Annotated in this window: 59 protein-coding genes (1 of these 59 cut by a window edge); 25 read left to right on the plus strand and 34 right to left on the minus strand. The window is 64.1% G+C overall.

The genetic code is table 11. The features are described from left to right. Positions 1 to 87 precede the first annotated feature (87 nt). A complete protein-coding gene (locus AC5ZGW_RS16885) occupies positions 88 to 285 on the minus strand; it encodes a hypothetical protein (protein ID WP_028166323.1) in 198 nt (65 codons plus the stop codon). A gap of 239 nt (positions 286 to 524) precedes the next feature. Next, complete coding sequence (locus tag AC5ZGW_RS16890; protein ID WP_028166324.1) at positions 525 to 884, minus strand: hypothetical protein; 360 nt, start codon at positions 882 to 884, stop codon at positions 525 to 527. A gap of 138 nt (positions 885 to 1,022) precedes the next feature. Here AC5ZGW_RS16890 and AC5ZGW_RS16895 point away from each other — a divergent pair, with 138 nt between their 5' ends. Continuing rightward, entirely contained in the window at positions 1,023 to 1,838 is an 816-nt protein-coding gene (locus AC5ZGW_RS16895) for a DUF72 domain-containing protein (RefSeq protein WP_028166325.1), read from the plus strand. Between the two features lie 11 nt (positions 1,839 to 1,849). After that, positions 1,850 to 2,311 carry a DUF488 domain-containing protein gene (locus AC5ZGW_RS16900; RefSeq protein ID WP_028166326.1) on the plus strand — a complete coding sequence of 154 codons (462 nt, stop codon included), beginning with the start codon at positions 1,850 to 1,852 and terminating at the stop codon, positions 2,309 to 2,311. A 125-nt stretch (positions 2,312 to 2,436) separates the two neighbouring features. Here AC5ZGW_RS16900 and AC5ZGW_RS16905 read toward each other — a convergent pair whose 3' ends face one another. The 16 genes from AC5ZGW_RS16905 to AC5ZGW_RS16980 form a co-directional block, all read right to left on the minus strand. Then, the gene (locus tag AC5ZGW_RS16905) at positions 2,437 to 3,351 is read right to left on the minus strand and encodes a PhzF family phenazine biosynthesis protein (RefSeq protein WP_130230916.1); all 915 of its coding nucleotides are present in this window, start codon (positions 3,349 to 3,351) and stop codon (positions 2,437 to 2,439) included. Between the two features lie 9 nt (positions 3,352 to 3,360). After that, the gene (locus tag AC5ZGW_RS16910) at positions 3,361 to 4,662 is read right to left on the minus strand and encodes an adenylate/guanylate cyclase domain-containing protein (RefSeq protein WP_130230914.1); all 1,302 of its coding nucleotides are present in this window, start codon (positions 4,660 to 4,662) and stop codon (positions 3,361 to 3,363) included. 138 nt (positions 4,663 to 4,800) lie between these two features. Further along, the gene (locus AC5ZGW_RS16915; RefSeq protein WP_245475137.1) at positions 4,801 to 5,967 is read right to left on the minus strand and encodes an ABC transporter permease; all 1,167 of its coding nucleotides are present in this window, start codon (positions 5,965 to 5,967) and stop codon (positions 4,801 to 4,803) included. Between the two features lie 6 nt (positions 5,968 to 5,973). After that, the gene (locus AC5ZGW_RS16920) at positions 5,974 to 6,921 is read right to left on the minus strand and encodes an ABC transporter ATP-binding protein (RefSeq protein WP_130230912.1); all 948 of its coding nucleotides are present in this window, start codon (positions 6,919 to 6,921) and stop codon (positions 5,974 to 5,976) included. Then, on the minus strand, positions 6,918 to 7,703 hold the full coding sequence (locus AC5ZGW_RS16925) for an HlyD family secretion protein (RefSeq protein ID WP_130230910.1): 786 nt from the start codon (positions 7,701 to 7,703) through the stop codon (positions 6,918 to 6,920). Before AC5ZGW_RS16925 ends, AC5ZGW_RS16920 begins: the two co-directional genes overlap by 4 nt. After that, positions 7,700 to 8,413: a TetR/AcrR family transcriptional regulator gene (locus AC5ZGW_RS16930; RefSeq protein WP_496113938.1), complete on the minus strand. Its 714-nt coding sequence runs from the start codon at positions 8,411 to 8,413 to the stop codon at positions 7,700 to 7,702. Before AC5ZGW_RS16930 ends, AC5ZGW_RS16925 begins: the two co-directional genes overlap by 4 nt. A gap of 159 nt (positions 8,414 to 8,572) precedes the next feature. Beyond that, positions 8,573 to 9,598 carry an alcohol dehydrogenase AdhP gene (adhP, locus tag AC5ZGW_RS16935; RefSeq protein ID WP_028166333.1) on the minus strand — a complete coding sequence of 342 codons (1,026 nt, stop codon included), beginning with the start codon at positions 9,596 to 9,598 and terminating at the stop codon, positions 8,573 to 8,575. 226 nt (positions 9,599 to 9,824) lie between these two features. Beyond that, positions 9,825 to 10,217: a DUF4189 domain-containing protein gene (locus AC5ZGW_RS16940; protein WP_456644428.1), complete on the minus strand. Its 393-nt coding sequence runs from the start codon at positions 10,215 to 10,217 to the stop codon at positions 9,825 to 9,827. Positions 10,218 to 10,451: 234 nt separating this feature from the next. Beyond that, positions 10,452 to 12,056: an NTP transferase domain-containing protein gene (locus tag AC5ZGW_RS16945; protein ID WP_130229682.1), complete on the minus strand. Its 1,605-nt coding sequence runs from the start codon at positions 12,054 to 12,056 to the stop codon at positions 10,452 to 10,454. Continuing rightward, on the minus strand, positions 12,053 to 12,754 hold the full coding sequence (locus AC5ZGW_RS16950; RefSeq protein ID WP_130229681.1) for an XdhC family protein: 702 nt from the start codon (positions 12,752 to 12,754) through the stop codon (positions 12,053 to 12,055). Before AC5ZGW_RS16950 ends, AC5ZGW_RS16945 begins: the two co-directional genes overlap by 4 nt. Positions 12,755 to 12,756: 2 nt before the next feature. After that, complete coding sequence (locus AC5ZGW_RS16955) at positions 12,757 to 13,080, minus strand: XdhC family protein (RefSeq protein ID WP_130229680.1); 324 nt, start codon at positions 13,078 to 13,080, stop codon at positions 12,757 to 12,759. A gap of 13 nt (positions 13,081 to 13,093) precedes the next feature. After that, a complete protein-coding gene (locus tag AC5ZGW_RS16960) occupies positions 13,094 to 14,296 on the minus strand; it encodes a vWA domain-containing protein (RefSeq protein ID WP_130229679.1) in 1,203 nt (400 codons plus the stop codon). A gap of 145 nt (positions 14,297 to 14,441) precedes the next feature. Further along, positions 14,442 to 15,350 (minus strand): AAA family ATPase, encoded by a 909-nt coding sequence (locus AC5ZGW_RS16965; RefSeq protein ID WP_130229678.1) that lies wholly within the window; start codon positions 15,348 to 15,350, stop codon positions 14,442 to 14,444. A 37-nt stretch (positions 15,351 to 15,387) separates the two neighbouring features. Beyond that, entirely contained in the window at positions 15,388 to 16,194 is an 807-nt protein-coding gene (locus AC5ZGW_RS16970) for an FAD binding domain-containing protein (RefSeq protein WP_130229677.1), read from the minus strand. Between the two features lie 50 nt (positions 16,195 to 16,244). Further along, positions 16,245 to 16,730, minus strand: a complete 486-nt coding sequence (locus AC5ZGW_RS16975) for a (2Fe-2S)-binding protein (RefSeq protein ID WP_028166340.1) — start codon at positions 16,728 to 16,730, stop codon at positions 16,245 to 16,247. Positions 16,731 to 16,904: 174 nt separating this feature from the next. Next, the gene (locus AC5ZGW_RS16980; RefSeq protein WP_028166341.1) at positions 16,905 to 17,351 is read right to left on the minus strand and encodes an SRPBCC family protein; all 447 of its coding nucleotides are present in this window, start codon (positions 17,349 to 17,351) and stop codon (positions 16,905 to 16,907) included. Positions 17,352 to 17,542: 191 nt separating this feature from the next. On the opposite strand from AC5ZGW_RS16980, the gene AC5ZGW_RS16985 reads away from it, so the two are divergent. From AC5ZGW_RS16985 to AC5ZGW_RS16995, 3 genes are all read left to right on the plus strand, one after another. Continuing rightward, on the plus strand, positions 17,543 to 18,901 hold the full coding sequence (locus tag AC5ZGW_RS16985) for a 3-carboxy-cis,cis-muconate cycloisomerase (RefSeq protein ID WP_130229676.1): 1,359 nt from the start codon (positions 17,543 to 17,545) through the stop codon (positions 18,899 to 18,901). A 141-nt stretch (positions 18,902 to 19,042) separates the two neighbouring features. Next, a complete protein-coding gene (pcaD, locus tag AC5ZGW_RS16990; RefSeq protein WP_130229675.1) occupies positions 19,043 to 19,825 on the plus strand; it encodes a 3-oxoadipate enol-lactonase in 783 nt (260 codons plus the stop codon). A 191-nt stretch (positions 19,826 to 20,016) separates the two neighbouring features. After that, on the plus strand, positions 20,017 to 20,409 hold the full coding sequence (locus AC5ZGW_RS16995) for a carboxymuconolactone decarboxylase family protein (RefSeq protein ID WP_028166344.1): 393 nt from the start codon (positions 20,017 to 20,019) through the stop codon (positions 20,407 to 20,409). Here AC5ZGW_RS16995 and AC5ZGW_RS17000 read toward each other — a convergent pair. Further along, a complete protein-coding gene (locus AC5ZGW_RS17000; RefSeq protein WP_130229674.1) occupies positions 20,389 to 20,916 on the minus strand; it encodes a hypothetical protein in 528 nt (175 codons plus the stop codon). The two genes, AC5ZGW_RS16995 and AC5ZGW_RS17000, sit on opposite strands and share 21 nt — an antisense overlap. A gap of 191 nt (positions 20,917 to 21,107) precedes the next feature. After that, positions 21,108 to 21,269, minus strand: coding sequence for a hypothetical protein (locus tag AC5ZGW_RS17005; RefSeq protein ID WP_165435551.1), 162 nt, complete (start codon positions 21,267 to 21,269; stop codon positions 21,108 to 21,110). 268 nt (positions 21,270 to 21,537) lie between these two features. Between AC5ZGW_RS17005 and AC5ZGW_RS17010 the strand changes: the two genes are divergently transcribed. From AC5ZGW_RS17010 to AC5ZGW_RS17030, 5 genes are all read left to right on the plus strand, one after another. Further along, positions 21,538 to 22,455 carry an ABC transporter permease subunit gene (locus AC5ZGW_RS17010; protein WP_028166346.1) on the plus strand — a complete coding sequence of 306 codons (918 nt, stop codon included), beginning with the start codon at positions 21,538 to 21,540 and terminating at the stop codon, positions 22,453 to 22,455. A gap of 11 nt (positions 22,456 to 22,466) precedes the next feature. Continuing rightward, positions 22,467 to 23,792 (plus strand): high-affinity branched-chain amino acid ABC transporter permease LivM, encoded by a 1,326-nt coding sequence (livM, locus tag AC5ZGW_RS17015; protein ID WP_130229673.1) that lies wholly within the window; start codon positions 22,467 to 22,469, stop codon positions 23,790 to 23,792. Beyond that, entirely contained in the window at positions 23,789 to 24,622 is an 834-nt protein-coding gene (locus AC5ZGW_RS17020; RefSeq protein ID WP_496113939.1) for an ABC transporter ATP-binding protein, read from the plus strand. Before livM ends, AC5ZGW_RS17020 begins: the two co-directional genes overlap by 4 nt. Positions 24,623 to 24,836: 214 nt before the next feature. Further along, positions 24,837 to 25,577, plus strand: a complete 741-nt coding sequence (locus AC5ZGW_RS17025) for an ABC transporter ATP-binding protein (protein ID WP_130231725.1) — start codon at positions 24,837 to 24,839, stop codon at positions 25,575 to 25,577. 160 nt (positions 25,578 to 25,737) lie between these two features. Continuing rightward, a complete protein-coding gene (locus AC5ZGW_RS17030; protein ID WP_130231723.1) occupies positions 25,738 to 26,856 on the plus strand; it encodes a branched-chain amino acid ABC transporter substrate-binding protein in 1,119 nt (372 codons plus the stop codon). A gap of 874 nt (positions 26,857 to 27,730) precedes the next feature. On the opposite strand, the gene AC5ZGW_RS17035 is transcribed toward AC5ZGW_RS17030, so the two are convergent. After that, positions 27,731 to 28,120, minus strand: coding sequence for a response regulator (locus AC5ZGW_RS17035; protein WP_028166414.1), 390 nt, complete (start codon positions 28,118 to 28,120; stop codon positions 27,731 to 27,733). Positions 28,121 to 28,526: 406 nt separating this feature from the next. Between AC5ZGW_RS17035 and AC5ZGW_RS17040 the strand changes: the two genes are divergently transcribed. From AC5ZGW_RS17040 to AC5ZGW_RS17050, 3 genes are read left to right on the plus strand one after another with little or no spacing between them, the layout of a single operon-like run. After that, positions 28,527 to 31,265 (plus strand): PAS domain S-box protein, encoded by a 2,739-nt coding sequence (locus tag AC5ZGW_RS17040; RefSeq protein WP_130226243.1) that lies wholly within the window; start codon positions 28,527 to 28,529, stop codon positions 31,263 to 31,265. 54 nt (positions 31,266 to 31,319) lie between these two features. Then, on the plus strand, positions 31,320 to 32,315 hold the full coding sequence (locus AC5ZGW_RS17045; RefSeq protein ID WP_130226241.1) for a P1 family peptidase: 996 nt from the start codon (positions 31,320 to 31,322) through the stop codon (positions 32,313 to 32,315). Between the two features lie 54 nt (positions 32,316 to 32,369). Further along, on the plus strand, positions 32,370 to 32,576 hold the full coding sequence (locus AC5ZGW_RS17050) for a KTSC domain-containing protein (RefSeq protein WP_130226240.1): 207 nt from the start codon (positions 32,370 to 32,372) through the stop codon (positions 32,574 to 32,576). Positions 32,577 to 32,586: 10 nt separating this feature from the next. Here AC5ZGW_RS17050 and AC5ZGW_RS17055 read toward each other — a convergent pair whose 3' ends face one another. Next, positions 32,587 to 33,369 (minus strand): EF-hand domain-containing protein, encoded by a 783-nt coding sequence (locus tag AC5ZGW_RS17055; protein WP_130226239.1) that lies wholly within the window; start codon positions 33,367 to 33,369, stop codon positions 32,587 to 32,589. Positions 33,370 to 33,624: 255 nt separating this feature from the next. Here AC5ZGW_RS17055 and rpe point away from each other — a divergent pair, with 255 nt between their 5' ends. Further along, positions 33,625 to 34,326 carry a ribulose-phosphate 3-epimerase gene (gene rpe / locus AC5ZGW_RS17060; RefSeq protein WP_130226238.1) on the plus strand — a complete coding sequence of 234 codons (702 nt, stop codon included), beginning with the start codon at positions 33,625 to 33,627 and terminating at the stop codon, positions 34,324 to 34,326. Here rpe and AC5ZGW_RS17065 read toward each other — a convergent pair. From AC5ZGW_RS17065 to AC5ZGW_RS17095, 7 genes are all read right to left on the minus strand, one after another. After that, positions 34,323 to 35,723, minus strand: a complete 1,401-nt coding sequence (locus AC5ZGW_RS17065) for a serine/threonine protein kinase (RefSeq protein WP_130226237.1) — start codon at positions 35,721 to 35,723, stop codon at positions 34,323 to 34,325. The two genes, rpe and AC5ZGW_RS17065, sit on opposite strands and share 4 nt — an antisense overlap. 3 nt (positions 35,724 to 35,726) lie before the next feature. Continuing rightward, positions 35,727 to 36,467, minus strand: coding sequence for a metallophosphoesterase family protein (locus AC5ZGW_RS17070; RefSeq protein ID WP_130226236.1), 741 nt, complete (start codon positions 36,465 to 36,467; stop codon positions 35,727 to 35,729). A 113-nt stretch (positions 36,468 to 36,580) separates the two neighbouring features. Further along, entirely contained in the window at positions 36,581 to 37,177 is a 597-nt protein-coding gene (locus AC5ZGW_RS17075; RefSeq protein ID WP_028166406.1) for a TetR/AcrR family transcriptional regulator, read from the minus strand. A gap of 472 nt (positions 37,178 to 37,649) precedes the next feature. After that, entirely contained in the window at positions 37,650 to 38,852 is a 1,203-nt protein-coding gene (locus AC5ZGW_RS17080) for an ABC transporter substrate-binding protein (RefSeq protein ID WP_496113940.1), read from the minus strand. 52 nt (positions 38,853 to 38,904) lie between these two features. Then, on the minus strand, positions 38,905 to 39,513 hold the full coding sequence (locus AC5ZGW_RS17085) for a hypothetical protein (RefSeq protein WP_130226235.1): 609 nt from the start codon (positions 39,511 to 39,513) through the stop codon (positions 38,905 to 38,907). After that, complete coding sequence (locus tag AC5ZGW_RS17090; RefSeq protein WP_130226234.1) at positions 39,510 to 40,181, minus strand: hypothetical protein; 672 nt, start codon at positions 40,179 to 40,181, stop codon at positions 39,510 to 39,512. The genes AC5ZGW_RS17085 and AC5ZGW_RS17090 overlap by 4 nt, the downstream gene beginning before the upstream one ends. After that, on the minus strand, positions 40,171 to 40,932 hold the full coding sequence (locus AC5ZGW_RS17095; protein ID WP_130226233.1) for a MotA/TolQ/ExbB proton channel family protein: 762 nt from the start codon (positions 40,930 to 40,932) through the stop codon (positions 40,171 to 40,173). Before AC5ZGW_RS17095 ends, AC5ZGW_RS17090 begins: the two co-directional genes overlap by 11 nt. Before the next feature lie 205 nt (positions 40,933 to 41,137). On the opposite strand from AC5ZGW_RS17095, the gene AC5ZGW_RS17100 reads away from it, so the two are divergent. The 3 genes from AC5ZGW_RS17100 (at position 41,138) to purB (ending at position 44,635) form a co-directional block, all read left to right on the plus strand. Continuing rightward, positions 41,138 to 42,508, plus strand: coding sequence for a sensor histidine kinase (locus tag AC5ZGW_RS17100; protein WP_130226232.1), 1,371 nt, complete (start codon positions 41,138 to 41,140; stop codon positions 42,506 to 42,508). Then, a complete protein-coding gene (locus AC5ZGW_RS17105) occupies positions 42,508 to 43,161 on the plus strand; it encodes a response regulator (RefSeq protein ID WP_028166401.1) in 654 nt (217 codons plus the stop codon). The genes AC5ZGW_RS17100 and AC5ZGW_RS17105 overlap by 1 nt, the downstream gene beginning before the upstream one ends. Before the next feature lie 166 nt (positions 43,162 to 43,327). Further along, complete coding sequence (gene purB / locus AC5ZGW_RS17110; RefSeq protein ID WP_130226231.1) at positions 43,328 to 44,635, plus strand: adenylosuccinate lyase; 1,308 nt, start codon at positions 43,328 to 43,330, stop codon at positions 44,633 to 44,635. A gap of 15 nt (positions 44,636 to 44,650) precedes the next feature. Here the strand turns inward: purB and AC5ZGW_RS17115 are convergent, their stop codons facing one another. After that, positions 44,651 to 45,202, minus strand: a complete 552-nt coding sequence (locus AC5ZGW_RS17115) for a cytochrome b (RefSeq protein ID WP_130226230.1) — start codon at positions 45,200 to 45,202, stop codon at positions 44,651 to 44,653. Positions 45,203 to 45,400: 198 nt separating this feature from the next. Between AC5ZGW_RS17115 and murI the strand changes: the two genes are divergently transcribed. Then, on the plus strand, positions 45,401 to 46,186 hold the full coding sequence (gene murI / locus AC5ZGW_RS17120) for a glutamate racemase (protein WP_130226229.1): 786 nt from the start codon (positions 45,401 to 45,403) through the stop codon (positions 46,184 to 46,186). 18 nt (positions 46,187 to 46,204) lie between these two features. Here murI and bla read toward each other — a convergent pair whose 3' ends face one another. After that, a complete protein-coding gene (gene bla, locus AC5ZGW_RS17125) occupies positions 46,205 to 47,062 on the minus strand; it encodes a class A beta-lactamase (protein WP_130226228.1) in 858 nt (285 codons plus the stop codon). Between the two features lie 164 nt (positions 47,063 to 47,226). Between bla and AC5ZGW_RS17130 the strand changes: the two genes are divergently transcribed. The 6 genes from AC5ZGW_RS17130 to AC5ZGW_RS17155 all read left to right on the plus strand — a co-directional run bounded on the left by AC5ZGW_RS17130 (position 47,227) and on the right by AC5ZGW_RS17155 (position 51,494). Then, positions 47,227 to 48,003, plus strand: a complete 777-nt coding sequence (locus AC5ZGW_RS17130) for an HpcH/HpaI aldolase family protein (protein WP_165435242.1) — start codon at positions 47,227 to 47,229, stop codon at positions 48,001 to 48,003. Positions 48,004 to 48,181: 178 nt separating this feature from the next. Then, positions 48,182 to 48,955 carry an acyltransferase gene (locus tag AC5ZGW_RS17135; RefSeq protein ID WP_130226226.1) on the plus strand — a complete coding sequence of 258 codons (774 nt, stop codon included), beginning with the start codon at positions 48,182 to 48,184 and terminating at the stop codon, positions 48,953 to 48,955. 211 nt (positions 48,956 to 49,166) lie between these two features. Continuing rightward, entirely contained in the window at positions 49,167 to 49,784 is a 618-nt protein-coding gene (rpsD, locus tag AC5ZGW_RS17140; protein ID WP_130226225.1) for a 30S ribosomal protein S4, read from the plus strand. 85 nt (positions 49,785 to 49,869) lie between these two features. Then, a complete protein-coding gene (locus AC5ZGW_RS17145) occupies positions 49,870 to 50,097 on the plus strand; it encodes a hypothetical protein (RefSeq protein ID WP_130226224.1) in 228 nt (75 codons plus the stop codon). A gap of 84 nt (positions 50,098 to 50,181) precedes the next feature. Continuing rightward, positions 50,182 to 50,370 (plus strand): type II toxin-antitoxin system RelE/ParE family toxin, encoded by a 189-nt coding sequence (locus tag AC5ZGW_RS17150; RefSeq protein ID WP_349645080.1) that lies wholly within the window; start codon positions 50,182 to 50,184, stop codon positions 50,368 to 50,370. A 56-nt stretch (positions 50,371 to 50,426) separates the two neighbouring features. Next, positions 50,427 to 51,494 carry a threonine aldolase family protein gene (locus AC5ZGW_RS17155; protein ID WP_130226223.1) on the plus strand — a complete coding sequence of 356 codons (1,068 nt, stop codon included), beginning with the start codon at positions 50,427 to 50,429 and terminating at the stop codon, positions 51,492 to 51,494. A gap of 256 nt (positions 51,495 to 51,750) precedes the next feature. On the opposite strand, the gene AC5ZGW_RS17160 is transcribed toward AC5ZGW_RS17155, so the two are convergent. From AC5ZGW_RS17160 to grxD, 3 genes are read right to left on the minus strand one after another with little or no spacing between them, the layout of a single operon-like run. After that, complete coding sequence (locus AC5ZGW_RS17160) at positions 51,751 to 53,034, minus strand: serine hydrolase domain-containing protein (protein ID WP_130226222.1); 1,284 nt, start codon at positions 53,032 to 53,034, stop codon at positions 51,751 to 51,753. A gap of 42 nt (positions 53,035 to 53,076) precedes the next feature. Continuing rightward, on the minus strand, positions 53,077 to 53,622 hold the full coding sequence (locus AC5ZGW_RS17165; protein WP_433994534.1) for an O-acetyl-ADP-ribose deacetylase: 546 nt from the start codon (positions 53,620 to 53,622) through the stop codon (positions 53,077 to 53,079). Between the two features lie 5 nt (positions 53,623 to 53,627). Then, complete coding sequence (grxD, locus tag AC5ZGW_RS17170) at positions 53,628 to 53,960, minus strand: Grx4 family monothiol glutaredoxin (RefSeq protein WP_028166390.1); 333 nt, start codon at positions 53,958 to 53,960, stop codon at positions 53,628 to 53,630. Positions 53,961 to 54,262: 302 nt separating this feature from the next. On the opposite strand from grxD, the gene egtB reads away from it, so the two are divergent. Then, on the plus strand, positions 54,263 to 54,694 hold the 5' portion of the coding sequence (gene egtB / locus AC5ZGW_RS17175) for an ergothioneine biosynthesis protein EgtB (protein ID WP_130226220.1). The gene runs 822 nt beyond the window's last position; 432 of the gene's 1,254 nt are visible here — the first part of the coding sequence; its start codon is at positions 54,263 to 54,265; the stop codon falls past the right edge of the window.

The following is a 54,694-nucleotide window of genomic DNA, read 5'->3' on the forward strand; positions in this document are numbered from 1 at the left end:
CTGCCTGCGTCCACGATCTTCGAATCATGGTTGCCCATGGATTCAGAAACCCACTAAAAAAACAACTGTAATGCTAGGGCGCTTACGCTAGTTCGGCACCTCCCGAATCACCGGCCCCCTCGGGGCCGGCTCGGCCGGTGCCGGTTGCGCCGCAGCCGGGGGCTGCTCCGCGGGCGGCTTAGGGGGCTTGCCCATCTGCCCGATCGGCCCATACACGACCGCCGCCCCCAACACGATGACGGCGACGATGGCGCCCAATAGGCCCCCGACCGATTGCGATGTCATACCCGATTGTCCCAGCAACTGGAGGGTCTCAGCCAAGCACCCTCTTGGCCCGATCATACCTGACGGGTCGCTGATATCACGAACAATGGCAACCAAGGAATAGCGATGGGCGCCGCTCCCTGCCCCGTCATTGCGAGCGAAGCGAAGCAATCCATCGCGCCACTTGCGGAGGCATGGATTGCTTCGTCGCTATCGCTCCTCGCAATGACGGCCGGGGCGCTCTGGTGGCCTATTGCCTGCTATTTCGCCGCCGCCTTGCGTCGGACGAAAGCGGTGATGATGTCCTTTTGCGCAAGCTCGATGGCGCGGTTGGCGGTGGCCAGATGCGCACTCGCGTCCTGGTTCGGAAATTGCTCGGTGAGGAAGCCGATCAGCGAGGCCCGGAAGTTCTGCCGCTCCGAGGGACATGCGCTCGCCATCAGGGAAGCGAACTCCTGGTCCGACATGGTCTTGTTGCTGTCGCGGGGATATTCGCGGGCGAGGCAATTCCAGTAGGCGTCGCGGCCGATCACGGCGAGCTTGTGCGCATCGTCGAGATCGTCATCGGCGATCGCGGCCGAGGATATCAGAACCAGAAGGGCCGCGATCATCATGCGCATTGTTGTTCTCCTTTTTGGCTATCCTAGCGCGGACGGCCTAGATCGATAAGCGTGGAAAGCTTGCCGCCGGCCAACTGGCCAATCACGATTTATTTGACTACTCTCGGGGGTGTCCCCTCCTCACGATGAGTTCTTCTCGTGGCCAAAGCCCCAAAGAAAACTGCAGGCAGCATCTATATCGGCATCGGCGGCTGGACCTTCGAGCCGTGGCGCGGCGTGTTCTATCCGGAAAAGCTCGCGCAATCGAAGGAGCTGTCCTATGCCGCATCGAAGCTGACCTCGATAGAGATCAACGGCACCTATTACGGCTCGCAGAAGCCGGAGAGTTTCCGCAAATGGGCCAGCGAAGTCCCTGATGGATTCGTGTTCTCCGTGAAGGGCCCGCGCTTTGCGACCAACCGCCGCGTGCTGGCGGAGGCTGGCGATTCCATCAAGCGGTTCTATGATTCCGGCGTGCTGGAACTCGGCGACCGGCTCGGGCCGGTGCTCTGGCAATTCGCGCCGACCAAGAAATTCGACGGCGCCGATTTCGGCAAATTCCTCGAGCTGTTGCCGCGCAAGCTCGACGGCCGCGCGCTGCGCCATGTGGTCGAAGTCAGGCACGACAGTTTCTGCGTGCCCGAATTCGTCGCGCTGATCCGCGAGTTCGAGACGCCGGTCGTATTCGCCGAGCACGGCAAATATCCGGCGATTGCCGACGTCGCGAGCGACTTCGTCTATGCGCGGCTGCAGAAGGGCAATGACGAGATCAAGACTTGTTATCCGCCGAAGCAGCTCGACGCCTGGGCCAAGCGGTTCGAGGAATGGGCCGGCGGCGGCGATCCGGACGACTTGCCGCATGTCGAGAAGACAAAACCGAAGAAGGCGCCGCGCGATGTGTTCGCCTATGTGATCCACGAAGGCAAAGTGCGGGCGCCGGCCGGCGCGATGGAGTTGATCGAGCGCGTAAAGTGACTGGACGCCGGATGGCCAGGGCCAAGAAGCTCTTCACGATCGGCTACGAGCAGACACCGCCCAAAGCGGTGCTCGATGAGCTCGAGCATGCCGGGGTGAAGCTTCTGGTCGATGTCCGTGCGGTCACCTCATCCCGCCGGCCAGGCTTCTCCAAGAAGCAGCTTGCGGCGGCGCTCGACGAGCGCGGCATCGCCTACGTCCATCTCGCAGCGCTCGGCACCCCCAAGGAGGGACGCCTTGCCGCGCGCAGCGGCCAGCACCAGCTTCTCCGCACGATCTACGGAAAGCACCTGAAGACGTCGCAGGCAAAAGAAGAGCTCGACGAATTGTCGTCGCTGGTGAAGAAGGCCGGACCGGTGTGCCTCATGTGCTACGAGCGCGACCACACGCATTGCCACCGCCAGATGATCGCCGAGATCATCGAGGACCGCGACGGCGTGAAGGTGGAGAATTTGGCGGCGCCGCAGGTGTAGCCACCGCCGTCATTCCGGGGCAGCCCGCAGGGCTGAACCCGGAATCCATCGGGCCACAAGCGCAAGCGGAGAAATGGATTCCGGACTCGCGCTACGCGCGCCCCGGAATGACGAGAGGGTGCATCTCACCCCTCCCCCTCCAACTCCAACGTCCCCTCCATCATCTTCACGCAGCCGCCGCCGACATGCACGGACGCCACCGTGCCGCCCTGCTTGCGAACACGGGTGAGCAACAGGCTCGGCCGGCCCATGTCGACGCCCTGGCCGATGCCCAATCTCAATTCACCGTCACGCCTCTCGTCGAGATCGGCAAGGAATGCGGCGGCGGCCGCGGTCGCGCTGCCGGTGGCAGGGTCCTCGGAGAGGCCGCTCGAGCCCGGATGGAACATGCGCGCCTGCAGGTCGAGCGGCTGCTCGCTTGCGGGCACGTCGCGCGTGTAGAAATAGACAGCATCCGAACCGTCGCAGGGAAACGTCCGCGCGAAGGCCCCAGCATCCGCACGTGCCCGCTTCAGCGCATCGCGCGAAGCGAGCTCGACCATCAGGAACGGCAGGCCGACCGAGACGATCTGCGGTGGATGCCGGTCCGTCTTCACGTCACTCGCCGAAAGCGACAGGCAGGCCGCGGCCTGTTCGACATCAACGCGCGACAGCCGCTGCAGCGGTTGCGGCGCGGTGAGCTCGGCGCCCGTGACCCTGCCCTGCTCGCTCAGGATCTCGACCGGCACGAGCCCCGCCTTCTCCTCGAATCTCAGCCGCGCCGGCGGCTTGGCCGCGAGCGTTGCCAGCACGAAGGCGGTGCCGACATTCGGATGGCCGGCGAACGGGATTTCGGATCGCACCGTGAAGATGCGGACCTGCGCGTCGTTCGCGCTGTCCTGCGGCGGCAGCACGAAGGTCGTCTCGGAATAGTTGAACTCGGTCGCGATCGCCTGCATCTGCACGCTCGAGAGCCCGCCGGCATCGAGCACCACGGCGAGCGGATTGCCGCCGAACGCGCTGTCGGTGAAGACATCAACGGTGATGTAGCGACGCTGCATGAAATCCTCCTATCCCAGTTGCCACACCGCAACCGGCTTCTCGTAACCGCGGATCGGCACCTCGCCGCGCGGCACCGCATCGCCAGCCGCCTCGCCGATCGCCTCGCGCACTTCGGACGAGATCAGGAACTGCGAGTTGAGCTCCTTGTTGAGCGCCTCCAGCCGCGCAGCAAAATTCACGGTATCGCCGATCACGGTATATTCCTTGCGCCGGGGCGAGCCGATATTGCCGGCGACGACCTCGCCGATATGGATGGCGATGCCGATGCGCAGCGGCCAGCTCGTGGTCTCGTTGAAGCGCTCGTTGGCGAGCAGCATCTCGCGTGCCGCGGCCACCGCCTGATGCGCCGCGTCCTCGGCTTCGAGCGGCGCGCCGAAGAGCGCGAGGAAACCGTCCCCCAGGAACTTGTTCACGATGCCGCCGTGACGATCGAGGATATCGACCAGCATGGCAAAGGCACGGTCGAGCCGCTCGACCACTTCCTGCGGCGAGCGCGTCCGCGCGCCCGCGGTGAAACTGCGGAAATCGACGAACATCACCGCGACACGGCGGGTATCGCTGTCGGTCGAGGCGCCCTCGGTCATCAGCCGTTCGACCACCTGCGGCGAGACGTGCTGCCCGAACAGGTCGGTGATGCGGTCGCGCGCCGTCGCCGCAGCGATGCTGGCCTCGAAGTGCCGCCGCAACTGCATGCCGACCGCGCCCGCCAGCATGCCGCAGATCAGCACGATGAAGCTGCGCGCCGCATGATAGTAGAGGTTCGGCTCGGCATCGGGATGAAAGAACATCGCCAGACAGAACAACTGAGCTGCGGCAACGAACCCGGTGAAAGTCGAGAGCCAGAAATCCAGTCGCAGCGTCGAGAGGATGATAAAGATGAAATAGAGAAACGGCGCAGCGAATCCGAGCGCAGCGACCGATCCCATGCTGTCGATATGGAGCGCCAGCGCGACCGTGGGCAACGAGGTCTCGATCAGCGCGCCGATGTAGCGCCGCACCACGGGCAGGTCGCGCCCTCTGCGCATATGTCGGGTGATCGCACCATGCACCCACAATTCGAACAGGATGAACGGCACAGTGATGTAAAAGAGAAATGATACCCTGAGATTGCCGTGCCAGACGCGGCTTACGGCCTCGGGCGCAAAGAAGTCGATGCCCAAACCGATGACACCGAGCAGCACCGCTGTCCCGATCAGCGCCTTGATCCGGAGCAGTTCGGTCGTCATCACCTCGCGCATCAAGATCTGGTGGAATTCGGCCGATACGGCCGAATCCTGCGCCTCTTTTTTCCTTCCCCAGAAACCGGCCATTATCTCCGCCTGTCATTCCGGGATGGTCCGAAGGACCGGACCCGGAATCTCGCGCTTCCCTGATGTACTATCGTACATCATAGTTCGATGCTTCATCGCCCCGGACTGACGTGGATAAATTGAGATTCATATATTGCCTCAATCGAGCGTGCGACGGAAGCGCGTCACGGCGATCGTCATCGCCACCAGCATCAGGACAATGAGTGCAATCGTGTCGTATTGAAGGTTGGCCAGGCCGGCGCCCTTCAGCATGATGGCGCGGACGATGCGGACGTAATGCGTCAGCGGCAGGCCCTCGCCGAGATATTGCGCCCATAGCGGCATGCCCGCGAACGGAAACATGAAGCCGGAGAGCAGGATGCTCGGCAGGAAGAACATCATCGAAAGCTGCATCGCCTGCAACTGGTTCTGCACGATGGTGGAGAACGTATAGCCGATCGACAGATTGGTGGTGATGAATAGCGTGGTCAGCGCCGCCAGGAGCAGCACACTGCCGAGGATCGGTACCCCGAACAGCAGCACGCCGATGCCGACGATCAGTGACGCCTGGATGAAGCCAACGATCACGTAAGGAATGATCTTGCCGAACATCACCTCCACTGGCTTGATCGGCATCGAGAGCAGGCTCTCCATCGTGCCGCGCTCGATCTCGCGCGTCACCGACAGCGCCGTGAAGATCAGCATGGTCATGGTCAGGATGGTGCCCACCAGGCCGGGCACGATGTTGAGCCGCGACTCGGCGGCGGGGTTATAGCGGGCGTGCGTCCTGATCTCGAACGGCATGTCCGGGCGATCGCCGACGTGCAGATCGTGCACCAGCGCGGTCTGCACCAGGGCGCCGAGCGCACCGAGCGCCGCGCTTGAGGCGATCGGATCGGTGGCATCGGCCGCGACCAGCAGCGCCGGCTTGTCGCCGCGCCGGACCGCACGCTCGAAGCCGCGCGGGATCTCGACACCGAACAGCACCTTGCCGGACTTCAGGAGGTCGTCGAACTCGGCGACATCGTGCACTTCCCGGGTGAAGCGGAAATAGGCGGTGTTCTCCATCGCCTTCAGGATCGAGCGCCCGAGATCGCTGTCCTCCTGGATCAACACCGCCGTCGGCAGATGCCGAGGCGTGGTGTTGATGGCGTAGCCGAACAGCAAAAGCTGCATCACCGGGATCATCACGATCATGGCGAAGGAGACGCGGTCGCGGCGAAGCTGGATGAATTCCTTCACCAGCATCGCATAGCTGCGTCGCCAGAAGCCGAAGGCCGGCTCCCTCGTCTCGACCATAGGATGGACTGCGTCGATCGCGCTCATTGGAAATTATCCTTGGAAATTATCCTTGGAACGCCCCATGAGATCGATGAAGACGTCTTCGAGCGACGGCTCGCTGTCCTGCCAGTGCCAACGCGGATCGTCACGATAGGACGCGACGGTCGCGTCCAGCGCCGCCTTGTCGCGACCGGAGACATGCAGGCTGGTGCCGAACGGCACCACCATATCGATACCCGGCTTGCCGGTGAGTTCGTCGCCAAGTCCGTTGAGATCGTCACCGGTCACCGTATAGGTCGAGAGCGCCGAGCCCGCGATCACCTCTTCCACCGTCCCATGCGCCAGGAGATGGCCATAGGCGATGTAAGCGATCTCATGGCAGCGCTCGGCCTCGTCCATGTAGTGCGTGGAGACCAGCACGGTCAGGCCTTCGGCCGCGAGCGCGTGGATCTCGTTCCAGAAATCGCGCCGCGCCTTGGGGTCGACGCCGGCGGTCGGTTCGTCCAGCAGCAGAAGTTTCGGATTGGGCAGCGTGCAGGCGCCGAGCGCAAGCCGCTGCTTCCAGCCGCCGGAGAGATTGCCGGCAAGCTGCTCCTCCCGGCCCCTCAAGCCGATGCGCGCGATCATCTCGCGCGCCGCGCCGCGCGCGTCGGGCATGCCGTAGAGCCGCGCGACGAACTCCAGATTCTCGCGCACCGAGAGGTCCTGGTACAGGCTGAAGCGCTGGGTCATGTAGCCGACCAGGCGCTTGATGCGGTCGGCATCGCGGCGGATATCGTAGCCGAGGCAGGTGCCGTTGCCGCTGTCGGGCGTGAGCAGGCCGCAGAGCATGCGGATGGTCGTGGTCTTACCGCTGCCGTTCGGCCCCAGGAAGCCGTAGATCGTGCCGCGCCTGACCTGCATCGACAGATCATGCACGACCTCGCGGCCGCCGAACGATTTGGTCAGGCCATGGACATCGATAGCGATCTCAGGCGTATGGTTCGCGACCGTGCTCATCGCCGATCCGCCACCGGCATCTTCGGATTGAGATAGACGCTGATCGGCTGCCCGACGCGCAAGGCATCGGGCCGGCTCGGCCGTGCCTGGATCAAGTAGACCAGCTTGTTGCGCTCATCGAGGCTGTAGATCACCGGCGGTGTATATTCCGCCGTGGTCGCGATGAAGTAGATCTTGGCGGTGAGATCGGCGGCGCAATTGTCGCAGACGACGCGCACCTGGTCGCCGATCGAGAGCTTCGGCAGTTCGGCCTCGGGCACGAAGAAGCGCAGCTTCATGTTGCCCGGCGGCATGATCGAGAGCACCGGCCGCTGCGCCGCCACCATCTCGCCCTCGCGGAAATAGATCTGCTGGATGGTGCCGGCGACCGGCGCAAAGCCCTTGCGCCGCGCCAGCCGCGTCTCCGACGTGTTGACCTTGGCTTCGGCCACGCGCAGCGCCGAGACCGCGGCATCAAGATTGGCCTGCGTGCCCGCGCCTGTCCCTCTCAAGGAAGCGGCGCGGTCATAGGTCTGCTGCGCGTTGGCAAGCGTCGCCTTGTTCTGGTTGAGATCGGCCTGCTGCAGATCATCGTCGACGGAGTAAAGGAGATCGCCGACCTTCACCTCGTCGCCTTCGCGCACGTTGAGCTTCACCACGCGGCCGGCTTCATCCGGGCTGACAAAGATCATGTCGGCCTCGACCCACCCCTGGAAGCCGGGATCGCGCCGCTCCTGGCAGCCGGCCAGCGCCGCCGCCAGCGCCACCATCGCCAGGATCTTCGCCAGGCGCGACGAAGTCATGTCGTCCTCCGCTCGCCGAAGATCAGATCGAGATGGACGCGAAACATCTCGATCGCATCCAGTGGCGAATGCCGGCTGAACATGCTCTGCCAGATCACCGCGATCAGTGCCGGCGCAATCATGATCTGCGGGTAGCGCGCCAATTCCTTGTTGCGGATCTCGCCGCGCGTGATCCCAAGCTCGATCAAGGCGCGCATGCCGGCCATCCCGCGCGAGACCACTTCGCGGAAATAGAAATCGGCGATTTCCGGAAAGCGCGGCCCCTCGCTGACGATCAGGCGCACGATGTCGCCGCGCGATGTCGAAGCGACCTCCCGGATGAACATTTGCGCAAAGCCCTCCACCGCCTCGCGCACCGATCCGCTCAGCGGCGCCGGCGATGCCATGCGGTCGATCAGCGGCACCAGCGCGGTCCGGATCAGTTCCTCGAACATCGATTCCTTGTCCTTGAAGTACAGGTAGATCGTGCCTTTGGCGACGCCGGCGCGCCTAGCGATGTCATCGAGCCGGGTCGCGGCAAAGCCGCGCGCGACGAACTCTTCCATCGCCGCCTCCACGATCGCAGCCCGCCGCTCCGCCGCGCGCTCGGCGCGGTTCGCCCCGCTGCCCGCGATCTTCGGCGAGACCACTTTCGACACCTTGGCGCGCGCCGCCCTGCTGGCGGTCCGGCGCGCCTTGGGCGGAGCGGATGGTTTGGGGCGGTGCTTCATGCTCAAATAATGACTGACTGGTCAGTCATTGTCAAGAACACGGAACGCTCCTCGTCATTCCGGGATGCGCCGAAGGCGCAGGCCCGGAATCCATTCTTCCGCTTGCTCCCGCGGCCTGATGGATTCCGGGCTCGCGCCGCGGAATGACAAGGATGGGACTTAGGCGAAATCCAGCACCATGCGGCCGTCGATCTTGCCGGACTTCATCCGGTCGAAGATGTCGTTGATCTTCTCCAGCGGCACCTTGGTGATCTCGGCGTGCACCTTGCCGTCGGTGGCGAAGGCGATGGCTTCGTCGAGATCGCGGCGGGTACCGACGATCGAACCGCGCACGGTGATGCGCTTCAAGACGACGTCGAAGATCGGCGTCGGGAATTCGCCGGGCGGCAGGCCGACGAGGCTGACCGTGCCCTTGCGCCGGACCATCCCCAGCGCCTGCGCGAACGCAGCCGTCGACACCGCCGTCACCAGTACGCCGTGCGCCCCTCCCCCGGTCGATGCCAGCACCTTCTCCACCGCCCTGTCAGACAGCGCGTTGACGGCGAGATCGGCGCCGGTGGTGCGAGCGAGCTCCAGCTTGTCCTCGGCGATGTCGACCGCGGCAACCTTGAGCCCCATCGCCTTGGCATACTGGATCGCGACATGGCCGAGGCCGCCGACGCCGGAGATGACGACCCACTCGCCGGGCCGCGCTTCGGTCTCCTTCAGTCCCTTGTAGGTCGTGACACCCGCGCACAGGATCGGCGCCACCTTTGCGAAATCGACATTAGCCGGCAATCGCGCGGCGAAGGCGGCCGATGCGATGACATATTCGGCAAAGCCGCCGTTCACGCTGTAGCCGGTGTTGTGCTGGTGCTCGCACAGGGTTTCCCAACCGGTCTCGCAATATTCGCAGCGCATGCAGGCATCGTGCAGCCAGGCGACGCCGACGGCGTCGCCGACCTTCAGATTAGTCACGCCGGGGCCGAGCGCGGCGACGATGCCGGCAGCTTCATGGCCGGGAATGAACGGCGGAACCGGCTTCACCGGCCAGTCACCGGACGCAGCGTGAAGATCGGTGTGACACACGCCGCAGGCTTTCACCTTGACCAGAACTTCGCCCGGCCCCGGTTCCGGCACCGGCACATTCTCGATCTCGAGCGGCTTGCCAAAATTTCGGACAACAGCGGCTTTCATGGTCGGCATCTGTCTACTCCTTCGCTTTGGAAAGCAGACTAGCGGTGACCACCCTCTCGCCCTTTGATCGGTATCAAAGGGCGCGCCGAATGTGCGCGTGTGTCAGCGCGATGACAACTGCGACAAGTTGTAGCCCGGGTGGAACCAAGCGCAACCCGGGAAACTGTACCAGCGACTCGAGCGCCCCCGGGTTACGCTGACGCTCCACCCGGGCTACGACGCTACAACGGCCACGCTAACCTTTGGCGTCGCAGGCCCAGGCGCGGATCACGCATTCCTTGCCGCCATATTCATAGCACTTGCGCGTGGCGGCGTTCAGCGAGCGCGAGATCTTCGGCTCCACGGCGTAGCCGTGGGCGCCGCAGGGATTCATCATGTCGATGGAGAGCGCAGCGCAGGCCCGCTTCATCGTGACGGTGGTGCATTCGCCCTTGCACTGCTTCAGCGCCGCGGCGCGCGCCTCTGCTTCGGCGGGATAGTCATAGGCCTGACCGTAGGCGCCGCATTTCCCAACGGCAAATGCGCCCGCCGCCCAGCTCTCGGTGATGAAACGCGTTAGTGCCAACAGCAACGTCAGCGCAAGAATGAACAGCGCGCGGCGTTGCGCGCGCCTCGTCGAGACAATCACTTTCCCCATCCCCCAGACAGCCGGCAGAACTCTAGCCGCCGGACGTTTCCACTTGGTGAACGGGAGGTTGAGAGAGAAGCAAATCACCGCGACCGTGATTGCGAGCGCAGCGAAGCAATCCATGCCTCCACAAGCGGCGAGATGGATTGCTTCGCTGCGCTCGCAATGACGTGGAGAGAGCGCCACGACTCCATCATCCGTCGTCCCGGGCTTGACCGGTACGACGGAAAGAGTTCACGCGCCGCGCGCGGCTTCGAGGGCTTGCGGGGTGTCGATGTCGAGGAAGGCGCTTTGCCCGTCGACGGGCACTTCGGCTACCGCTTCGGCATGCTTGGCGATCAGGTGGCGCGCGCCGATGTCGCCGTCGAGCGTCATCAATTCCTTGAAGAAGCGCCGCGACCACAGCACGGGATTGCCGCGCCTGCCTTCGCTGACGGGCACCGCGATCAAATGGCCGCGGTCGGGTGCAAAGGTGTCGATGAGCCGATCGATCAAGGACGCGTCGATCAGCGGCATGTCGCCGAGGCAGATCACGGCGCCGTCGACGCTGTCGGATACCGCGGAGACACCCGCTTTCACCGAGCTCGCGAGCCCGCCGGCGAAATCCGGATTGCGCACGAATTTCACCTTCAGCCCCTGCAGCGCCTGCTCGACCAGTTCGGCCTGATGGCCGGTGACGACGATCACCTCGGAGGCCTTCGACGCCAGCGCCTGCTCGGCCGCGATACGCACGAGCTTCTTGCCGTCGATCTCCGCAAGCAGCTTGTTGGGGCCGCCCATCCGCGTCGAACGGCCGGCGGCGAGCACGATGGCGGCGACGTTGCGATTGCCTTCGGTGTCGGAGCCCGTGCGCGGCTGCGGCCGCGTCACGATCTCCATCAAGAGCCCGCCGACGCCCATGCCGGTGAGCTCGGCCCGCGTGACCTTGATCCCCGCAAGCAGGCGCATCAGCACCCAGTCAAATCCATTCTCGACCGGAGAGCGCGCGCAGCCCGGCGCACCCAGCACCGGCACCTTCCCCGCGCTGCCGATCAGGAGCAGATTGCCCGGATCGACCGGCATGCCGAAATGCTCGACCGCGCCGCCGATCCCGGTGATCGCGGCCGGGATCACGTCGCGCCGGTCCGCGATCGCGGAAGCACCGAACACGATCACGAGTTCGGCGCCAAGCGCGAGCAATTCCTTGATCGAGGCGGCCAGGGCCTTCTCCTCATGCGGCACGCGGCGCTCGGCGATAATGCTGGCGCCCGCGGGGGCGAGCCGCTCGGCGGTCACGCGGAGCGTCTTCTCGATCACCTTTGGCGACAGGCCCGGCAGCATCGTCGAGACGATGCCGACCTTCTTGATGACGTAAGGCGCAACCCGCAGCGTCTCGCGCGCGGCGACGGCGACCGCCGCGTCGCGCAAGCTCGCTTCGACGCCGAAAGGAATGAGCTTGACGGTGGCGATCATCTCGCCTTCGACCACCGGCTTGAACGCAGTCAGCGTCGCGAGCGTGATCGCCTCGTCGACGCCGTTGATGCGATCGACCGCGGCACGGTCGACCACCAGCACGCCGGCGCGTCCCGCGAACAAATTGGCGCGGCCGGTAAAGGCGCGCTCGACATTGACGCCGTCGCCGGCAATGGCCTGCGCGATGCTGGCCGCGGCAACATCTTCGGAGACGTCACCCTCATCGAGCCGCACGACGACGATTTCCTTCACCCCGGCCTTATCCAAGGCCTCCACTTCGGCAGGGCCGATCGTGGTGCCCTTCTTCAGCACCAGCGATCCCTGCCGCAGGGTGTGAACGGTGACGCCGCCAATCGCGTCACGCGGACTGGCAGGCCCGAACTTCATGCTGCAACTTCTTTCTCTTTCGGCGGCAACCGCAGCGTCGCGGTGATCTCCGCCATGATGGCGACCGCGATCTCCGACGGCGATACCGCACCAATGTCGAGTCCGATCGGCGCGTGGATGCGCGCGATGTCACTTTCCTTCGCGCCTTGGGCGCGCAGCCGTTCGCCGCGCTTGGCATGCGTCTTCCGCGAACCGAGCGCCCCGATATAGAAGCACTCGCGCTCGAAGGCATGCAGCAGCGCAGGATCGTCGATCTTGGGATCGTGCGTCACCGCGACGAAAGCCGTGTAGTGATCGACATTGAGCGGCGGCAGTGCGACGTCGGGCCATTCCGCGACCAGGGGCACGTCAGGAAAACGTTCGGGGCTCGCAAATGCCGTGCGCGGATCGACGACGGTGACATCATAATCCAGCGACCGCGCCAGCGGCGCCAAGGCCTGGCTGATATGGACGGCGCCGATGATCACGAGCTTTGCGGTCGGCGCATAGACGTTGAGGAACAGCTTCTTGCCGCCGACCTCGACGTTGGTGCTCTTGCCCATGCGCAATGCTTTGGAAAGCTCGGCATTGAGCGGATCGGCGGCAAAGTCCTTTGCCTTTACCAGCCGCTGCTCGCCATTGGCGGTATCGGTGACGACGATCACCGGCCGCCGCGCGGCGCGCTCGGCATTCAGCTCCTTCAGCGTTTCGACCTTCACGGCTAACCCACCTTCTCGACGAAAACGCGGATGGTGCCGCCGCAGGACAGGCCGACATTCCAGGCGGTCTCGTCGGCCACGCCGAATTCCAGCATCCTCGGCTGGCCGCTCGAGATCACGTCGAGTGCCTCGGTCACCACGGCGCCTTCGACGCAGCCGCCCGAGACCGAACCCAGGAACGTACCCTCGTCGTTGATGACGAGGCTCGATCCAGCCGGACGCGGCGCCGAGCCCCAGGTCTCCACCACGGTGGCCAGCGCCACCCCATGGCCGGCGTTCCGCCAGTCTTCAGCCGCCTTCAGGATGTCTTCGTCGCGATTGAGCATTTGAGAACCCTCTTCAAGCTACGGAGCGGATCAGGCTGCGATGATGAGGCGGCGGCGGGGCCGACAGCGCCGCGATCAGCCCCTGGATGGAACTCAAGTTATGCACCGGGCGGAATTCGTCAACGTGGGGCAGCATCATTTTGATGCCCTGCGCTTTGGGTTCGAAGGCGCTGTAGCGCAGCAGCGGGTTGAGCCAGATCAGGCGGCGGCAGGAACGATGCAGCCGGTCCATCTCGAAGGCAAGCTTGGCGTCCGCCTCGCGCTCCAGCCCGTCGGAGATCAGCAGCACGATCGCGCCCTGCCCCAGCACCCGGCGAGCCCACAGCTTGTTGAAGGTGTGCAGCGAGGTCGCGATCCTTGTGCCGCCGGCCCAGTCCTCGACGCTCGAGGAGCAGCTTGCCAGCGCCTCGTCGGGATCGCGCTGCCGCAGCGCCCGCGTCACGTTGGTCAGGCGGGTGCCGAACAGGAACACCGAGACGCGCTTGCGGGCATCGGTGATGGCATGCAGGAAGTGCAGGAACAGGCGGGTATATTCGCTCATCGATCCCGAGATATCGAGCAGCGCCACGATCGGCGCCGGCTTGTCGATTCGGCCGAGCTTGCGGATGTCGACGATCTCGCCGCCGGTGCGCAAGGAATTGCGGATGGTGCGGCGCATATCGAGCCGGAGGCCGCGGGCGTCCGGCCGGTAGCGGCGCGTCTCCAGCTCGGCCTGCGGCAAGCTCATCTTGGCGATGGCGCGGGTGACCTCGGCGATCTCGGCCGCGCTCATCTGCGCAAAGTCTTTCTTCTGCAAGATCTCGCGGTCGGAGACCGAGAGCTTGAGTTCCTGCGCCTGCTCCTGCGGCCGCTCCTCGCGGCTCGCGGGCTGCGACAGCGCTTCCTGCACGCGGCGCGAGGCCGGCGGCGGCTTCTTCTTGGCGTGGTCGGGCAGCGGCACCGAGTCCAGCATGCTCTTCCACTCCTCGGCGGCGCGGAAGAACAGGTCGAAGGCCTGGGCAAAGATCAGCGCATGCTCATGGCGCTTGACGAAGATCGCTTCCAGCGTGGCGTAGAAATCGGCGCGGTTGCCGACTTCGATGAGCTGCAGCGCATTGAGCGCGTCGATCACCGAGCCCGGCCCGACCGGCAACCCGGCCGCCCGCAGCGCGCGGGCAAAGCCGACGACATTGTCGGCCATGTGCCCGGTCGGCGGCGCAAGGTGGTTGATGGGCATCTATCCTCACCTCACCGTCATTCCGGGGCGCGACGAAGTCGCGAGCCCGGAATCCATCCTACCGCAGAACAGGTGGCGAAATGGATTCCGGGCTCGCGCTGCGCGCGCCCCGGAATGACGACTGTCGTGTATGACGCGCGAGCAGCTACGTCTCGCTCGTCGCTTCCTTCAAAACCTTCTGCAGCGTATCGCCCTGCATGCGCGCGATGTCATCCTGGTACTTCAGGAGCGCACCGAGGGTCTCGCCGACCACTTGCGGCGTCAGCGAGCGGGCATCCAGCTCCGAGAGCGCGGTGGCCCAGTCGATGGTCTCGGCGACGCCGGGCGACTTGTAGAAATCCTGGTTGCGCAGCGCCTGCACGAAGCGGACCACCTGCTGCGACAGCTTGGCCGAAATATTCGGCACCCGCGACTTGACGATCGCGAGCTCGCGCTCGGCTGTGGGATAGTCGACCCAGTGATAGAGACAGCGCCGCTTCAGCGCGTCGTGGATCTCGCGGGTGCGGTTGGAGGTGATGATCACGATCGGCGCCGCCGGCGCCTTCACCGTGCCGAGCTCGGGGATCGTCACCTGGAAGTCCGACAGGATCTCCAGAAGATAGGCCTCGAACGCCTCGTCCGCGCGGTCGAGCTCGTCGATCAGGAGCACCGGCGGGCCGGCGACGTCAGGCTCCAGCGCCTGCAGCAGCGGCCGCTTGATCAGGAAACGCTCGGCGAAGATGTCGCTCGCGAGCTGGTCGCGGTCAGTGTCGCCGGAGGCTTCCGCGAGGCGGATCGCGATCATCTGCGCCGCGCTGCTCCACTCGTAGACCGCGGAGGCGACGTCGAGGCCCTCATAGCATTGCAGGCGGATCAGCTTCCGCCCGAGCGCTGAAGACAGCACCTTGGCGATCTCGGTCTTGCCGACGCCGGCCTCGCCTTCCAGGAACAACGGCCGGCCCATGCGCAGCGCAAGATAGGTCACGGTCGCGAGCGACCGCTCGGCGAGATAGCCGCGCGAGGTCAGGAGCTCGAGCAGCGCATCGACTGATTTCGGGAGCGTCGATGCGGTCATGGGAAAGCCGGTGTTGGAGCCAAAGCAGCCTGCACTATCACGCTTTAGCGTTAGCAGCTTCGACCGCCCGGCGCGCCAGCACCCCGATCAAATGCGCGCGATATTCGGCACTGCCATGCAGGTCGCTGTTCAGCCCTTCCGGGGATACGTTGATCCCCTCCAGCACCTTGGGCGAGAAGCGCTTCTGCAGGGCCTCCTCGAAAGCGGTGACGCGGAACACGCCGTCCGAGCCGGCGCCGGTCACGGCAACGCGGACGTCCGACGGCCGCCGCGCCACGAACACGCCGACCAGCGCATAACGCGAGGCCTGGTTGCGGAACTTGACGTAAGCCGCCTTCTTCGGAACCGGAAACTGCACCTTGGTGATGATCTCGTCGGCCTCGAGGGCGGTCGAGAACAGGCCCTGGAAGAACTCCTCGGCCTTGAGCCGCCGCTTGTTGGTGACGATGGTCGCGCCCAGCGCCAGCACGGCGGCCGGATAGTCCGCGGTCGGGTCGTTGTTCGCCAGCGAGCCGCCGATGGTGCCGCGATGGCGCACGGCGGGATCGCCGATCCCGCCCGCGAGGTCGGCGAGCGCCGGGATCGCCTCGCCGACGACGGCGGAGCTGGCGACCTCGGCATGCTTGGCGGTGGCGCCGATCGCAAGCGCGCGGCCTTTCATCTCGATGGTGTCGAGGCCTTCGACATGAGAGAGGTCGACCAGATGCGGCGGGCTCGCGAGCCGCTGCTTCATCACCGGCACCAGCGTGTGGCCGCCGGCGATCAGCTTGGCATCCTCGTTCTTCACCAGCAGATTGGCGGCCTGTCGCACGGTCGCCGGACGATGATACTTGAATTCATACATTGGAATGCCCCGGAATTTTCAACAGCGATCGCGATGCAATGCGCTGAGGTTCAAGCGAGATCGGACTTCGCCATCGCCTTGGCGCCGGCGGCGATCGAGGCGACGATGTTCTGATAGCCGGTGCAGCGGCACAGATTGCCTTCGAGCTCTTCGCGGATCACCTCGTCGGAAAGCTCGTTTCCCTTGCGGTGCACCATGTCGACCGCGGTCATAATCATGCCGGGCGTGCAGAAGCCGCACTGCAGGCCATGATTCTCGCGGAACGCTTCCTGCATCGGATGCAGCGGCCCGCCATCCGGCGCCAGTCCCTCGATGGTCTTGACCTCATGGCCGTCGGCCATCACCGCAAGCGTGGTGCACGACTTCACGGCCTTGCCGTCGAGATGCACGACGCAGGCGCCGCATTGCGAGGTGTCGCAACCGACATGGGTCCCGGTCAACCGCAGGTTTTCACGCAGGAATTGAACGAGAAGGGTACGGGGATCGACGTTAGCGGTGACGGGATTGCCGTTCACGATCAGGGAAATCTTGGCCATCAGCACTCTCTTGATCTGCTCTGCCGCATATCGACAGAACAGGCGTTTATAACCGTTCCAAAAGCCATAATATGGGCCATCACCGCAATGGGCAACCTCGCCCCTCGCATGGCCGGATGACGTCGTGCCGTTCTGGCGCCGTTGTGCGGCGCCACTAGTCTTTATTTATTTGACTCAGCCTTGCACGGCCTTGGCGAAATTCGCGAAGAATTCATCGGCCAGTTTCTTGGCCGCGCCGTTGATCAGGCGCTGGCCGAGCTGGGCGAGCTTGCCGCCGATCTGCGCCTCGACGTTGTAACTCAAGAGTGTGCCGCCATCCTTCTCGGCAAGCGCGACTGTCGCGCCGCCCTTGGCGAATCCGGCAACCCCGCCCTCGCCTTCGCCCGAGATCTTGTAGCCGTTGGGCGGATCGAGATCGGACAGCATGACCTTGCCTTTGAAGCGCGCCGAGACCGGGCCGACCTTCATCTTGGCAACGGCGCGAAAGCCGTTGTCCTCGGTTCTCTCCAATTCCTCGCAGCCGGGGATGCAGACCTTCAGCACCTCGGGATCGTTGAGCTTGGCCCACACGGCCTCGCGCGACGCCGCAAGCTGGACTTCGCCGGTCATTGTCATTGCCATGAGAGCCTCCCCGATCGCATCGAACCAACACCCAAGTAAAGCACGGCGGCCACAAAGGAAAGACCGGCATCCGACCACGAGCGATGCATATTCGCAGCGCAGCAAAACGGAGACCGCCCCTTGTGATGGCGCCGGGCTCGATCAAGAAGGGCCATTGGCAGCGGCAGCCAGGAATGATTAGGTCGCGCGCGATGAGCACATCCCTTTCCCCTCTGCTGACACCGATGCTGTCAAGCGCCGCGATGCGCGCGGTGTGCGACGATGCCGCTTGCTTGCAGAATATGCTTGATTTCGAGGCAGCGCTGGCGCGCGCCGAAGCAGCGGTCGGCGTGATTCCGAATGCCGCGGCCGGCCCGATCGGCGCGGCGTGCAAGGCCGAATCATTCGATGCCCCGGCGCTCGCGGAAGCCGCTGTTCGGTCGGGCAACCTGGCGATCCCGCTGGTCAAGGCGCTCACCGCGGAAGCGGCCAAGGCCAGCAAGGAGGCCGCGCGCTATGTGCATTGGGGCGCGACCAGCCAGGACGTCATCGACACCGCGACGATGCTCACTCTGCGCGCCGGCATCGATGTGTTGCTCGCCCAACTCGACCGCGCCATCACAGGCTTTGCCAAACTCGCCCGCGAGCATCGCGACACCGCGGTGGTTGCGCGCACCTGGCTGCAGCATGCGCTGCCGATGCCGTTCGGCCTCAAGCTCGCCGAATATGCCGCAAGCCTGCACCGCTCGCGGAGGCGCTTGCAACGTCTGCGCCGCGAGGCACTGGCGCTGCAATTCGGCGGCGCGGCCGGCACGCTGGCTGCGCTCAGCGACAAAGGCATGGCAGTGGCGGAAAAACTGGCGCAGGAGCTTGGCCTGCCGCTGCCGGAGGCGCCCTGGCACACCCACCGCGACTGCATCGCGGACATCGCCTCTGCCTTTGCCATCGTCTGCGGAAGCTGCGGCAAGATCGCCCGCGACGTCTCCTTGATGATGCAGACCGACGTCGCCGAGGCGTTCGAGCCATCGGGCGAAGGCCGCGGCGGCTCCTCCACCATGCCGCACAAGCGCAATCCCGTTGCCGCCGCAACCGCGCTCGCCGCCGCCACCATGGCCCCCAATCTCGCCGCGACGATCCTTGCCGCGCAGGTCCAGGACCACGAGCGCAGCGCCGGGCCGTGGCATGCAGAATGGCCGACCTTGCCGACGCTGATGCTGGTCACATCAGGCGCGCTCGCCGCCACCGTCGAACTCGCCGAAGGCCTGGAAGTCGACGCCGCACGCATGCGCGTCAACCTCGATGCAACCAAGGGGTTGATCATGGCAGAAGCAGTGTCAATGGCGCTCGCCGAAAAGCTCGGCAAGAGCGAGGCGCATCACCTGATCGAAGCCGCCAGCAAGAAGGCCGTGGCCGAGCAGAAACACTTGCGCGACGTGTTGAAGTCCGATCCACGGATCACCGCGCAACTCGCTGCGGACCGGATCGAAAACCTGTTCGAGCCGATGTCCTATCAGGGCGCCTCGCAGGCGCTGATCGACCGCCTGCTCGCCTCGCTTGAGGATTTGTCGTAAGACCTCCGCTGTCATTCCGGGGCGCGCAGAGCGCGAGCCCGGAATCCATCGGGCCACATACCCGGGTGGTGAAATGGATTCCGGGCTCGATGCTGTCGCATCGCCCCGGAATGACAGGAAAGAAACGAGGAAACGCAGACCATGCCGATGATCGACGCCGACGGATGCCTACTCAACGTCCAGGTCGAAGGCCGCGACGGCGGACCGACGCTGATGCTGTCGAATTCGCTGGGCTGCACGTTGCAGATGTGGGAACCGCAGATGAAGGCGCTGACGCAGGTGTTCCGCGTCATCCGCTACGACCGGCGCGGGCATGGCAAGTCGCAGGTCCCTCCCGGCCCCTATACGATGGAGCGTTTCGGCCGCGACGTGCTGGCGATCCTCGACGACCTCAATATCGAAAAGACGCATTGGTGCGGCCTGTCTATGGGCGGCATGGTCGGGCAATGGCTGGGGGCCAACGCGCCCGAACGCTTCGGCAAGATCATCCTCTCCAACACCGCCTGCTACTACCCGGACCCGACCAACTGGCACAATCGCATCAAGGCGGTGAAGGAAGGCGGCCTCGCCGCGGTCGCCGACACCGTGATCGCGGGCTGGCTGACGGCCGATTTCCGCGAGCGCGAGCCGCAGATCGCAGCCCGGATGAAGGCGATGCTATTGGCCTCGCCAGCGGAGGGTTACATCGCCTGCTGCGAAGCCTTGAGCACGCTCGACCAGCGCGAGCTGCTCCCGAAGATCAAGAGCCCGACGCTGGTGATCGCCGGCCGTCACGATATGGCAACGCCGATCTCGGCTGGGGAATTCATCCGCAGCCGCATCCCGGGCGCCAGCATGACGATCCTCGATGCCGCGCATATTTCCAACGTCGAGCAGTCGCACGCCTTCACGGACGCCGTGGTCGGCTTCCTGACGCAACGCTAGTGCAGCGCACTCTGCACCACCTCTCCCATCGGGAGAGGTCGCGCCGAAGGCGCGGGTGAGGGGTTACGGTCCTTCATGGGCACCTGAGTCCCCTCACCCGGTTTGCGCTGACGATGCTTCGCATCATCAGCGCAAACCGACCTCTCCCCGCCGGGGAGAGGTGAAGAGACGCCCGAGCAAGGAGAGGCATCATGGACGACGACAAGCGCCGCGACGAGGGCATGACCCAGCGCCGCAAAGTGCTCGGCAATGAATGGGTCGATAAATCGATTACCAATCGCAACGCCTTCAACACCGACTTCCAGGACCTGATCACGCGCTATGCCTGGGGCGATATCTGGACGCGGCCGCATTTCGATCATCGCACGCGGCGGGTACTGGTGATCGGCACCATGGTCGCGCTCGGGCAGTGGGACGAATTCCGTCTGCATGTGCGTGCCGCCCTCACCGAAGGCGGCTTTTCGCCTGACGATATCAAGGAGATCCTGCTGCAGCAGGCGATCTATTGCGGCGTCCCCGCCGCCAACCATGCGGTGAAGGAAGCCTCGGCGATTATCGCCGAGCTAGGGCTGTTGAAGGGATAATTTGCCGGCGGCCACGCTGGTATCGGCCTGGTCGCGCACCTCGGCCAGCCGCGGCGCGGCGCCCTCGACCACCAGCACAATGCCGATGCCGATCAGCATCAACAGTTCGGTCGCATGCAGCCGCAGCGCCTCGGCTTCGCCGGCCACGGACGCCGCCAGCATGCTGACGAAGCTGAGCACGCTGCCGAGCACGAGCGCCATACCGAGCGTCTCGTCGCCGCCGCCGCGCTCGCGCACCGAGCGAAGCGAAAGCAGCACCAGATACAGCGTGAAAAAGGCAACTGTGGTGATCCGCACCAGCGCCAGCAGCCAGGCGATACGCACGCTCGCGATGCCCGACAGATGCAGATGATCGCTGATGAAGAACCCGATCGACACGCTCGGCCGTTCATAGAGACCGCGGACCGGCGAGGCCATGATCTGGAAGGCGATGCTCGCCCACGCCGGGATGAAATAGGCCGCAAGCAGCGCGCCGCTGAATGAGCTGATCCGCCAGTTCGTCGACATCCGCCGCTCCCTGCTGTTCCGCTCGCCCGACGCCGCGATGGCGGGTATGTCGCGAGGTAACTTCGTTGGAACTGAAGCGGCAATCTAAACCCTTTATTAACCTTAATTGGGGCGGGCCGCTGTGGACGGCGTCCAAAAGAAAGTCCCGCCTTTCGGCAGGACTTCCCTTTTGCTCTCGCTTGGACGGGAAACTAGCGCACCTGACCCGGATCCTGGGGTTGGCCAGGTTTCTGGCCCTGACGGTTCGGGTCTTGCTGCTGCTGGCCGGGCTTGCTGCCGCCACCCTGCTGCTGGCCGGGCTTCTGGCCCGGATTTTGATTCTGCTGACCCGGGTTCTGGTTCTGACTGGCCATTCACAAATCTCCCTGGTTGGACCTGGTCCCTTCGAACCAGGCACGGGCCAACGCGGGAACCAGGACGCCGTTTCGGTGGGAACCGTCACGTCACGGTGAGGCAAATGCTGGATCGGGAACCGCCGGTAAAACTACCTCTGTACAAGCCCTTGATGCCGCAGCTAGCGCTGTTGCCGCCCAAGGGGTTCCACTGTTAGAAAATGATACGACGCGTCGGACAAGGCTGCCGGGAGCCCTCGCCGCGTCGCTCTCTCACAAGCGGCAGCGCATGGATTATTTCGCCCAGCAACTCATCAACGGCCTCGTGCTCGGCTCGATCTATGGGCTGATCGCGATCGGCTACACCATGGTCTATGGCATCGTCGGCATGATCAATTTCGCCCATGGCGACATCTTCATGATCGGCGGTTTCATCGCGCTGATCTCCTTTTTGGTGCTGGTCTCGCTCGGCCTCACCGCGATCCCGCTGGTGCTGTTCATCGTGCTCCTGGTGTCGATGGCGATCACCGCGCTCTATGGCTGGACGGTGGAGCGTATCGCCTACCGGCCGCTGCGGCATTCGTTCCGCCTGGCGCCGATGCTCTCGGCCATCGGCATGTCCTTCGTGCTGACGAATTTCTCGCAAGTCGCGCAGGGCGCGCGCGTGAAACCGGTGCCGCCGATCATCACCGGCGGCTACACGCTGCATGAGGGTGAAAGCGGCTTCGTGGTGCAGCTCTCCAACATCCAGATCATCGTCGTGCTCGCCACCGTGGTGCTGCTCGCGCTGTTCACCTGGCTGGTGTCGCGCACGCGGCTCGGGCGCGACATGCGCGCCTGCGAGCAGGACCAGACCATGGCGGCGCTGCTCGGCGTCGACGTCGACCGCACCATCTCCATGACCTTCGTGATCGGCGCCGCGCTCGCCGCCGTCGCCGGCATGATGTACCTGCTCTACTATGGCCTGGTCGATTTCTTCATGGGCTTCGTCGCCGGCATCAAGGCGTTCACCGCCGCGGTCCTCGGCGGCATCGGCTCGCTGCCCGGCGCGATGCTGGGAGGATTGGCGATCGGGCTGATCGAGACATTCTGGTCGGCCTATTTCTCGGTCGAGTACAAGGACGTCGCCGCCTTCTCCATCCTGATCGTAGTTCTGATCTTCCTTCCGACCGGCCTGCTCGGCCGGCCTGAAGTCGAAAAAGTCTGACGGGCGGCCGCGTGACCACGTCAGCGCTCGAGAAGAAGCCGGCGTCGCGCGCGAGCGGCGCCGCCTTCATCCTCAAGAAAGCCACCATCAGTGCCTTGGTCGCGCTGGTGCTGTTCTCGTTGATGATCGGCGTCCGCACCGAGGCCGGCCCGCAAGGCGGGCTGATCTACTGGACGCGGTTCGGCGATCTCGCCGCCATCGTCGCTGCCGTGTTCGGCGGCAGCATCGTCATCGAGCTGCTGCGGCAATGGTGGGGTCCCGCCGACAAAGTCCGCGTCGTTCCGCCGGCGGTACAAAATGCGCTGTCGCTCGCCGGACGCCTGATCGCGCCGGCGCTGCTGATCTTCACCTTCCTGGTGCCGGTGATCTTCTATGATCAGCGCTACATCCTCGATCTCGCGATCCTCGTGCTCACCTATGTGATGCTCGGTTGGGGACTGAACGTGGTCGTCGGCCTCGCCGGCCTGCTCGATCTCGGCTATGTCGCCTTCTACGCCGTCGGTGCCTATTCCTACGCGCTGCTCGCCACCAATTTCGGACTGTCGTTCTGGGTCTGCCTGCCGCTCGCCGGCATCCTCGCCGCGTTCTGGGGCGTGCTGCTCGGCTTTCCCGTGCTCAGATTGCGCGGCGACTATCTCGCGATCGTGACACTGGCGTTCGGCGAGATCATCCGCCTCGTCATCATCAACTGGCAGAGCCTGACCGGCGGCCCGAACGGCGTCTCCGGCATCCCGCGGCCGACCTTGTTCGGCATTCCGCTCTCGCCGGGCGAGGACGGGCTGGCGGCGCGGCTCGGCATCGAGTTCTCGCCGACCCACCGCATCGTGTTCCTGTTCTATTTGATCCTGGCGATGGCGCTGCTGACCAACTGGGTCACGATCCGCCTGCGCCGCCTGCCGATCGGCCGCGCCTGGGAGGCGCTGCGCGAGGACGAGGTCGCCTGCCGCGCGCTCGGCATCAACACCACCACGACCAAACTCACGGCCTTTGCCACCGGCGCGATGTTCGGCGGCTTTGCAGGCGCGTTCTTCGCGACGCGCCAGGGCTTCATCAGCCCGGAATCCTTCACCTTCCAGGAATCGGCGCTGGTGCTCGCCATCGTCGTGCTCGGCGGCATGGGCTCGCAGCTCGGCGTCGCGCTGGCTGCGCTGGCGATGATCGGCGGCTTCGAGCTGTTCCGCGGCCTTGACCAGTACCGCATGCTGGTGTTCGGGATGGCGATGGTGCTGCTCATGATCTGGCGGCCGCGCGGACTGATCGGTCATCGCGCCCCGACCGTCTATCTCGAGCGCAACCAGGCGATCTCCTCCGACCTCGTCAAGGAGGGACACGGATGAGCGGTGAGACCATCCTCTCCGTCAATGGCCTGTCGATGCGGTTCGGCGGCATCGTTGCCGTGAACGATCTCTCCTTCGATGCCGGACGGCGCAAGATCACCGCGTTGATCGGCCCGAACGGCGCCGGCAAGACCACCGTCTTCAACTGCATCACTGGCTTCTACAGGCCGAGCGGCGGCTCGATCGCGCTGACCCATGACGACGGCAAGACGATCCAGCTCGAACGTCTGAACGATTTCCGCATCTCCAAGCAGGCGCGCGTGGCGCGCACCTTCCAGAACATCCGCCTGTTCCCCGGCATGACGGCGCTGGAGAATCTGATGGTGGCGCAGCACAACGCGCTGATGCGTGCCTCCGGCCTGACCTTCCTCGGCCTGATCGGCGCGCCGTCCTGGCGCAGCGCCGAAGCCCGCGCGATCGAACTGGCGCGCACCTGGCTGACGCGCGTCGGCCTGCTCGACCGCGCCGACGATGCCGCCGGCAACCTTCCCTATGGCGACCAGCGCCGGCTCGAGATCGCGCGCGCGATGTGCACCGAGCCCGCGCTGCTCTGCCTCGACGAGCCCGCCGCCGGCCTGAACGCGCGCGAGAGCGCCGCCTTGAGCGAGCTCTTGCTCTCGATCCGCACCGAACAGGGCACCTCGATCCTCTTGATCGAGCACGACATGTCCGTGGTGATGGAGATTTCCGACCACGTCGTGGTGATGGATTACGGCGTCAAGATCGCCGAAGGCACGCCACAATCCGTCCGCGACGATCCCAAGGTGATCGCCGCCTATCTCGGCGCCGACGAGGAAGAAGCCATCGCCGTCATGGAGAGCGGCACGTGATCGCCCACGCTCTATCCCCGTCATGCCCGGGCTTGTCCCGGGCATCCACGTTCCGACGGCCCTCCGTCATTGCGAGGAGCGAAAGCGACGAAGCAATCCATGCCGCGGCGCGCGGAGGGATGGATTGCTTCGCTTCGCTCGCAATGACGACAGGCCGGAGAAAGCGCGTGGATGGCCGGGACAAGCGCGGCCATGACGGCTGCGAGGTTGCCCTATGACCTCAACCTCTCCCCTCCTCGCAATCCGGGGCCTGCGCGCGGCCTACGGCAAGATCGAAGCCCTCAAGGGCGTCGATCTCGAGATCAATGCCGGCGAGATCGTCGCGCTGATCGGGGCCAATGGCGCCGGCAAGTCGACGCTGATGATGACGATCTTCGGCAAGCCGCGCGCCCGCGCCGGGGCGATCGAGTTCGACGGCGATGACATCACCGGCGTGCCGACGCACGAGATCGCGCGGCTTAGGATCGCGCAGTCGCCCGAGGGACGCCGGATCTTTCCGCGCATGAGCGTCGCGGAAAACCTGCAGATGGGCGCTGACGTCACCGAGTGCAGCGAAGCGGAACGCGCGGCCGTGCTGGAACGCGTGTTCACGCTGTTCCCCCGGCTCAAGGAACGCGTCAACCAGCGTGGCGGCACGCTCTCCGGCGGCGAGCAGCAGATGCTGGCGATCGGCCGCGCGCTGATGAGCCGCCCGCGCCTGTTGATGCTGGATGAGCCTTCGCTCGGCCTCGCGCCGCTGATCGCACGCCAGATCTTCGACGCGATCCGCACCCTGAACCGCCAGGATGGCCTGACCGTCCTGATCGTCGAGCAGAACGCCAACCACGCACTGAAACTTGCCCATCGCGGCTACGTCATGGTCAACGGCTTGATCACGCTGTCTGGAACCGGCAGCGAGTTGTTGCAGCGGCCGGAGATCCGCGCTGCCTATCTGGAAGGCGGCCGGCGGGGCTAGCTGATCGGCACCCATCCTGCGGCAAGATGCTGCGAAGGGAGCGTGCATTTGCCTGAAAAATGCCGATGACTTCACGGCAAATTCAGTCGACAATGCCGTCGGTTTCGTATCCGGCGGCGCGCCGGATGCTTCCCTTAAGCGATGACCACGGGGACTCCACATGAAATCACTCAAGCTGATCGGCCTTGCACTCGGCGCATCGCTCGCACTGTCGGCGAGCGCATTCGCGCAGGATATCACCATCGCAGTGGCCGGCCCGATGACGGGCTCCGAATCCGCGTTCGGCCGGCAGATGAAGAACGGCGCCGAACAGGCGGTTTCCGATCTCAATGCCGCGGGCGGCGCGCTCGGCAAGAAGCTCAAGCTCGAGGTCGGCGACGATGCCTGCGATCCCAAGCAGGCGCGCTCGGTCGCGGAAAAACTCTCCAGCGCGCGGATCCCCTTCGTCGCCGGTCACTTCTGCTCGTCGTCGTCGATCCCGGCGTCGGAAGCCTATGCCGACGGCAACACGCTGCAGATCACGCCGGCCTCGACCAACCCGCTGTTCACCGAACGCAAGCTCTGGAACGTCGCGCGCGTCTGCGGCCGCGACGACCAGCAGGGCCTGGTCGCCGCCGAGTACATCCTGAAGAATTTCAAGGGTAAGAACGTCGCGATCCTCAACGACAAGACGACCTACGGCAAGGGCCTCGCGGACGAGACCAAGAAGGCGCTGAACAAGGCCGGCTTCCAGGAGAAGATGTTCGAGTCCTACAATAAGGGCGACAAGGATTTTAACTCCATCGTCTCGCGGCTCAAGCGCGACAACATCGATCTCGTCTATGTCGGCGGCTATCACCAGGAGGCCGGCCTGATCCTGCGCCAGATGCGCGACCAGGGCCTGCAGACGGTGCTGATGGCGGGCGACGCCATGAACGACAAGGAGTTCGCCTCGATCACCGGCCCCGCCGCCGAAGGCACGCTGTTCACCTTCGGTCCCGATCCCCGCAACAAGCCGACCGCGAAAGCCATCGTCGAGAAGTTCAGGGCCAAGAACATCGATCCCGAAGGCTACACACTCTACACCTACGCCGCGATGCAGGTGTGGTCACAGGCGGTCGCCAAGGTCGGCTCCACTGATCCGAAGAAGGTGATGGACGCGATCAAGGCCGGCGAGTGGGACACCGTGCTCGGCAAGATGGCCTTCGACGCCAAGGGCGACATCAAGGCGATCGACTACGTCGTCTACAAGTGGGACGCCAAGGGCAACTACGCCGAAGTGAATCCGAAGGGGTCGTAGGCGTATCCACATCACCGCCGTCATTCCGGGGCGCGCGCAGCGCGAGCCCGGAATCCATTGGGCCACAGGCGCAAGCGGCGAAATGGATTCTCTGATGTGCAATTGCACATCATAGCTCGACGCTCCGCATCGCCCCGGAATGACAGCCCCGTCATTGCGAGCGGAGCGAAGCAATCCACTCTTCCGCTTGCGGCGCTATGGATTGCTTCGCTCCGCTCACAATGATGATGTGGATGCCTTGGGTGCGACAAATCAACCCGACGGGCAAATCACCTAAAAGTCTGTCCAGACTATCAGCGAAAAATAAATCGCTTAACCCGTCGGGCAAATCAGTGATTTAACTCCGCACGTCTCACCCAGATGAGGGGCGGGTCGCGATCGTCACGAACGTTGCGGTGAGATGCGGTGGACGCGATGCGTGCGACTGACGAGCGCGCGTAACGCGGACGGCGAAGTCGTGTGGTCCTGGCGCCCCGACGCTGGCGCTAAGCTTCTTGTGAAGTGACGGTGGCAAAAGAGCCCGGTCACCGGGGAGAGCACGAAGGAAACCGTAACACCATCGCGCAGGGAAAGCCGGAATGCTTCGGTTGAACCTGTGGTCCTACCCCCGTGCTTTTTGTTGCACGGGACCCACGGGTGCAACCAGCACCCGGCTTTCCCTGCGCCCTCTGATATCGAGGAGGGTGAAACGAGACGCAAAGCTCGGGCAAATCATGCCGCGAGAATGCGAACTCATATCCGCTGTTTGAATCAGACGTAGGATGGGTAGAGCGAAGCGAAACCCATCATCGCACCGCTTGCTCCATCGCGATGGGTTTCGCTTCGCTCTACCCATCCTACGGGTCCGCTGTTTGAAATTTGGGAAGTCGTCCGATCAAACCGCCGCGCGCACCGCAACGGGGACAACCGCCTGCCGCGCGTTCTCGATGGCGCGCATCAAGTCGTTCGGACGGAACGGCTTCTGCAGGCAGACCACGTTCGACAGGTCTGGCGCTTCAGCGACGAAATCCAGCGCCGTCATGCCGGAGATCGCGACGATGGGGAAATCCGGCTGGCGGTCGCGCATCATCGACATGAGGTCGAGACCGCTCTTGCCCTGCAGGAAGATGTCGATGATCGCAAGATCGAATTTGGCCGTTTCGAACGCCTTGATCCCCTCCGCGGCGGACGCCGCCTCGACAATCTCGAAACGATTGACGCGCAGCACAATTGCGATCATCGCGCGCACGTCGGATTGGTCGTCGACAATAAGAACACGGGCCATGAAAACCCCCGGGACCAGCTGCGGGAAGCCTAGTCGTGGAAAACGCTATGCAGTAGGTGATCAGGCGAATTATCTATCCTGTCAGTAAAGAGGTGGTTACCTCAATTGGATACGGGCGCCCGGTTCAATTCCCTGCCGGTAGCAGATAACCTTGGATCGATTTCGAGCAATTCGTTTTGCGCCAAAGCGATGCGTAGCGGGTTTATGGGACTTTCATTTCGACGTTCCCCAAATCAGCGGACACAGCCTTCCCTTTCCGCCGGTACGGAGAGAGGGGCCGGATATTCCACTTTGTGTGGACAGCCCGCGCGCGGATTTGACGTGATCGACTGTCTTGCGTTCGATACCGCCTTCCAGGAGGCCATCAGTGCTCAAGGGTAACGATCGCAGCTTCTTCCTTTCGACCATGCCGGCCTCGCGCGGCGACCGCAACGTAGCGCTGGCGGTGGTCGTCGTCTCGGCCGTGCTGTTCGTGATCGCGATACCATTCGCCGGGATGCCGCTGACGCCGGTACCGGCTTTCGTGGCGAGCTACCAGTCCGTGCTGGCCATCAACGATCTCATCACCGCGGTGCTGCTGTTTTCGCAGTTCGCCATCCTGCGCTTGCGGGCGATGCTGCTGCTCGCCAGCGGGTATCTCTTCACCGCCGCTGCCGCGATCACCCACGCGCTGACCTTTCCGGGCCTGTTTGCGCCGGCGGGCCTGTTCGGCGCCGGTTCGCCGACCACGGTCTGGCTCTACATGGTCTGGCACGGCTTCTTCCCGCTGACGGTGCTCGGCTACGCGGTTTTGAAAGGAAACGACGGCGCCCGGATTCGCGGCTCGACGATGTCGGCGATCATGGGCAGCGTTGCGGCAATCGTCGTCGCGATGGCGCTGTTTACCTGGATCGTCACCGCCCAGCACGACCACCTCCCAGTCCTTTTGAGCCGCGGTCACTACACGCCGGTCATGCTCGGCGTGGTCTCGACGGTGCTGTTCTTCTGCGCCGCCGCGCTTGCTGCGCTATGGTTCCGGAAGCCGCATTCCGTCATCGACATCTGGCTCATGGTCGTGCTGTGCGCCTGGCTGTTCGACATCGCGCTGTCGGCGATGCTCAACGTCGCGAGATTCGATCTCGGTTTCTACGCCGCACGCATCTACGCCTTATGCGCCGCCAGCTTCGTGCTCGCGGTGCTGTTGATCGATAACGTCGCGCTGCAGGCGCAGATGTCGCGGCTGTTGGGCGTAGTTCGTCGCCAGGCCGCCACTGAACGCGACTACCACGCCGAGCGCGAGCGGCTGTTCAGCGCGGTCGTGGAATCCTCGAATGACGCCATCATCACCAAGTCGCTCGACGGCACCATTACCGCCTGGAATCCGGCCGCCGAGCGCCTGTTCGGCTATCCGGCAGCCGTGGCGGTCGGCCAGCACATCGACCTCATCGTGCCGCCCGACAATCGCGGCGAGGTCAACGACATTCTCAAGCGGATCCGCAGCGGCGAAAAGCTGGCGCAATATGAAACGCAGCGGCTGCACAAGAGCGGCAAACCGATCGACGTCTCGCTCAGCGTCTCGCCGCTATTGTCGGCGACGGGCGAGATCATCGGCGCCTCCAAGATCGCGCACGACATCACCGAAAGCAGGCGGACGCGGGAGGCGCTGAGCCGGGAGCTCGAGGAGCGGCAGCATATCTTCGAAGCATCGCAGGACTTCCTCTCCATAACCGACAAGCAGGGCCATTTCGTCCAGGTCAGCCCGAGCGCCAGGACCATTGCGGGCTACGATCCCGCCGAGATGGTCGGACGTTCCGCGGTCGAGTTCGTTCATCCGGATGATCTCGAAAACACCCGCAACGAAATGCGCGCTGCGCGGCGCGGCCAGAGCAAGCGCAACTTCGAGACGCGCCTGATCCGCAAAGACGGCGAAGTGGTGTCGCTCAACTGGTCCGCAACCTATTCGGAGCCGGTCAAGCGCTATTTCTTCATCGGCCGCGACCTCACCGAGAAGCAGGCCGCTGAGGCGCAGATCCGGCAGGTGCAGAAGATGGACGCGGTAGGCCAGCTCACCGGCGGCGTCGCCCATGACTTCAACAACATCCTGACCGTCATCACCGGCACCATCGGCATCCTGGAAGAAGCGGTCTCCGACCGGCCCGACCTCGTCGCCATCGCCCGGCTGATCGACGAAGCCGCCGAGCGCGGCGCCAACCTGACCAGGCACCTGCTCGCCTTCGCCCGCAAGCAGCCGCTGCAGCCGGTCGATGTCGATATCAACGCGCTGATCCTGGAGGCGGCGAAGCTGCTGCGCCCGACGCTCGGCGAGCATATCGAGATCACGCCAATGCTGGCCGACGACGCCTGGACGGCAATGGTCGATCCGAACCAGCTCACCGCGGCAATCCTCAATCTCGCACTGAATGCACGCGATGCCATGCCCCGCGGCGGCAAGCTGGCGCTCGAAAGCCGCAACGTCTATCTCGACGAGGGCTATGCCAGCATGCACAGCGAGGTCGCGGTCGGCCATTACGTCATGGTCGCCGTCAGCGACAGCGGCGGCGGCATTCCGGCCCATCTCCTGGAAAAAGTATTCGATCCCTTCTTCACCACCAAGGAAGTCGGCAAGGGCACCGGGCTTGGGCTTTCCATGGTGTTCGGCTTCGTCAAGCAGTCGGGCGGGCACATCAAGATCTACAGCGAGGAACGCCATGGCACCTCGGTCAAGATGTATCTGCCGCGCGCGACCGGCCTCGCCCAGACTATCGCGGAAGCGCAGCAGACCACCGATCTCCGGGGCGGACACGAAGCCATCCTGGTGGTCGAGGACGACGCGCTGGTGCGCAAATATGTCGTGACCCAGATCACAAGCCTCGGCTACTCGACGCTCGAGGCGGCGAATGCCGCTGAGGCGCTCAAGATCATCGATACCGGCGCGCCGATCGACCTCCTGTTCACCGACGTCATCATGCCGGGCGCCATGAACGGACGTCAGCTCGTCGACGAAGCGCTGAAGCGGCGGCCTGGGCTCAAGACACTGTACACGTCGGGCTACACAGAGAACGCGATCGTCCATCACGGGCGGCTCGATTCCGGCGTGCTGCTGCTGGCGAAGCCCTATCGCAAGTCCGAGCTTGCCAAGATGATCCGGCTCGCGCTCGGCAGTTGATGCATTCGGTTCGGTTGCTATATCGATCAACAAGACGACAAGAGGAAGCGCGCTTTGAAAAATCTCCTCACCGACATCGCAGGCGTCCGCGTCGGCCATGCCGACGACGCTTCGATCGCCTCCGGCGTCACAGCGATCATCTTTGACAAGCCCGCCGTGGCGTCGATCGACGTGCGCGGCGGTGGCCCGGGCACGCGCGACGACGCGCTGCTGCAGCCGCACAATACCGTCGATGCGGTGGACGCGATCGCACTGTCCGGCGGCTCGGCCCTCGGCCTCGATGCTGCCGGCGGCGTGCAGGCCTGGCTGGCCGAGCAAGGCCGCGGCTTGCGGATCCGCGACGCCGTGATCCCGATCGTGCCCGGTGCGATCTGCTTCGATCTCTTGAACGGCGGCAACAAGGCGTGGGGCCGGTTCCCGCCCTATCGCGATCTCGCTTATGCCGCGGCGGCCGCGGCCGGGAGCGATTTCCGGCTCGGCAGCGTCGGCGCCGGCACGGGCGCGACCACGTCCAACCTGAAGGGCGGACTAGGTTCGGCGTCGGCGCGAACCGATGACGGCGTGACGGTTGCCGCACTTGCCGTCGTCAATGCGGTCGGCTCCGTCACGGTCGGCGATGGCCCGTGGTTCTGGGCCGCGCCCTTCGAGGTCGACGGGGAATTCGGCGGACGCGGTCTGCCGGCCTCGTTCACGCCTGATATGCTGAAGGCGCGGCTGAAGGGCGGGCCGGCGGCGACATCCGGCGAGAACACCACACTGGTCGTGGTCGTCACCGATGCTACGCTGACGAAAACGCAGGCCAAGCGGCTGGCGATGATCGCGCAGACCGGCATGGCGCGGGCGATCTATCCGGCGCATGCGCCGCTCGACGGCGACGTGGTGTTTGCCGCGGCGACCGGCGAGAAGCCGATCGATCCTTTGTTCGGCCTCACCGAACTCGGCATGCACGCCGCCAACACTGTGGCCCGCGCCATCGCGCGCGGCGTATATGCGGCGACCGCGCTGCCCTTCCGCGATGCGCTGCCGAGCTGGCAGGATCGCTTTGGCTAGCAACTTAGTTCAGCGACATGCGTTGAGGCTGCGGGTTCCAGCTCGGGTGCCGCAATGCCATCCACTGTCATTCGCTTCTTCCGCTACGACGCCGAAAAACGCGAGCTGTTGGTGCTCTTCGTTACTGGCCGCCGCTACATCTACGAGGACGTTCCGCCTGATGTGGCCGAGGCATTCGGCAACGCATTCTCAAAGGGCCAGTTCTTCAACCACGAGATACGTGATCGCTACCGTTCCCGCGAACTCAAGCAATTGGCTTAAACGCGATCTGTCACGCATTGACCGAGAGGGAGGCCCAGGCCTGCGCCGAGATCGGCTTGGCCTGCAGCTGCACCAGTTGGTCGACGGCGTGCCGCTGCCCCAACTGGTCGACGAAATTGTAGGACGAGGTGGCAGCCCGCGCGGCAGACGGGCTCGCAGCAGAGGTCGCCGTTATTTTCGATCCGTCGGCATAGGTCGTGGTGGTCGTGACCGATCCATCGCTGTTGGCAGTCGAAGTGCTGGTGCCATCAAGCGCCTGCATCAGCGCATCGGCACCGCCGCCACCGCCGCCGGAGTGACGATGAGCATGCGAGCGATGGCCGGACCCGCCCTTCAAAGCCGAGGACATCTCGTCCAGCGTGACATTGCCGTCGCCATCCTTGTCGAGCTTGGAGAAAACATCATCAGCCTTCGCCAGATTGGTCCCGCCGGCGCCGAGCGCATTCTCGAATTCGGATTTCGTGATCTTGCCGTCGCCGTCGCCATCGATCTGCCCGAACAAATCCTTCAGCGCATCCGAGCGACTCTTGGTCGACGCTGCCGCGCCGGTCGAAACCTGGCTCTGCGCATCGAGCAGCGCGCTCATCGTCTCCGGGGCGATCGGCGCAGAGCTGCTGCCGGCCGATCCGGAACTCGGGGCCGCGCCCGTCGGCGTCGTCGTGGCGCCGGAAATATCGAAGATGTTGCCGGCGTCCTGGGCCTGGCCGGCGGGCTTTGCCTGCGACGTCTTCGACGACGTCAACGACTTCAGGAGATCGATGGCCGACGAGGCAGCGCCAAGGGCGAACAGCATGAGAGGGAACTCCGACAATGCCGCGTGAGCGGCGGCCCAACACCTGCACGACTAGCGAGCAAGCGCTGTGCCATGGCGAAAAGCCCTTTAAAATCGGCATTTCGTGCATACAGACAGGTTCGCCGCAGCCGGCAATTGCTGCCGCTGCGGCAATTTTTTCCTGCCCGCGATTTCCCTCCTGTGCATTGCCCGGCACCAGCATGCATGTTAGGCGGAACCATCCTGCCGCTACAGAGATGCCTTGGGAGAGCGTCCATGTCCCAGCCCTTCACGCCACGTCCGCTGGTGATCGCGCCGTCGATCCTGGCCTCGGATTTCTCCAAACTCGGCGAAGAAGTCCGCGCCGTCGACCAGGCCGGCGCCGACTGGATCCATCTCGACGTCATGGACGGGCATTTCGTGCCGAACATCTCCTATGGCCCTGATGTCATCAAGGCGATGCGCCCGCACACCAAGAAGGTATTCGACGCGCATCTGATGATCTCGCCTTGCGATCCCTATCTCGAGGCGTTCGCGAAGGCCGGCTGCGACCACATCACGGTGCATGCCGAGGCCGGCCCGCATCTGCATCGTTCGCTGCAGGCGATCCGCGCGCTGGGCAAGAAGGCTGGCGTCTCGATCAATCCGGCAACACCCGTGAGCGCGATCGAGCATGTGCTCGACCTCATCGACTTGGTGCTGGTGATGTCGGTCAATCCGGGATTTGGCGGCCAGGCCTTCATCCGCGGCTCGCTCGGCAAGGTCAGCGACGTCAGGGCGATGACCGCCGGCCGGCCGATCGACATCGAGGTCGATGGCGGCGTCGCGCCCGATGTATCAGGGGAACTGGCAGCGGCCGGCGCCAATGCGTTTGTCGCCGGCTCGGCCGTGTTCAAGGGCGGCACGATGGAGGCATACAAGGCCAACATCTCCGCGATCCGCAACGCAGCGGCGCTGGCGCGCGGCGAAGCGATCTAGCCCGAGCGTGGCGGGCGCACCACGGTCACCGTGCAAGGCGCCTCCGCCGCCACCTTCGCCGAGACGCTGCCGAGCAGCGTCCGCAGCATGGAATCCCGCCGCGCGCCGATCACGATGTGATCGACCTGATTGGCTTGCGCGAATTCCAGGATTGCCGCCGCGGGATCGATCGCCTCCAGCACATGCACCGACAGCCGGTTCTCGTCGAGCTTCAGCGAGGACGCCCAGTGGCGCAACGCGACCAGGCGGTCGATATGCTTGTTGCTGCCCTTCTCATCCAGGGTCCGATCGATGGTGACGAGGCCAAGCTTGAGCACGTTGACGCATGCGAGACGGGCCTGCGGCAAGGTCCCGAGTATCCGCTGCGTGGTGACGCGCAAGGCATCGTTCAGCGGGCCCGAGGTTTCCGTCGTATCGATCGCAACCACCAGGATCGGGCTCGACGCCAATTGTACCGCGACATCGGACTTCGGCTGCGGCTGCCATGCCCCGCGGTTGAAGCGGCGGCGCATCACCGTCGCGAACGGATCGCGCTCGCGCCGCTCTGCACGCGCCGTCAGCTTGACCTGATCGGGATTGCTGAGATCGAAGGCGAGTTGCGAGGCGGTCGGATAGCGCCAGGCGGGCTCGATCTCCAGGCATCGCAGGACGATCTCCTGCAGCCAGGGCGGATAGTCGGGTTTGAGCTTGCGCGGTGGATAGGGATCGCGCCACAGCCGCCGACGCATGCCGCGCAGCGTCTCGCTCTCGCCGAACGCCCGCACCCCGGTGGTGAAGAAATACAGCAGCACGCCGAGCGAAAACAAATCGCTGCGCGGATCGTCGCGCACCCCAAGCAGGCGCTCCGGCGCCATATAGGGCGCGGTGCCGTAAGGCACGCGAAATTCCTCCTGCAGCAGATCGGGCAGATGTTCGTGATGCGACAGGCCGAAATCGATCAGCACAGCCTCGCCGCTCTCGCGGAACATGATGCTGCTCGGCTTGATGTCGTGATGGATGACGTTCTGCCGATGCAGCGCCGACAGCGCAGCAGCGATCTTGATGCCGAGCGCCCTCGCCTCCTCGTAAGCGATCGGCAGATCGTCGAGCCGCTTGTAGAGGGTCCGGCCCGGGATGCGCTCGAGCACGACATACGCCTGGCGCGCGAAATCGCCGGTGCCGAAGCAGGCCGGCACATGCGGCCCGGACAATCGCGGCAGGATCATCTGCTCCATCTCGAAGCTGACGATGGCGGCGGGGTCCTCGCCTTCCGAGACTCGCGGCACCTTCATCAGGAGCGGCACGTTGATGCCGGGATGGGTGACGCTCCACAGCGTCGCCATGCCGCCGCGGTGCACGCACTCGCCGACGGTGAAGCCATCGATGACCGTGCCCGGCTGCATGAGAATTTTCGCCATTTGCTATCGGCCGACCAACAGGCGATCGGCAAGCCAGCCCGGCAGGCCATTCTCGCGGATCCGGGCGGCTGCCGAGTCGATATCATAGGGGGCACGACAATAGGTGACCTCCCGCCTCTCGGTGTCGAACATGGCGAAGGCGGCTGCGGGAATGCCGTCGCGGGGCTGGCCGACGGAGCCAAGCACCGCAAGCCAGCGCCGGCCGGCCAAGAGCTGCACGGCTACGCCCGTGGTCGGGACAAAGCTGGTCATCTTCGCCGTCGACGACATCGAATAGAGCGCTGGACGGTGGATATGACCGCAAAAGGTGATTGGAGCCTCCGCAGCCATCATGCTGCGCGCAGCGTCCGACGCGTCGCGCACGTAGCGCCACCTGGTCGGGTTGGACGCTTCGGAATGGACGTAGAGGCGGTCGTCCTCCTGCTGCATCAGCGGCAGTTCGGTAAGGAAACGCCGTTGCGCCGCGCTGAGCTTGCCGCGGGTCCACTCGACCACCGCCTGGGCTTCGGCGTTCATCGCGTCGTTGTCGATACCGATGGCGGTGTCATGGTTGCCGCGAACCGCGATCGCGCCGTCCTCGACCAGCGCCATGACGGTATCGACGATCCATTCGGGGTCGGCCCCATAGCCAACGAAGTCGCCGAGCAGGACGAATTTCTCTGCGCCTTGCGCACGCGCAGCCTCAAGGCAGGCGTCAAATGCCTGCCGATTGCCGTGAATATCCGCAAACAGCGCGAGACGCACATCATCCTCCCAGCCAATCCTGGCGGGCCCAATCACATCTGTCTTGATGGATATCAAACACGGGCAACTCGGTGCCCGCAAATGGATCGGGGGGATCGATCGCGAATTACGAGCTAGTGCTTAGGACAGGCTTCGAGCCCGCGGAACAGCAGCGCCAGCAAGGCGTCGGTGCGCTCCTGCAGATCCGGATCGGCCCATTCGTCGGCATGGGCCGGGTGATGAAGGCTTCTCGTCGCCTCGAAAATCGCGCGGGCGGTCGCCTTGAGATCATCGACCTCGAACACGCCCTCCTCGACGCCGTCGGACAGGATATGCGCGATCTGATCGGTCAAGCATTCCTTGTGGCCCTTGACCACAACACAAGCCTCGCGCGCCAGCGTCAGGTAGGTGCGGAACATCTCGGGATCGTCGGCGAACCTGGCCTGCTTGGTTGCGAACAGGGTGCGCAGCCACCGATCGAGCCGGGCCTGCGCTGGGCCGGCACTCGCTGCGATCTCCTGCAGCGGGACCTTGGCCCGATCGAGCCAGCGTTTTGCCACGGCTTCGCGCAGCGAAGCCTTGCTCGGAAAGTGCCGGTAGACACTGCCGTGGCTCACATCGAGCGCACGGGCAACATCCACCACTGTCGCCTTGGCGAGCCCATAGCGACGCAGGACGTCCTCGGTGACCTCCAGGATACGTTCAGGGGTCAAGACGACTGCTTCGTTCATGGCTTTACCCTATCCCCAGCTCTTGGGCTTTTCCACTCCGGCGGTCAGGCGCATTGCAAAACGGCCTGGCCGGTCGTTAAGGCAGTCCTAATTCCAGCTAGCGGGCCAATTTTTCCGCCTGGGCGGCCAGGTGGCGAGCCACCTGCTGATTGAGCCAGCGCTGGATCTGTTCGGTCAAATGCAAAATCTCGATCGTCATCATCGTAGTCTCCGGCAAGTCCGTGGCCGGCTCTTTGACCCGAACCCGGTACTCAACTCTTCCGGATCAGGCATTTCGCGGCCGCAAACCACGGGGCGCCCCATCCGGCGTCCGGAAGCTGATATAGCATTTCTGACTGACAGATTTCAATATCTGTCATTCAATAACTTGTGATAGGACCGGCGCTCGGCTCTTGGCGCCTTCGACCTCCCGCCCGCCGCCCACAGCGGAGCGATCCGTCAGGGACGCCGCCGGAAAGCCCGCCCCGCTTACCTACTCGCTGACCAACGGCCCGAAGGGCTCCCATCGCTCTCCGGTGAAGCGCATCATCCGGAACTCCTTGATCACCCGATAGTCGCTCGCGCTGGTGTTGATGGAGAGCCCAGGCAGCAGCAGGTCGAGCCTCACGTCGCGCAGGCTGGTGGCTTGGCGCATGACGTTTTCGCGCGAAAGATCGTCACCGCACCGCTTCAATACCTCCACCAGCAGTTCGGCCGCGCTGTAGCCGTAGGTCGTAAAAATGCTTTTGCGGTCACCGCCCGGAAAATAGGTGTCCATGAATGCGGTCCATCGACTCAAGCCCTCGTCGTTCTGCCAGGTGGGATCGCTCGTCTCCTTGAACGAACTCGCTGAGATTGCCCCCTTGGCATGGTTGATTCCGGCAGGAACCAGTACGGCGTCGATCGACGAGGAGCCGACTCCCAGCAGGTGAACAGGAGTCCAACCCAATTCGGCCATTCTTCTGATGGTTTGCGCAGCGAACTTGGGAGCCGCCATGTTCACCAACAAGTCGACGCCAGCAGCTTTCAGTCGCACGATCTGCGAGTCCACCGTCGCGTCTGAGACATCGTAAGGGGCTTCACCGACGAGGAGTTCACTTGCTCTTGCGCCGAAGGCCTCCTTCAGGCCGCTCAAGTAATCCTTCCCGCTCTCATCATTCTGATAGAGCAGGCCAACTTTCGCTGCAGGATAGTTCTCAAGGATGAACCGCGCATAGACACTGATCTCTGTCCGCAGGTTAGGCGCGAAGCCCATCGTCCAGGGAAAATTGGTCGGATCCTCGAACCGCTTTGCGCGTCCGGCTACGAAAAGCTGCGGGACCTTGCGATCGTTGAGATACTTTTGAACGGCAATATTGGAAGCGTTGCCCAACGTCTGAAACGTGAACAGCACCTCGTCGCCTTCAACCAACCTCCGTACCTGCTCAACTGTCTTCGAAGGCATCGCCGCATCGTCATAAGAGATCAGCCTGATCTTGCGTCCATTGATGCCGCCCCGATCGTTGATCATACGGAAGTAAGCGTCTTGCACCTTGCCAATGATAGAGGAGGCGGAAACTGGACCGCTGTAGGGCATCGTCTGGCCGATCCTGATCTCAATATCACTCGCTCCCGGATCGTAGGGGCCGCTTCGCGCATGCGGCACGCTTCCACAGAGTAATAGGACGCCAATCAGCGCTGCCCTGAGCGCGGTCATTTTGTTGTCAGTGCGACGGACCATCCGCTCGCTCAGCCCATGCATGGTCGCCCTATTGCTCCTCCTTCGGAGGCATTCGCGGTGGCAGCAGCGGGGTAAATGAGACGGCCTCGCCGGGTCCTGGGGCCGCCATCAGGGCCCCGCCGGTCGAGGGATCGCCCCCCGATGTCTCGATCACGGCGCTCGGGGTGATGTATTCCCTGGCCGCCGCGATCAGGCCGCCCTCGCCGGTCCCGAAATCCGCGGCCCGCCCGCCCTGGGGACGGCCGGCGGCAATCTCGGTGATGGCCTTGTCGGTCTTCTGCGCCAGCGAGTCGCTGTAGGGGATGCGGTAGGCCCTGGGGATGCCGCTCGGCCGGTTGTCTTCGTCGAGGGTCTCGACCCAGAGATAGATCGAGCCCGGGTCGCCCTCCAGCGAGTGCGGCTCCACAATGCGCGCCTGCAGCAGCTTGAACGAGGCCGGCAGCCTGTCGACGCTGGCCCAGCCCAAGAGGCCGCGGACGCCCATGAAGCTCGCAATGTAGAACGCACTGGTCACGACCACAGCGACCGCCTTGGCCGACCAAGGCAAGCGTGCATAGACCAGGATGACGAGCAACAGCGCGCTGATCAGAGCGTAGCTGACCGAGAGCGTGAGGATGACTGACTGGAGGTTGTTCACGGGCGAGACATCCTGACGCCTGTCTTCGGATCGAGGTCCGCGCCGTTTGCGCGCACGTTGCGGAACGTCTCCATCAATGATTTCTGCCGCTGCTGCACGTCGACCACCTTGCCTTCCGCATCGACCCAGAAGCGCAGCGCGGTTTTCTCGTCGCCGGTGTGATCGAGCGTCAACTTGTTGTCGAAGATCACTTGGGCGGTCGGATTGAGCTTCTGCACCTTCACGCTGACCGGAACCGGCTGCCCGGTCGTCGCCTGGAAATGCGAAACATTCACGGTGTATTCGCCGGGGATAATGCCGCGCACGGTGACGATCTCTTCTCGGATCGGCGACGGAATCTTCTTGCCGTTGACGATGATGAAATCGTTGGCACCGCCGCGGTCATCGCGGTCGAGCGTGAGGAAGCCGGCTTCGCGGCGGCGATACCAGGCGATGTTGCCTGCGGGATCCTGCACGAACAGATCGAAATCATCGGGATGATTGTCGGGCCAGTCCATCGTGATGATGAATTCGGCCTTGGAGTCGATCTTCCCCTCCTTCGACTCCGGTGAAACCGCAAGCAACGCGAGGAAAAACAGGAAGGCGACGACCTGCAGCGCCTTGAACAGCATCACGCCGAGCGGATCGAACTGTTCTTCCCGTGGATAAAGGCCGAACTCATCCATCATGATGGTGTTCCAAGGCCGGGGTGACGTGCGTCTCGGTCAACATGACGGCATCGGAGAACACCCGCTGGGTGGCGGCATCGAGCATGTAGTATTGAATCCTGACGAGGATCGATCCGATCAGGCCGGCCAGCGTCGTGTACATGGCCACCGCCATGCCATCGCTCATCAGGCCCATCGACGATCGCATCGCGACCTTGTCGGCCGCGTCGAGGGTTGCGATCGGCGCCAGCATGATGATGAAGCCGATGATGGTTCCGAGCAGTCCAAGCTTCATCAGCGTATCGGAAACGAACGCACCGAAGGCGTTGGAGCCGCGCAACCGGTCCGCCAGCGACCTGAGCAGCAGCGTCTGATCGATGCGGCCGCTCGCCTGCGCCGCGGCCTTCTTCACCAGGTTGCGGATGTGATCGCTGACGAGCCCGCCAGGCAGAGCGCGCGCATTCTCGTCGAGCTTCCTCGCAGCGCCGGGAGTGGACAGGATCGCCCGGCAGCGTCTGGCCGCTTCGCCTTCACGCGCAATCGCTCGCGTCCGCCAGAAGCAATGAAAGCAGGTGATGACGTAGAGAACGGCGATCAGGCTTGAAATATAGGTGCGATCCGAGGTCACCATGAGATGGAGCAACCCGTATCGCCACAGCAGCATGGCGGCGAAGATCGAAAGCCCCGTGAAGATCATCCATAACAACAGGACGCTTCGCTCTGAATTGTCCTTGCCGGGCAAGACAGGCTCGGCGCCAACGGTGGCACTCATGCAGCTTTGCTCCCTGAGGGCGGCCAAGAGAGACTGCCCGCAAACGCTCCCCGGCTTTTGTTAATCCGAGGCGACAGGTTGCGTCCAAAGACATATGCCCGCGCTTCGTTGGGAAAATTTCCCGAGCTTCGCCTCACCTGCCATCTTGCAATTGGCCCCGAATAGCGGTGCTGTTAGATTCATCCAGAAGCCGCGGAGTGATCGCATGCGCCTCGTGCTCCAGCTCGTCGCCCGTCTGCTCGTCATCGTCATCTTGTGTCTGGGAGGCGCAACCGTTTGGGCAACGATCGACGCCTACCACAGTGTCGACCGCGCCACGGCTGCATCCGCCGAACGGGTCTCGCAAGCGCTGGAAGCGCTCTACTGGCGCGAATTGCTGTTGCGCGGCAACAGGACACGCGAACACCTTTTGCCGGTACCGGAATGGCGCACCACCCAGACGATGAGCCTGATTTCGCCTGGAGTCTGCGTCCAGTTTGAGCCGAAGGGCGAGTTCGAGAATCCGCTGTGCGGCCAGAGCAAAGGGATCGGCGCATCTCCACCGCATTGGTTCGCAGCTGCCGTAGAGACATTCCTTGGCGACCACGCCGCGGTCGCCCGGCCGATCAGTGCGCGCTCGACCACTGCGGGCACAGTTACGGCCGTCGCCGATCCCGACGCCGCGATATCCCTCGCCTGGCAGCACATCCTCGATAACGTCCACGTCGCGCTGCTGATGGCTGTGGCTATCGCCCTGCTTGCCTCGCTCGCGATTGCGCATGCGCTGGCCCCGGCGCAGTTGATCGTTACCGCACTGCAGCGCATGGCGAATGGCCATTATCGAACGTCGCTTCCGCGCTTCCGATCGATGGAACTTGCCATGATCGGGCAAGCCGTCGGCGAGCTCGGAGATCGCCTCGCGCAGGCCACGGAAGAACGGGCCGTCCTGACCCGCCGGCTGCTTGAGATCCGCAGCGACGAGCGACGGGCGCTGGCGCGCGAACTGCACGACGAATTCGGGCAAAACCTCACAGCGATCCTGGCCTTCGCCAACACGATCGAAGCGGCCAGCGCGCAGGAGCAGGACCGAGGCGACGTCGCGCAGGATGCGCGGATGATCTCGAAGGCCACGCTGCACATCATGGCATGCCTGCGCGGCACCCTGAACCGCCTGCGCCACCCGCCCGCCGAGGAACTCGGGCTGGAGGCGAGCCTCATCAACCTGGTTGATAGTTGGCGATCGCAGAACGCGACGCAGCCGATGATCCAGCTCGACCTCAAAGGCGATTTCGCCGACGTGCGAGGCGCCGTCGCCGCGACCGCCTATCGTGTGGCTCAGGAATGCCTGACCAACTCGTTGCGCCACAGTGCGGCGCGCGAGATCGTGCTCCGGATCGAGCGGCGGACGGGGCTGGAAAATGCGCTGCTGGTCCGTGTCGAGGACGACGGCGGCGGCGATGCCGCCAAGGTGGCGCAGTCCGCCGGCTTCGGCCTGACCGGAATACGCGAGCGCGTAACCGCTCTCGGCGGCTCGCTGTCGATCGCGCACGCAAGGCGCGGTCTGAGCGTTGCCGCCACCATCCCGCTTGCTGCCTGATGCCGGCGTCGCAGACCAGTGGCATTTCGATCCTGCTTGTCGACGACCATCCCGTGGTCCGGCAAGGCTACCGACGCGTTCTGGAGCACCAAGGCGACTTCAGGGTGGTCGCCGAAGCCGACAACGCAGCCGACGCTTACCGCGCATACAAGAGCCACGCCCCTGATGTCGTGGTCATGGACATCTCGATGCCGGGTGCCAGCGGGCTTGAAGCTATCAGGAACATCCGCCAGCGCAGCGCTGGTGCGCGCGTTCTCGTCTTCAGCATGCACAGCGAGGCGGCGCTGGTGAAAGCCGCCTTCGGCGCCGGGGCAAGCGGCTATGTCACCAAGAGCAATGAACCGACCGTGCTGATCGCGGCGATCCGTTCGGTGGCGCGTGGCGAACATGCAATGAGCGACGACGTCGCCCATGTCCTGGCGATGGAAAGCCTGACCCCGTCAGGATCGGTCCTTGACCAATTGGGGGAACGGGAGATCGAGATCCTGCGGCAATTGGCTGCCGGCTCGACCACAGAGCAGATCGCAGTAAACCTCAATCTCAGTATGAAGACGGTTCAGAACTATCACTACCTGATCAAGACCAAGACCGGCATGCGGACCGACGCGCAGCTCGTCCGCCTCGCCGTCGAGTGTGGGTTGACTAGCCTGTAGCCGCGCCCGGCAGTCGCGCCACCGCCTTGGGACGCAGCCCCATTTTCTATCTGCAGCAAGCCCGTATGGGTGGCCTCTCCGAGCCCGCTCTGCTAAAGCACGGCGTAAAAACAAACCGGCTGGGAGTCGCTTAGCGATCCCGCCCTACACTTTCCCGGAGTTTTCGATGATCCCCCGCTACACTCGCCCGGAGATGGCCGCGATCTGGGAGCCGCAGACCCGCTTCAAGATCTGGTTTGAGATCGAGGCGCATGCGGCTGATGCGCTGGCGGAACTCGGCGTCATTCCCAAGGAGGCGGCGAAGACGATCTGGGCCAAGGGCAAGCACGCGACCTTCGACGTCGCACGGATCGACGAGATCGAGCGCGAGACCAAGCACGACGTCATCGCCTTCCTGACCCATCTGGCTGAAATCGTCGGCCCCGAGGCACGCTTCGTGCATCAGGGCATGACCTCCTCCGACGTGCTCGACACCTGCCTCAACGTGCAGCTCACCCGCGCCGCGGACCTCCTGCTCGCCGACATCGACAAGGTCCTGGCCGCGCTGAAGAAGCGCGCCTTCGAGCACAAGATGACACCAACCATCGGCCGCTCTCACGGCATTCACGCCGAGCCGGTGACCTTCGGCCTCAAGCTCGCCTATGCCTATGCGGAATTCTCCCGGGCCCGGGCGCGGCTCGTCGCCGCCCGCAAGGAAGTCGCGACCTGCGCGATCTCCGGCGCGGTCGGCACCTTTGCGCAGATCGACCCACGCGTCGAAGAACATGTCGCCAAAGCCATGGGGCTCGAGCCGGAGCCGATCTCGACCCAGGTGATCCCGCGCGACCGCCATGCGATGTATTTCGCGACGCTGGCCGTGATCGCCGCCTCGATCGAGCGCCTCGCAGTCGAAATCCGTCACCTGCAGCGCACCGAGGTGCTGGAAGCCGAAGAGTTCTTCTCCGAAGGGCAAAAGGGTTCGTCGGCGATGCCGCACAAGCGCAACCCGGTGCTGTCGGAGAACCTCTCCGGCCTGTCGCGGATGGTGCGCGCCTATGCCGTGCCCGCACTCGAGAACGTCGTGCTCTGGCACGAGCGCGACATCTCGCATTCCTCCGCTGAGCGCATGATGGGCCCGGACGCCACCGTGACGCTCGACTTCGCGCTGGTGCGCCTCGCCGGCCTGGTCGAGAAGCTCCTGGTCTATCCACAGAACATGCAGAAGAACCTCGACCGCCTCGGCGGTCTCGTACATTCGCAGCGGGTGCTGATCGCGCTGACGCAAAAGGGCGCGAGCCGCGAGGACGCCTACAAGTTCGTGCAGCGCAACGCCATGCCGGTCTGGCGCGGCGAAGGCGACTTCCTGACGTTGCTCAAGAAAGATCCGGACGTGAGGAAATATCTAAGTGACGCCGAGATCGAGGAGCAGTTCGACCTCGGCTATCACCTCAAGCACGTCGACACGATCTTCAAGCGCGTATTCGGGGAGACCTGACCCCGGCCCTGCGGCTTAACCCGGCGCGCCGTCGACCATGCGGGCGGCGACGCGGTCGCGGCGCAGGAAGTGATGCCAGGCTACGGCCACGATGTGAATTCCGATCAGCGCCAGCAGCACATAGGCGAGATAGATGTGCCTGTTCTCATAGGCCTGCGCCGCGGCGCGATCAGGCGAGGTGATCTGGGGCACGTGAAACAGCCCGAACCAGTCCGAATAGTTGGGCGTCCGCGCGCCCGAGTGCGCCCAGCCCAGCACCGCCACCAGGATGGTGACGGCATAGAGCGCCAAATGGCTGACCCGGGCGGCGATCCGGTGCCAGCGCGAGGTATCCTCCGGCAAGGCCGGCGTCGGATTGACGCCGCGCCAGACGAGCCGGAGCAGGGTCAGGAGCAGCACGACATAGCCGATATCGGCATGGATCGAGCGATAGAAGAAGCGGTCCGGCCGAGCGGGGATATGGTTCATCCACCAGCCGAAAGCGATCATGCCGATAATCGCCGCCGCCAGCGCCCAGTGGAATCCGCGCGCAACGCTGCCCCAGCTCGATGTCGTGTTTCGGATCATGCGCCCGGCCCCATCGGCTTCGAGTTCGTTGCCGCCGGGCCCTTGCCGCGCTGCAGCGCGTCCTGATAACCCTCCGGTCAGATCAAGGCGATTTGAATCGTTCCAAAAACTCCACCCTGCACCGCGACCGATCCGCAAGGGCCGGCAGTGCCCTCAAATCAACTGAATCGTAACGCTGAAATGGGACAAGGTTGAACCGTGGCGGCACCCCCAACCATCCTGGTATTCGATTCCGGCCTTGGCGGGCTGACGGTGTTGCGCGAGATCGTGCGCGCCCGGCCCGACGCACGTTACGTCTATGTCGCCGACGACGCCTTCTTCCCCTACGGCCACCATGGCGAGGAAGACATCATCGCGCGCGTGGTGCCGCTGGTCGGCGAATTGATCCGGCGGCACACACCCGATCTGGTCGTGATCGCCTGCAATACCGCTTCGACGCTCGTCATGTCACACCTGCGGGACGCCTACGACCTGCCGTTCGTCGGAACCGTTCCAGCGATCAAGCCGGCCTGCGCCAGCTCGAAGACCAAGCGCGTGTCCGTGCTGGGCACCAAGGGCACCGTCAAGCGCGAATATACGAAAAAGCTGATCCACGATTTCGGGCAGGGCTGCGAGGTGACGCTGGTCGGCTCGGGCGAGCTCGCTTCGCTGGCGGAAGCGGCACTGAGCGGTGAGGAAGTCAGCGACACCGATATCGCCGCTGAACTGGCGCCCTGCTTTGTCGACGGCGCTACCCGCACCGACACCGTGGTGCTCGCCTGCACGCATTATCCCTTGCTGCTGGATCGTCTGGTGAAGCTCGCACCATGGCCGGTCGCCTGGATCGACCCGGCGCCCGCCATCGCGCGACGGGTTGCCGATTTGCTCGGACCGCCCGGCGACAGCGGAGACGAGGCCGGCGCCGAAATGCTGTTCACGTCCAACCGCCCGCACACGCTGAGCCGGGCGTTGATGCCGTTTTTCGGCGGCCGGGTCCCGGCCTGAGGCCGCATACCCGTTTGGCTAGCCAAAGCGCCGGCCGCTCATTTGGCCGATCGCCACGAAAACGGCTTCGAGCTGCTGAGCGGTCGGCGAGCCGCCCTGCGTATACGCCGAGATTAGCACCGGTCCACCTTTCCTAGGCCAAACCACCGCGATGTCGCCGGCAGCATCCTTGCCGTTGTTGCCCGTCTTGTCGCCGATCTTCCAGTCCTTCGGCAAACCACCGCGAAGGCGGTTGTTTCCGGTCTTGCAGTTCAGCATCCAGCCCGTGAGGCGTTCGCGCGACGCCGGAGATAGCACCTCGCCAAGCACGAAATGGCGCAGATTGCCGGCCATGGCTGCAGGCGTGGTCGTGTCATGCGGATCGCCGGGCGGAGAGCGATTGAGCTCGAGTTCATAGTGATCGAGGCGCGAGACGGTATCGCCCGTATCGCGCCAAAAAGCAGTGAGCGCGGCGGGACCGCCAATCCGCGCCAGCAGCAGATTGGCGCAGGTGTTGTCGCTGAGCTCGACCACAGCCTTGCACATATCGGCGACCGACATCGCTCCGCTCGCCAGGTTCTGCCTTGCCGCCGGTGCATGGTGGAGAAGATCGGCGGCACGGTATCGCACCACGTTCTCAAGCTGGTCTTCGCCGCGATCGATGCGGGCCAGCACGCACGCGGCAAGCGAGGCCTTGAACGTGCTGCACATGACGAAGCGCTCGCCGCTTCGCCAAGTGACCTTGGCACCTGTGGCGACATCCTCGGCATAGAGGCCGATTCGCCCACCGGTCTCGCGCTCATAGGCTTCAAACAGGGACAGCTGCTCCTGCGCTCGCACGGGCGAGATCGCCAGACACGACAGAGTGGCCAGCAGCGAGCGTCTGGTGAAAATCATTGGGCGTCCTTCGAATTTAAGCTTCTTCGGGTGGGCATCCGTCGCGTCCGCCAACGAGACATAGCGCCAAGATGAGGGGTCGAGCACTCGATGCGTGCAGATTTTGTCTTTATGATATCGGCGATCGACCAGCGCGCCCTCAACACAGACTGTGGAGACCCGCTTTGTCCTCACCTACGCCAACTCCCCTCAACCGGCTGCGACAGCAATGGCGAGAGCGGCGCCCGACCTTCGGCGCGATCGCCACCATCCCGAGCATCCAGACCGTGCAGATCATGGCGCAGTCGCTCGACTGGATCATCGTCGACCTCGAGCACGGTCCGATCGACCTTGGCACCGCGCATGCGATGATCGTGGCAACCTCCGGCACAGCGTGCGTGCCGATGGCGCGCATTGCCGCGAACGAGCCATGGCTGGCCAAAGCGCCGATGGACATCGGCGCGCTCTGCATCAATTTCCCGATGATCTGCAGCCGCGCCGAGGCCGAGAAGGCGGCGCGCAGCGTGCGTTATCCGCCGAAGGGCGACCGGCTCTGGGGACCGTTCCACGCGCCGTTCCGCTGGGGCGTCTCGATGGCGGACTACATGGCCACTGTCGATGACGACATGATCTGCATGATCACGATCGAGCATGTCGAGGCGGTCGAACGGATCGACGAGATCATGGCCACTCCCGGGATCGACATCGCCGTGATCGGTCCCGGTGACCTCGCCACCTCCATCAACAAGCGTGGCCTCGTGGATGATCCCGAAGTGGTGGCGCTGATGCAGCGCGCCGAGGAAGGCATCCTGAAGAGCGGCGTGCCGATCGGCGGGGTGGCGCGGTCCGCCGAGCAGGCCAACGCGATGATCGAGCGCGGCTATGTCGCCCTCGCGCTCGGCTTCGACTGGTCCCTGCTCCAGCGCGGCATTGCCGCCAGCTTTGCGGGAATCAGGCGCTAGGGTTGCTCCTCCCGCCACGAGCCGGCTGCCAGGCTCGCCGTGATCGCTGGCGGTGCGGCGGGACGCCACACCCAACCCGGCGCCGAAACCGGCCGTTGGTTCATGCTCGGTTCAGGGCTGGCGAGCGCATAGTCCGGCTCGCCAGCCTTTTATTGAATCTGGAATCTCCGGCGGAGTGATGCGCGGAACGGCCCGAAAAATCTCTATCCCGCGCTGTTTCATTGCCGACCTGATGCGGGCATCGCTCGACATCCCCTTCGTGTCGCTCACGCGCCTCCTCAACATCCGGGACCTGGTGGAAGCTCGCGCGGAGGCGGCCTGTCCGCCCGGCTGGGCGGCGATCTTCGTGAAGGCCTTTGCCCTGGTTGCGAAGGACGAGCCGGCCTTGCGGACGCTCTACGTCAAATGGCCGTGGCCCGGCTTCTACGAGCTGCCACGCAGCGCCGCCACTGTCGCGATCGCCCGTGTCGTGGACGGCGAGGACTGCGTGCTGCCGCAAAAGATCGGCACCCCCGAAATCAAGCCGCTCGCCGAGATCGACGCCCTGATCCACCACGCCAAGGAGGCGCCGGTCGAGGACGTGGCGGCGTTCAGGAAGGCGCTGAGGGCGACCGGGCTGCCGTTGCCGCTGCGCCGCCTGCTCTGGTGGATCGGGCTGAATTCCGGACGCCAGCGCGCCAATTACTTCGGCAGTTTTTCCGTGACGTCGGTGGCGGCCATCGGACCCGGGGAACTGCACGCCGTCACACCGGGGCCGTTCATCCTCAGCTATGGGGTGGAGGAGGACGGGACGATCAGCGTGGTGCTGCGCTGGGACCATCGGATTACTGACGCCGCCCTGGTCGCCCGGACGCTGTGCCGGCTGGAACAGGTACTGAACACCGAAATAGCAGCGGAACTGCGGGTGAATCGGCAGCAAACCGAGCGAGCGGTCCCGGCAATCGCGACGTGACAGCACTAAAAAGCCACCTCTTTCGTTGACAGGACGGCCATCTTTCCCCTAAAAGCCCCCTGCTCGCGGGCCGGTTTCGGCCCGCGAAGCGTTTCGCGACCCGTGGTTCGTCCTCGAGCTTTCGAGGCGGACCTGTCGGCACCGGCCACATGGCAGGCTGCACAGGAGGGCGCGTCTCCTCAAACCCAACTTTGACCTGAAGAGGACCGCGATGACAAAGCGCAGTGAGGCGAAATACAAGATCGATCGCCGCATGGGCCAAAATATCTGGGGCCGCCCGAAGAGCCCTGTGAACCGCCGCGAATACGGCCCGGGCCAGCATGGCCAGCGCCGCAAGGGCAAGCTCTCCGACTTCGGCGTGCAGCTCCGCGCCAAGCAGAAGCTTAAAGGTTATTACGCCAATATTTCCGAGCGCCAGTTCCATGGCATCTACGTCGAAGCCGGCCGCCTGAAGGGCGACACCGGTGAGAACCTGATCGGCCTGCTCGAGCGCCGTCTCGACACCGTCGTGTACCGCGCCAAGTTCGTGCCCACGATGTTCGCCGCCCGCCAATTCATCAACCACGGCCACGTCAAGGTGAACGGCCGCCGCGTCAACATCGGCAGCTACCGGCTCAAGCTCGGCGACGTGATCGAGGTCAAGGAAGCCTCCAAGCAGCTCGTGACCGTGCTGGAAGCCTCGCAGCTTCCCGAGCGCGACGTGCCCGACTTCATCGAGGTCGATCACGGCAAGATGACCGCGAAGTTCATCCGCATTCCCGGCCTGTCCGACGTGCCGTTCCCGGTGCAGATGGAGCCACATCTGATCGTCGAATTCTATTCGCGCTGATCGGACACAGATTTACAGATATCAAAGGCCCCGGTTCGCCGGGGCCTTTTTGTTTGGGCGCCAAATTGGTGTTATAGTTCCAGCTATGACCCGGTTACTCGAAGAAGCGTTTAGTACCGTTGCCAACTTGCCTGATGCAGAGCAGGACGAACTCGCGCGCGTCATGCTGCAGCTCGCGGGCGTCGATCAGCCTCCTCTTCAGTTGACACCCGAGGAAGAAGCCGATCTCGCGGAAGCTGATGCCGAGATCGCACGCGGCGATCTCGCCTCCGCCGAAGAAGTACGGGCCATGTGGGCGAAGCACGGGCTGTGAATATCCGCTACACGCGTCGTGCGCTTGCGCAGATCGATCAAGTCCTCACATACGTTGAAGCACGATCACTTCAAGGCGCGGTTCATGTTCGACCGGATCGCGGCGCTCGTGGCATTGTTGCGAGAGCATCCCTACGCAGGCCGTGCAACAAGCCGTCCTAACGTCCGTCGCCTTCCGGTGAACCCACATCCTTATCTGATTGATTATCGGGTGACCGCGACCGAAATTATCATTATGCGGTTTCGGCACGCCGCCCGGCGACCGATCGGCTGAATGATTCGCACTGCATTTTGCTGGCACGACGACGTCAAGGAGCAATGAGGAAAGCCATGTCCTACACCCCTGCCCCGCGCGATCCCAAGGCTCCGCCCGTTCGCATCAATCTTTTATCCGACACCCAAACACGTCCCACGCCGGCGATGCGCGAGGCGATGGCGCGGGCTGAGGTCGGCGATGAGCAGATCGGCGACGATCCGAGCGTGAATCTGCTCTGCGAGCGCGTTGCCGACCTGCTCGGCAAGGAGGCTGCGGTGTTCATGCCCTCGGGCACGATGTGCAACGTCGCCGCAACGCTCGCTTACTGCCGGCCCGGCGATGAAATCCTGGCGCATGCTACCGCCCATATCATCGCCCGTGAAGGCGGCGCGCATGCCGCGCTCGGCGGCTTCCAGATCACGCCGCTCTCCGGCGACGACGGACAGTTCGCGCCGGAGACGTTCCGCGCGGCGCTGCATCCGCGTTCGCGCTACCAGCCGCCGCAGGTGCTGGTCAGCGTCGAGCAGACCGCCAATATCGGCGGCGGCACGATCTGGAAGAAGGCCGATCTCGACAAGATCGTCGGTATCGCGAAGGCCCACGGGATGGCCACCCACATGGACGGCGCACGGCTGCTCAATGCTACGATCGCCACCGGCATTTCCGCGCGCGACATGGCCGCGGGCTGGGATTCCGCCTGGATCGATTTCTCGAAAGGGCTTGGCGCGCCGATCGGCGGCGTCATCGCAGGCAGCCGCGATTTCATCGACGAAGTCTGGCGATGGAAGCAGCGCCTTGGCGGCTCCATGCGCCAGGCCGGCATCTGCGCCGCCGCCTGCATCTACGCGCTCGACCATCACGTCGAACGCCTCGCCGACGATCACGCCAATGCCAGGGCGCTGGCGCGCGGGCTGTCGCAGATCGCGGGCATTGAGGTGCAACAGCCGGAAACCAATCTCGTCTTCTTCAAGCCCGATGGTGCGGGCGTCTCCGGCGACAACATGGTCGCCGAACTAGGCAGACGCGGCGTCCTGCTCGCGATGATGGACGGTCGCATCAGGGCCTGCACACATCTCGACGTGACGGCCGGCATGATCGAAGAAACGGTCAGCTTGGTGCGGGAAATCGTGCGCGGAGCGTAGACAGATGATCCCGCGTCATTGCGAGGAGCGCAAGCGACGAAGCAATCCATGCCTCCGCGTGCAGAAAAATGGATTGCTTCGCTTCGCTCGCAATGACGGCGTTCTTCTTCACCGCCCCATTGCCCGATAGATCAGCGCCTTCAACTGCAACTGAATCCGCCCCCACTGCGAGGGCGTCTGCACCATAAAAACAGCGAACATGTCGCCTTCGGGGACCGCGAGCGCCGCCACGAGAACGAGGCGGCGCGAAAAAGCTTCAGTTCTCCATCGCTTCATAGACGAGCTGCTTCAGCGTCCGCTGGATACGTTGCCGCTCGGTCGGCGTCTGCTCCAGGAGCACGAACAACATATCCTGCTTGCGGTCGATCACGAAGTAGCAACCGCTGGCGCCGTCCCATTTCAGTTCGCCCAGCGAGCCCGGTGGTGGCGGCTTTGCGTTGCCAGGATCGGTCCGAACCGCGAGGCCGAGCCCGAAGCCAAAGCCATCGCCGGGAAAATAGAAGTAATCCCGCCCCACTCCCGAGCCGGGACCGACCTGATCGGTCGTCAGCAGCTTGAAGGCCTCGGGGGTCAGATAGGTCCGGCCATCGTATGTGCCACCGTTGAGCAGCATCTGCGCAAAGCGCGAGAAATCCGCCATGGTCGAGACCATGCCGCCGCTGGCAAACTCCATTTTCTTGACAACGGTCGGATCGTTGATGCGGCCGACCCGGAAATCGCTGTCGTTCGGCATCGGGAGCGCCAGCAGCTTCTGCTTCTCCGGATCGGTGACGAGGAAGCGGGTGTCGTTCATGCCGAGCGGATCGAGCAGCTTCTCGCGCTCGATCGCGAGCAGCGGCTTGCCGGACACGATCTCCATGATGCGCGCCAGCACATCGGTGGAGTGGCCGTATTGCCAGAGCGCGCCCGGCTGATTGTGCAGCGGCAGCTTGGCGATCCGCTCGGCGAATTCGGCAAGATCGAAATCGCCGGCATAGAGATTGGAGGATGCATAGGCCTTGCGCACCAGGCTATCGCCATAGAAGCCATAAGTGATGCCGGAGGTGTGGCGCATCAGGTCGAGCACGGTCATCGGCCGGTCCGGCGGCACCAGTTCGAGCGTCTTGCTGCCGTCCTCGTTCTTCTTCTCGACGCCGACTTTCACATTGGCGAAGGACGGGATGTATTTCGCAACCGGATCATCCAGCTTGAACTTGCCCTCTTGAAGGAGCTGCACCGAGACGACGGCGGTGATCGCCTTCGTCATCGAAAACAGGCGGAAGATCGTCTTGTCGGTGATCGGCGCCTTGCTCGCCACGTCCTGCACGCCGAAGGATTGGTGATAGACCGGCTTGCCATGCTGCTGGATCAGGACGATCGCGCCCGGGATTTTTCCGGTCGCCACCTCGTTGTCGAAGAACGCCCCGATCTTCGCAAGCTTGTCCTGGTTGAAATGCGCGCCTGCAGGAATATCGAAGGTTCCTTCCGCAGCAGCGGCAGGCCATGCAACAAGCATCAGCGCGCCGGTCGCCAGCAGGCGCAGCGATTTAAACGAATTCATTTGGACCCCTCCCGAATTCGCAGGGAGTGTAGCGGCGGCGCATCAACCAGCACAAGGGCCGTCAAGACCGGCCAGAGCCTGCTCATGCAGCCGGGCGCTGGCTTCGGAGAAGCAGCAGAAGATCACCCGGTTGACCGCCGGCGCATAGCTAAGTCCCTCCGCGACCGCCCCAACCGAAATCCCGGCGGCGCGGTCGGCGGGGAAGCGATAGACACCAGTCGAAATGGCCGGAAACGCCAATGTGGCAAGCCCGTTCGCCTGACAGAGCTCGAGCGCGCGGCGATAGCAGGAGGCGAGCAATCCATCCTCGCCTTGGCCGCCGCCGTGCCAGACCGGGCCAACGGCGTGGATCACATGCCGGGCGGGAAGCCGATAACCATGTGTGATCTTGGCGTCGCCGGTCGCACAGCCGCGCAAGGAGCGGCACTCGGCGAGCAATTCGGGTCCGGCGGCGCGATGGATCGCGCCATCGACACCGCCTCCACCCAGGAGGGACGAATTGGCCGCGTTGACGATGGCGTCAACGCGTAACGTTGTGATGTCGGCAACGATGACTTCGAGGCACGCGTTGCCGAATTGGCGCGCCATCAGGCTCAGGCGGCGGCGCCGACCGGAACGCCCTTGTCAGCGAAAAGCTGCTGCAGCTCGCCGGCCTGGAACATCTCGCGGATGATGTCGCAGCCGCCGACGAACTCGCCTTTCACGTAGAGCTGGGGAATGGTCGGCCAGTTCGAATAGACCTTGATGCCGTCGCGCAGCTCGGCGGACTCCAGCACGTTCAAGCCCTTATAGCCCACGCCGATGTGGTCGAGGATCTGCACCACCTGGCCGGAGAAACCGCACTGCGGAAATTGCGGCGTGCCCTTCATGAACAGCACGACGTCGTTCGACTTCACTTCGTTGTCGATGAATTGTTCGATGCTCATTTTCGTTTCCCTTTGGGGCTCCGCCCCTTGCGGCATTGCTGGTGGGCCGGCTCGACCCGCTTACCCCGCGACTAGCTATATATGTAGCCCAAACCGTTGTGCATCCAAAGCAAAATGGCGGTGGGCTGGCATGCATGAGGCCCTTTTCGGGCGGCGGCCGGGCTCCGGATCCATAGTCTGATGACACTAATATCATGGCCCCGGGAGGCTTTTTTCCCGAACGGGAGCCCCTATCTAGGACGGACTGTCCGTAGGGAACCAGTTTGGCAGAGCAACGTTCTCTCCAGCATTCGGAGACACCCGTGACGAAACCAGCATCCGCTGCCGCCACCCTTGCCACCCCTTCCCCATCACGCGCTTCTGATTCCGGTCCCCTGTCCCGGGGTCTGGTGGAGGCGTTTCTCGCGGTGCGGGATGAAACCGAACGCCGGGCCGCTCCCCTGTCCGCGGAGGACCAACTGATCCAGTCCATGCCGGACGCGAGCCCGGCAAAGTGGCACCGCGCCCATACCACCTGGTTCTTCGAGCAGTTTCTGCTCGGCGAGCACCAGCACGGCTACAAGCCTTTCCATCCCGATTATGCCTATCTCTTCAATTCCTATTATGTCAGCGCCGGCCCTCGCCATGCCCGCGCCCAGCGCGGTCATCTGACCCGGCCAAGTGCCGATGAAGTCACCGCCTATCGCCGCTATGTCGACGATGCTGTGGTGAAATTCTTCAAGGCTGCGGGTGAG

This window comes from Bradyrhizobium sp. Crot121 (assembly GCF_059512385.1).

Excerpts from the sequence above, each read along its gene's own strand:
- AC5ZGW_RS16905 (WP_130230916.1), bottom strand. The coding sequence starts at position 3,351 with ATGCAGCGTCGCTACATCACCGTTGATGTCTTCACCGACAGCGCGTTC.
- AC5ZGW_RS17115 (WP_130226230.1), bottom strand. The coding sequence starts at position 45,202 with ATGATCCGAAACACGACATCGAGCTGGGGCAGCGTTGCGCGCGGATTC.
- AC5ZGW_RS17000 (WP_130229674.1), bottom strand. The coding sequence starts at position 20,916 with ATGTCGACGAACTGGCGGATCAGCTCATTCAGCGGCGCGCTGCTTGCG.
- AC5ZGW_RS17095 (WP_130226233.1), bottom strand. The coding sequence starts at position 40,932 with ATGAGTGCCACCGTTGGCGCCGAGCCTGTCTTGCCCGGCAAGGACAAT.
- AC5ZGW_RS16930 (WP_496113938.1), bottom strand. The coding sequence starts at position 8,413 with ATGAAGCACCGCCCCAAACCATCCGCTCCGCCCAAGGCGCGCCGGACC.
- AC5ZGW_RS16995 (WP_028166344.1), top strand. The coding sequence starts at position 20,017 with ATGGACGACGACAAGCGCCGCGACGAGGGCATGACCCAGCGCCGCAAA.
- AC5ZGW_RS16945 (WP_130229682.1), bottom strand. The coding sequence starts at position 12,056 with ATGAAGTTCGGGCCTGCCAGTCCGCGTGACGCGATTGGCGGCGTCACC.
- rpsD (WP_130226225.1), top strand. The coding sequence starts at position 49,167 with ATGACAAAGCGCAGTGAGGCGAAATACAAGATCGATCGCCGCATGGGC.
- AC5ZGW_RS17005 (WP_165435551.1), bottom strand. The coding sequence starts at position 21,269 with ATGGCCAGTCAGAACCAGAACCCGGGTCAGCAGAATCAAAATCCGGGC.
- bla (WP_130226228.1), bottom strand. The coding sequence starts at position 47,062 with ATGATTTTCACCAGACGCTCGCTGCTGGCCACTCTGTCGTGTCTGGCG.
- purB (WP_130226231.1), top strand. The coding sequence starts at position 43,328 with ATGATCCCCCGCTACACTCGCCCGGAGATGGCCGCGATCTGGGAGCCG.
- AC5ZGW_RS17065 (WP_130226237.1), bottom strand. The coding sequence starts at position 35,723 with ATGGCGAAAATTCTCATGCAGCCGGGCACGGTCATCGATGGCTTCACC.
- AC5ZGW_RS17075 (WP_028166406.1), bottom strand. The coding sequence starts at position 37,177 with ATGAACGAAGCAGTCGTCTTGACCCCTGAACGTATCCTGGAGGTCACC.
- AC5ZGW_RS16920 (WP_130230912.1), bottom strand. The coding sequence starts at position 6,921 with ATGAGCACGGTCGCGAACCATACGCCTGAGATCGCTATCGATGTCCAT.
- AC5ZGW_RS17040 (WP_130226243.1), top strand. The coding sequence starts at position 28,527 with ATGCCGGCCTCGCGCGGCGACCGCAACGTAGCGCTGGCGGTGGTCGTC.
- AC5ZGW_RS16890 (WP_028166324.1), bottom strand. The coding sequence starts at position 884 with ATGCGCATGATGATCGCGGCCCTTCTGGTTCTGATATCCTCGGCCGCG.
- AC5ZGW_RS16915 (WP_245475137.1), bottom strand. The coding sequence starts at position 5,967 with ATGAGCGCGATCGACGCAGTCCATCCTATGGTCGAGACGAGGGAGCCG.
- AC5ZGW_RS16985 (WP_130229676.1), top strand. The coding sequence starts at position 17,543 with ATGAGCACATCCCTTTCCCCTCTGCTGACACCGATGCTGTCAAGCGCC.
- AC5ZGW_RS17050 (WP_130226240.1), top strand. The coding sequence starts at position 32,370 with ATGCCATCCACTGTCATTCGCTTCTTCCGCTACGACGCCGAAAAACGC.
- AC5ZGW_RS17030 (WP_130231723.1), top strand. The coding sequence starts at position 25,738 with ATGAAATCACTCAAGCTGATCGGCCTTGCACTCGGCGCATCGCTCGCA.
- AC5ZGW_RS17090 (WP_130226234.1), bottom strand. The coding sequence starts at position 40,181 with ATGATGGATGAGTTCGGCCTTTATCCACGGGAAGAACAGTTCGATCCG.
- grxD (WP_028166390.1), bottom strand. The coding sequence starts at position 53,960 with ATGAGCATCGAACAATTCATCGACAACGAAGTGAAGTCGAACGACGTC.
- AC5ZGW_RS16885 (WP_028166323.1), bottom strand. The coding sequence starts at position 285 with ATGACATCGCAATCGGTCGGGGGCCTATTGGGCGCCATCGTCGCCGTC.
- rpe (WP_130226238.1), top strand. The coding sequence starts at position 33,625 with ATGTCCCAGCCCTTCACGCCACGTCCGCTGGTGATCGCGCCGTCGATC.
- AC5ZGW_RS16900 (WP_028166326.1), top strand. The coding sequence starts at position 1,850 with ATGGCCAGGGCCAAGAAGCTCTTCACGATCGGCTACGAGCAGACACCG.
- AC5ZGW_RS17150 (WP_349645080.1), top strand. The coding sequence starts at position 50,182 with ATGTTCGACCGGATCGCGGCGCTCGTGGCATTGTTGCGAGAGCATCCC.
- AC5ZGW_RS16980 (WP_028166341.1), bottom strand. The coding sequence starts at position 17,351 with ATGGCAATGACAATGACCGGCGAAGTCCAGCTTGCGGCGTCGCGCGAG.
- AC5ZGW_RS17080 (WP_496113940.1), bottom strand. The coding sequence starts at position 38,852 with ATGACCGCGCTCAGGGCAGCGCTGATTGGCGTCCTATTACTCTGTGGA.
- AC5ZGW_RS17055 (WP_130226239.1), bottom strand. The coding sequence starts at position 33,369 with ATGCTGTTCGCCCTTGGCGCTGCCTCGTCGGCCATCGATCTCCTGAAG.
- AC5ZGW_RS17020 (WP_496113939.1), top strand. The coding sequence starts at position 23,789 with ATGAGCGGTGAGACCATCCTCTCCGTCAATGGCCTGTCGATGCGGTTC.
- AC5ZGW_RS17145 (WP_130226224.1), top strand. The coding sequence starts at position 49,870 with ATGACCCGGTTACTCGAAGAAGCGTTTAGTACCGTTGCCAACTTGCCT.
- AC5ZGW_RS17155 (WP_130226223.1), top strand. The coding sequence starts at position 50,427 with ATGTCCTACACCCCTGCCCCGCGCGATCCCAAGGCTCCGCCCGTTCGC.
- AC5ZGW_RS17035 (WP_028166414.1), bottom strand. The coding sequence starts at position 28,120 with ATGGCCCGTGTTCTTATTGTCGACGACCAATCCGACGTGCGCGCGATG.
- AC5ZGW_RS17010 (WP_028166346.1), top strand. The coding sequence starts at position 21,538 with ATGGATTATTTCGCCCAGCAACTCATCAACGGCCTCGTGCTCGGCTCG.
- AC5ZGW_RS17105 (WP_028166401.1), top strand. The coding sequence starts at position 42,508 with ATGCCGGCGTCGCAGACCAGTGGCATTTCGATCCTGCTTGTCGACGAC.
- AC5ZGW_RS17165 (WP_433994534.1), bottom strand. The coding sequence starts at position 53,622 with ATGGCGCGCCAATTCGGCAACGCGTGCCTCGAAGTCATCGTTGCCGAC.
- AC5ZGW_RS17100 (WP_130226232.1), top strand. The coding sequence starts at position 41,138 with ATGCGCCTCGTGCTCCAGCTCGTCGCCCGTCTGCTCGTCATCGTCATC.
- AC5ZGW_RS16965 (WP_130229678.1), bottom strand. The coding sequence starts at position 15,350 with ATGACCGCATCGACGCTCCCGAAATCAGTCGATGCGCTGCTCGAGCTC.
- AC5ZGW_RS17025 (WP_130231725.1), top strand. The coding sequence starts at position 24,837 with ATGACCTCAACCTCTCCCCTCCTCGCAATCCGGGGCCTGCGCGCGGCC.
- AC5ZGW_RS16975 (WP_028166340.1), bottom strand. The coding sequence starts at position 16,730 with ATGGCCAAGATTTCCCTGATCGTGAACGGCAATCCCGTCACCGCTAAC.
- AC5ZGW_RS16910 (WP_130230914.1), bottom strand. The coding sequence starts at position 4,662 with ATGGCCGGTTTCTGGGGAAGGAAAAAAGAGGCGCAGGATTCGGCCGTA.
- AC5ZGW_RS16925 (WP_130230910.1), bottom strand. The coding sequence starts at position 7,703 with ATGACTTCGTCGCGCCTGGCGAAGATCCTGGCGATGGTGGCGCTGGCG.
- AC5ZGW_RS16970 (WP_130229677.1), bottom strand. The coding sequence starts at position 16,194 with ATGTATGAATTCAAGTATCATCGTCCGGCGACCGTGCGACAGGCCGCC.
- AC5ZGW_RS17160 (WP_130226222.1), bottom strand. The coding sequence starts at position 53,034 with ATGAATTCGTTTAAATCGCTGCGCCTGCTGGCGACCGGCGCGCTGATG.
- AC5ZGW_RS17135 (WP_130226226.1), top strand. The coding sequence starts at position 48,182 with ATGCGCGGAACGGCCCGAAAAATCTCTATCCCGCGCTGTTTCATTGCC.
- pcaD (WP_130229675.1), top strand. The coding sequence starts at position 19,043 with ATGCCGATGATCGACGCCGACGGATGCCTACTCAACGTCCAGGTCGAA.
- AC5ZGW_RS16960 (WP_130229679.1), bottom strand. The coding sequence starts at position 14,296 with ATGCCCATCAACCACCTTGCGCCGCCGACCGGGCACATGGCCGACAAT.
- AC5ZGW_RS16955 (WP_130229680.1), bottom strand. The coding sequence starts at position 13,080 with ATGCTCAATCGCGACGAAGACATCCTGAAGGCGGCTGAAGACTGGCGG.
- adhP (WP_028166333.1), bottom strand. The coding sequence starts at position 9,598 with ATGCCGACCATGAAAGCCGCTGTTGTCCGAAATTTTGGCAAGCCGCTC.